The organism is Parabacteroides sp. FAFU027 (assembly GCF_022808675.1).
Taxonomy (GTDB): domain Bacteria; phylum Bacteroidota; class Bacteroidia; order Bacteroidales; family UBA7332; genus CAXXIC01.
Window position 1 is genome coordinate 1 of sequence record NZ_JAKZKV010000009.1, and the last position, 57,671, is coordinate 57,671.

Below are 57,671 nucleotides of genomic sequence, written 5' to 3' on the forward strand. Positions count from 1 at the left end.
GCGTTACTCACCCGTGCGCCGGTCGCCACCCGAAGTGCTGCCCCTCGACTTGCATGTGTTAGGCCTATCGCTAGCGTTCATCCTGAGCCAGGATCAAACTCTTCGTTGTATTATTTGTTTTTTGTGAATCGTTTTAAGGCGATTCGTTTTAATACCTTCAAGCTAATCCTTACTCCAACTATTGCTAATTGACGGTTTAATTTTTCCCTTGCTTTATTCTTTACCATCACTGGTCTTTATTGAACAAAGCAGTTTTGTACTACTTGTCTATCTATAATTTCTTCAATGAACTCTTTTCATTTTGCCTCACCAAAAGTTTTAGCGAAACGGCTGCAAAGATAACGCTTTTCTTTTTTATCTTCCAAATCTTTTCAGATTTTTATTTTCAAAAGTTTCAAGCTTACTCCGTTGGGCCGCTGCCCTTCCTGTTTAGCGAGTGCAAAAGTAGTCGGTTTATCTATTCGCTCCAAATTATACGACGCCTTTTTTCTGTTAAAGAACATAACCTACTGAGGGTAAGTATAGGGATTGAGGGGGTGAGGGACGGAGGGAATGATAAAAAGTCGAAGTTGAGCAGAACCTGTGATGAAATTCTATTTTTCAGTGGGTGCATTTTGGTTCCAAATGGAGGAATTTTTGAGGACTGATTACGGATTGGGGGATATTTTGTGGAGAAAAACTTTACCAAAGTTTGAAACTTTGGTAAAGTTGGGATGTATTTAAACCTCCAGGGTTTTCAAAAACCTTGAAGGTTTGGTGCGGTTTCGGCGAATCGGTGGGTAACCTTCTGCGCGAGGGATAGTAGCGGAAAGCCCGACCCGAGGATACGAGGGGCGCGCCCGGATAAAAGGGTTTGAGGGGATTTTCGTAAGTTTGCGAGTAATATACACATTATTATATATGAAAGCCACGAATAAATCTAAAGTTTGGATAAAACTACTATTGCTTTGCATGATTACTTTGAGCTCATGTAAAAGCAAGCATCATGTTTCTATCCGGAATTACGACAGGAAAGAGTTGTCTCAACTGTATGGTTTCGCGATTTCAAATCATGACAATCTTAATCTTTATCGCGAAGCTGCGATCTGGTTAAATACTCCACACTGCGATGGGGGCACCGGAAACAGTTGTATTGATTGCTCTTACTTCGTGTACCTTATCTATAAAACGGTATATAACCAGGAGATTGCCCGCAATTCGAGGGATATCTTCAGTAAAAACTGCAAGGAGATTTCTAAGAATCGACTGCAAGAAGGAGATTTGGTCTTTTTCAATACGATGAAATCACGAAGCAATCCGATTTCACACGTGGGGATTTACCTGAAAGATGGAAAATTCATCCATACTTCGACTTCTAAAGGGGTAATGGTGAGTAGTCTGGACGAAGATTATTACCGCAAAGCCTGGATTTGTGCAGGAAGAGTACGATAAAAAAGAAACCGCCTGAGTAATCTGTTCATTACGCAAGCGGTTTCATATTTTACAATTATAGAATTACATGCCAATACGGCGTTTCACCTTAGCCGTGTCTCTCTTCATTTTCTGAATCCCTTCTTTTTTCATCATGTGACCTTTTTTCATCATAGAATCACGCTTCATGCGCATATCCCCTCCTTTTTTCATCATGTGTTGTCTTTTCACCATCGCAGAATCCTGTACATTCTGCATCCTGACCGTTTTCTTCACTTCTACTTTCTTTTCGACTAACGCCATGCCGCATATCGGGCACTTGCCAGCCTTGTCTTTTTTAATCTGTGGGTGCATCGGACAGGTGTAATAGGTCTTTTCCACCTTTTGAGTCTGAACAACTTTCTTCAGGGAACTCTGAGCATTTACAATGCCGGGGCATGACGCAACAAACAAGCCTACAGAAAGGGCCAACGAAGCAAAAAAAGTCTTTTTCATAGCAGTACATTTAATTGTTTAATAAAAAAACAGGCGTTTCGGCACATTACAGCCGGTAAAACACACTCTCAATAAACGAATTAAAAGCACAAAAAGTTCCCGTCACAGAATAAAAACCGGAATCCAAAGGTTTATCACTCACTCGTTCGGTAGATTCACGAAAAATTCAGAACTTTGAACTGCTTATAAATCACAGAAAGATGAACAGAATCAATCCGGATGCCGAACAGATGACTCCCTTTATCGTAATGGAGGTACTGGAGCGCGCATCTGAACTGGAGAAGCAGGGAATTAACATCATCCACATGGAGGTGGGCGAACCCGACTTCGATATGCCGGAGTGTATTGCTGAAGCGGCTTCGGCATCACAACAGAAAGGGCAGACCCATTATACCCATTCGTTAGGTTCGCTGGAACTACGGGAAGCTATCTGCCGGTTCTATAAAAAAGAATACAATGTAACGGTAACACCTGACCGCATCGTAGTGACATCGGGTAGTTCGCCGGCGATATTGATGGCGTTGATGACCCTATGCCAGGCTGGCGATGAAGTAATGATGACCAATCCGGGGTATCCCTGTTACCGAAATTTTGCATTGGCTTGCCGTGCCGTACCGGTGGAGGTGGAAGTGAATGCTGAAAACGGATTCCAATACGATATTGATAAGGTAAAAGAGGCCATAACTCCTCAAACCCGTACCTTATTCATCAACTCACCTATGAATCCTTCAGGGACATTAGTCGATGATGCGGTATTTGAAGAGTTGGCCAAACTCGATTTCCCCATTATTTCCGATGAAATTTACCACGGGCTGGTTTACAATGGAAAGGCCCGTTCTATTTTGGAGTTTACAGACAATGCCTTTGTCATAAACGGTTTCTCGAAACGATTTGCGATGACAGGATTGCGCCTGGGCTACCTGATTGCGCCACCACAATATATGCGTACCCTGCAAATCCTCCAGCAAAACCTCTTTATCTGTGCACCCTCCACAGCACAAGCTGCAGGAATAGCCGCTCTGGAACAGGCCGATGCGGATGTGGAACAGATGAAAGCCATCTACAACGAGAGACGCATCTATATGATTCAACGTTTGCGTGAGATGGGATTTGAGATTAAAACTGAACCACAAGGGGCTTTTTACGTTTTAGCTGATGCACGGAAGTTCACAAGTGATTCGTACAAGTTTGCTTTTGATGTATTGGAACAAGCTCATGTAGGAATTACACCGGGAGTCGATTTCGGTACCAAAGGGGAAGGTTTTGTGCGGTTTTCGTATGCTAATTCGCTAGAGAATATAAAGGAAGGATTGGATAGGTTGGAGAGATACTTGACCTCCCCCAGCCCTTTCCAAACGAGGAAAATAAAAACACCTTAATTCAATTGATTTGAAATTAGAGAACTAATATAAATTCAACATTATAAAGATTATGGCCAAATATATCGGAGCACACGTCAGTGCATCGGGTGGTGTGGAAAATGCACCGCTGAATGCCGGAGCAATCGGAGCAAATGCTTTTGCATTGTTCACCAAAAACCAAAGACAATGGGTATCAGCCCCGTTGACGGCGAAAAGTATCAAACAGTTTAAGGAGAATTGCGAGAAGATGGGTATCCTGCCGCAACATATCCTGCCTCATGACAGCTACCTGATTAACCTTGGACATCCGGAGGAAGAGGGCCTGGCTAAATCCCGTGCAGCCTTCCTCGATGAGATGCAGCGTTGCGAGCAACTGGGACTATCGTTACTCAACTTCCACCCGGGCAGTCACCTGAATAAAATCAGCGAAGAAGAGTGTCTCTCCCGCATTGCCGAATCGATTAATATTGTACTGGAGAAAACCCAAGGCGTAACCGCTGTAATCGAAAACACCGCAGGACAAGGCAGCAACATGGGATTCAAATTCGAACACCTTGCATATATTATCGAGCGTGTGAATGACAAATCCCGCGTGGGGGTCTGTATCGACACTTGCCACTCCTACTCTGCCGGATATGACATATTGAATGCGGATAATTACGAAACCGTATTTCAGGACTTTGACCGGATTGTCGGCCTGCAATACCTCAAAGGCATCCACCTCAACGACACGAAGAAGGCACTCGGCTCACGGGTGGACCGTCATGAAAGCGTGGGTAAAGGCTTGCTGGACCTGACTTTCTTCGAACGGTTTATGAATGATCCCCGTTTTGACAATATGCCTATCGTATTGGAAACACCAGACGAAAGTCTTTGGGCAGAAGAGATTGCGCTGTTGAGAAGTATGGTAAAATAATATAAGACATTAGATTAAAGACAAAAGAACAAAGACCTTTTTGTGTAAACAGGTCTTTGTTCTTTTGTCTTTGTTCTTTAATCCGAAATCAGAGAATCAATGAAAACAAAAACCGAACTCTCCGAAGCCGAAGCACTTCACAAAGCTGCAGCCTTTTGCTCCACCTGTGAGCATTGCCTGAGCGAGGTCAGTGATAAACTGAAAAACTGGGGCGTGGAAGAGGAAGCACAGGAGCGAATATTGAAACGACTGGTGGAAGAGCAATTCGTGGATGAAAGCCGATTTGCGGCTGCATTTATCAAGGATAAATTCCGCTTCAACCAGTGGGGACGAATCAAAATCCGCATCATGCTGCAACAGAAGAAGGTGAATGCGCACCTCATAGATGATGCGATGGAGTTGATTGATGAAGAGGAGTACCGCGATTGCCTTTTGACCATTCTCAAACAAAAACGCAAAACGCTGAAAGACAAAGACCCGCAGCAATTAAAAGCCAAGCTTTACCGTTTCGCGGCTTCGCGGGGATTTGAATCGGATGTTATTTTCAAGGTTATACCTAAAATACTGGGGCATGTGGCGGACGATATGGAATGATTTGTTGCTGCTATTGTTTCCCGAGACGTGTGCTGCATGCGGGAACAAACTGATGGAGAGCGAAAAGGTTATCTGCCTGCATTGCCTTTATAAACTTCCCCGAACCGACTTCCACAAAGACCGTGACAACCAGACTGAACTACGTCTGCGGGGCAAGTTCCCGGTGGAAGCGGCCACTTCTCTCATCTACTTTAATAAAGGTAGCGACTTCAGCCACCTGATTCATTTGCTCAAATACAAGAATCGTAAAGACATTGGGGAATTCCTCGGCAGACAGGCAGGTATGGAACTGAAGCAGGACGGTATTTTCACCGATGTGGATTGTATCGTGCCTATTCCCCTACATATAAAGAAAGAACGAAAGCGCGGTTATAACCAGGCTGAATGGATCGCCAAAGGGCTGGCAGAAGCGCTCGATATTCCATTGGAGACACAGGGAGTCAAACGAATTAAGTCCAACAAAACCCAGACCCGAAAGAGCGCCATCGAACGCTGGCTGAATGTCAAAGAGATTTTCAAGATAGCGAATACCTCAACACTTCACCACAAACACATCCTCATTGTGGATGATGTGCTGACCACCGGAGCGACCATTGAATCGTGCGCCACTACCCTGCTGGAAGTTGAAGGGGTTAAAGTGAGTGTTTTTACATTGGGGCTGGCGATTCTGGCGTGATTGTTGGCACACGGATGACACGGATGCTACGCAACACGGATTTTCACGGAGAAACGTTCGTCATACTAATTACGCGTCAAGCGGCATGAAGCCGCTGAACGCTATCCCACTCAAAGTCCATGAAGTGATTTCTTTCTCCCCTCATTCGGAGGTGCTTGGGCAGGTCACACTAAAGAAAGCGCCGCCCCTATTGCTAAGGACAGCGCTCACTAATCATCAATTACACAATAAATCAATTCATTCGGCAATCTATAAAAGAAGGCTTATTCGCCTAAGTTGTAAAGCAAGGTAGAAAGATAACGCTCACCGGTATCAGGCAAAATCACTACGATTTTCTTTCCTTTATTTTCAGGACGCTGCGCCAGTTGTTGAGCGGCAAACACTGCTGCACCGGATGAGATACCCACCAAAAGACCTTCTGTTTTGGCCAAAGCACGACCTGTTTCAAATGCATCATCGTTAGCCACGGTGATGATTTCATCATAAATCTTGGTGTTCAGCACGCCCGGAACGAAGCCGGCGCCAATACCCTGAATCTTGTGCGGGCCGGGATTACCACCTGAAAGCACAGGTGAGTCAGTCGGTTCTACGGCAACGATACGCACATTCGGGTTATGTTGTTTCAACACCTCTCCCACCCCCGTGATAGTACCACCTGTACCAATACCGGCCACGAAGATATCTACTTCGCCGTCAGTGTCACGAAGAATCTCTACAGCTGTTGTCTTGCGGTGGATTTCCGGGTTAGCGGGATTCTCAAACTGCTGGGGAAGAATTGCACCCGGGATCGTTTCAACCAATTCCTGTGCACGGCGGATCGCACCTTTCATTCCTTCAGCACCCGGAGTCAATACCAGCTCTGCGCCCAATGCTTTCAACAGGTTGCGGCGCTCCACGCTCATGGTTTCAGGCATGGTGAGGATGAGGCGGTATCCTTTGGCAGCCGATACGAATGCCAGACCGATACCGGTATTACCACTGGTTGGCTCTACGATAGTACCACCGGCTTTCAAAATGCCTTTCGCTTCGGCATCTGCAATCATCGCGTAACCGATACGATCTTTTACGCTGCCCGCAGGGTTGAAATACTCCAGTTTAGCGATAATGCTCGCTTCGATGTTACGTGATTTGGCGAAATTACCCAGTTCGAGAAGAGGTGTGTTACCAATTAATTCTGTAAGGTTTTTTGCAATCTTAGCCATGATGTTATGTTTTTTAGTGTTGGATTAATTTGATATTGCAAAGTAACAACAAAAATGATGCCTCCGAAATACCGCAAATTGGGTATTTTCTTACCTAAATGCGGTGATATTGAAGGATTGAGGGGATGAGGGAGTGAAGGAATGAGGGTTTTGGCCTCTAAAATTCAGTCCATTATATAAAATCGGGAAGACCGGTTTTTCCTTTCACTTTCAGGTATTTACTCAGCCTTTACCCACGACTGCTCCATCTTTACCTTTCCATAAATCCCGCGATTGAGATCCAGGGCGACGAAGTAGCTTCCTTTGAGGATGAGGGTATCACCCTTCAACGTATATATAAAGGTATTGATGTTGTCTTCCTGATTCTGGGATTTATCATTGATGACCCACTCGGAATAGACCGAATCATTGGCCACGAAATATTTCCCCTTCATCAAAGGAGTCTCCATACTCAAATCTTTACTGAAGTTGGTGAAGGTTCCTTTTGGGTTTATCCGCTTATAGGAATGACCGTCATTGGGATAAAGACGTCCATTAAGTATGGATTTGGTCATCAGCCAGGTTCCGGTGATGGGTTTAACAGCCTTTGACTGAAATAATGTTGCGAAAATTACCAGGGGGAGGATTACGAGTTGTTTTTTCATAGGTAGTGCTATTAGGTATTATTATGATTTTCTTTACGTATGAACAGCAAATCAGGAGAATAGCCATATATTTCCAATGTGGCAACAATACAAAGATAGGAATCTATTCATTATAGCCTTACAAAAGAGACAAATATCCCATTCTATTTTTTAATAAGCAGCCCTTTCTTATCTATATATTTTGAGGGAAATTGTATATATCAGGAGTTAAATCCGGATATTAACCGGCGATTTCAGTAATATTGGGAATAAAACACAATCAGAATAATCTAACGGCTATTCTTTAATTGTAAAGATCCTATTCCGCAATGACATCTTTCAATATAATCCCCTTATTATTAAGGCATAAGAACAAATCAACCGATCTTACCCATCTTTATCCACTCTTTTTTTGTTACAAATTATTTGTTTAATCCTTGTTATTTAGAAATTAATTCCTCAACTTTGAACATTATAACCCTTTCAATATACATTAGCTATAAAAATCGGAGTAAATAACCCCAATTACCGTAATAACCCTTCAAGAATTATAGCTAAAGTATATTTCGCTCTTTCAAATATGATTTTCACAAGCCGTAAGCTAAAGCAGCAAAAGGTAAAAATGGCTCGATTACATGGTCTTTGCAAGGACAATCAGATAAATCATGAATTGCAAATAACCAAGTCAAAGATTGTTCCAGTCTAAAAAATCACTACAAGCCCGAAGACGAAGACTGCACGAGTAAAGACGAGCACTGCAAGTCCGAAGACGATGACTGCACGAGCAAAGACGAGAACTGCAAGCCCGAAGACGATGACTGCACGTGCAAAGACGAGCACTGCGAGCCCGAAGACGATGACTGCACGAGCAAAGACGAGTACTGCAAGTCCGAAGACGATGGCTGCACAAGCAAAGACGAGCACTGCAAGTCCGAAGACGATGGCTGCACAAGCAAAGACGAGCACTGCAAGTCCGAAGACGATGGCTGCACAAGCAAAGACGAGCACTGCAAGTCCGAAGACGATGGCTGCGGTAACATGCTATTGTCATTACTAAAGTGAAAACATAATTGAAAGATTCTTATAGAAAAGACCCGCAACATATTTTGTATTGATGCTTTTGTAATATCAAACATTTCAAATAGAATTATTATGACTTCAAGACAAGAGAGTAAACTGAAGATGTATCTGACAGTTCGGATATTCCTCAGAGCCAATGCAGCGATTACGGCACTATTGCCAAACATCGAAGAGTTTTTGACTACACTGGACAATGCCATCCTGCAAATCCAGCAAAACAGTGTACTGCAACTTAGCGGAAAGGCCGTTGAGCTCAAAAAAGAAACACGTACTGAACTGGAATTGACCACGCTTGACAATTCCAGAAAAATCCAGGCTTATGCTTCATACTCTAAAGACAGTAACCTTTTGGCAGAGACTAAGATCCAGAAAGCGGATTTAAATGCAGCATCCGACTACGAATTGGTAAATATATCAAAAGGACTTCATGGAAAGATAGACCCGCACATTCTGAGTCTGTCTGGCTATTTCCTGACTGTGAATTCGCAGAGTAACTATATGACCTTAATTATAAAGTTTGAAAGCTTTATCCCCGCACGTCGTCAAAACCAATTGGAACAATCGGATAGTTCAAATATGCTCAACAGCGGCTTCGATCTGGCCGATGGAGCAATTGCTCAAATCGACAGCGTGGTAGAAATTCTCCACCTGATGCAACCTGATTTTTACAACCGGTACAAAGCCGCACGTAAAATAATCCTCACAGGCGGAAGCCCATTGGCTCTCAAAGGGTACGCAACAGATGTCAACACAGGCCTCCCCCTAACAGACGTGACCTTCACCTTCTGTATTAATGGGCATATCGACCCAGTAGTAGTGAAGAAATCGGCAGAAAAAGGAGGCTTTCAGATTAAATCACTTAACGAAGGAATCTATCAGGTAACGATAAGCAAAATTGGCTATCAAACGCAAACGCATACGATTACCGTTTCGGCGTCGGAGATGTATATGCTGGAAGTGAAGATGGTGAAAGCATAAGTACCTCATAATATCCACCGGGTAACATTTTATACCCGGTGGATTTGATTTAACGACTTTAATAAACCAAACATAAAAACCGTAATGACCAAAAACAAAGGAATGAAGAAACTAACATTACTTATCCTAATCACATTCATTGCCACAACTGTTATGGCCCAAAAGAAATCTATCGACGATGATGCCATTTACCAGAGCAGTAGTAAAACCACAGAAACACAACAAACCAATACAACAGTTCAAAATAGCACGATTACTCCCGGGGATTATCTCAAAAAAGCTGCGAATGCACGACTGACCTCTACTCTCACACAGATTGCCGGCGGTTTTATAATCGGATTATCCCCTACCATTGATGATAAAGACACCCGAAGTATTATAACAATCGGAGGCTTAGCTTTTGGGATTGTCTCTCTGATCACTCATTTCACTGGAATATCCTATGAACATAAAGCCGGTGAAGCCCTCAACAGAGAGAGGAATAACGACAAACAAGTATATATACAACCTGCCAAAGAGGGACTTGGGGTAAATATCACATTCTGAAATAAGGATATCCAGACTGGATTACCACAAATCTCCCTATGAGGTAGAATGCAAAATCACATAAATCAAGAAACTATTATAGTATGAAACATTTAAGAGGACTTATCACACAACTATTATTTTTCATCACGATCGGAACATTTGCTCAAACCAATGTCTGTGGTGCTTATTTTACCAACACAAGCTGGACTCTTTCCGGAAGCCCATACAATATCACCGGAGATGTACAAGTCCCGGCAAATATAACGCTCTCCATTGAACCCGGTGTTGTAATCAATTTTACCGGCGATTATCAAATCCTGGTAAAAGGAATATTTATTGCAAATGGAACTGCAACATCTCCGATTTCATTTACGGGGAATACTTCCGGTAAAGCCATGATAATGTTTAGAAGTACCAATCTAAGTAATTCACAATTGTCCTATTTGAAATTCACCGGACCTAAAAACGGACTTCAATTAGAAGATGAATCCGAATATAGCCAAAGTCCAATAAAAGCAACCGGTACACTAACAATAAACAATGCCGAATTTAATAAAACGACAGTTTATACAAAAGGGTATGAAACTACTGCGGCAATGGTCATCAACAATGCAACAATAACATCCACCACAGTCAGAGGTGTATATCCCAGAAGTGAGCCGATAAGTATAAACAATAGTAGTATTACAGGATCAGTGATCAACTCTGATAGTTATAATAAAGGCATTACGGTAAATAATTCCAGTGCTAATAATACGCAGTTCACATTAGGTTGTTGCGGAGCGAACATACAAGTAATTAAATCTACGATTGAAAATTCAAGCTTTACCGATTACAACAATTACTATAGTTTCAGTATTCAGGATTCTAAAATCATTAATTCCCCCATTAATTTAAGCAATTCTGATTATGGAGCAACAATATCCAACAGCACCATTACCTATAATACAGGCTTTGGTATAAAATGCAAAAACCTAAAAATGACAGGAACAACAGTAGATGGTTCCGGACAAGGAACAGCAATTGAATTATTTGGAGGGAACAATAGCATTTCTAAGTCACATCTCATAAATAATACCATAGGGGTTAAGGTTACAGCCAACAATAGCATGAAAATTGACTCTTCAGATATCTACAATAACACACAATACAATATCCAGAATCTGGCAGCGCAAAACATTACTGCTCAAAACAATTGGTGGGGAACGACCAATGCAACCGAAATCACTAACAAAATCTATGACTATTATGATAATATCAACTATGGGATCGTAGATTACAGCAAAGGATTGACCTCTAATAGCTTTACAGTGACTTTATCGCTTGGAGCTAACGGTGCAGTCAAAGCTGATAATGTTACATTAGGCAATGGATCTGTCGTAAGTATAGAAAAAGGTACAACCAAAACATTTACCATTGTACCAAATGCCGGTTATAGCTTATCCACAATAAGTTACAACGGAAGTAATGTAAAATCACAATTAGTCAATAATCAGTACACAATACCGACAATTACAGCTAATTCAACGTTAAATGTTACATTTCAACGTGCAGTGTATAAACTCAGTATTCAAACGGGTGGTTCCGGCACAACAAACCTCAACTATTACTATGGTGAAACGCCATCGTTTGACTTCACTCCTTCGGATGGATATAAAATCAAGTCGGTATTCTATAATGGGAACGACGTTACCTCCTCATTAACCGGGAATGTATATACGGTACCAGCTATTACTTCCAATGGAAGTCTAGTCGTAAATTTCGAGGGTATAACACTTGGAAATATATCTGCCAATGATAATGCTATAAGCGTATTTACCACAGAATCGGGAATTGTAGTCCATGGAGTACCCGAGGGGGAAATAATCAGACTCTATTCCGTTTATGGACAATTGCTGCAATCGGTTAAATCTCAAACTGATGGAGTGATCCTTAATGCCAGGAAAGGTGCTATTTATATTGTTAAGACTGACTCAAAAAAGATAAAAGTATCTTTCTAAGACCGGAGCTATCCGAAAGCTTGAGATCGGCACTTTAAACTCAGGAATCGACATTGTCAAAGTTAAGGCCAAAGTTGGAGCGAAAAGTAATAAGTTTTTGAAATAATATCTGACCATTGAACTATTGCTGTAAGGTCAATGGAAAAAGGATTCTATTTCAGGATTGAGATGTAGCTAAATAAGAGATTTTTATCGTAAAAAACGACTAAACGTAAACTTTAAGCCCCCATATACGGTTTTAAGTAGATATTAATCGTATAAATTAATACTTTTGTAGTCAAATACAATCACCAATTAAGTTATGAAAACAAAATACCTACTCTCTCTGACTTTTCTTTTGATTACATTGATGAGTTTTGCTCAAATGCCTACTACAGGATTAGTATTAAGCTATCCGTTTAATGGCAACGCAAATAATGAAGTAAGCAATACGAACAATGGAGTTGTCTCTTTTGCATCACTAACCGATGACAGATCCGGAAAGACAAACAGTGCCTATCTATTTCATGGATATAGTGGCGAAGGAATCACGTGTGGCGACGATCCAATCGGTGACAATGAAAGCATGACAATATCTGTTTCCATTTATCCGACTACCACAATCTTCAACGGGATAAATAATTCGGTGAACCAGTATATAATGTCTTCCGGAGGACAATCCAACTCCCTGGGATACTACCTACTCTGGAATAATGGAAAAATCAAAATTGGCAGAAAGACTCTTACAATGGCTTGTGATACCCTGATCAGCAGTTATCCGCTCAACCAATGGAGCCATATCGTATTTACCTATGACAATCTTTATGGCAACTACAGTGTGTATGTAAATAACAAACTGACAGTCAGCTCTCCCACAAAAAATACAACTTCGAGTAGCCGCACCTCTAAGTCATTGATTATTGGCGCCCCCAATACCAGCAGTCTTTACGAAAATAACTTTATCGGGAAAATTGATGACATCAAGGTTTATAACCGCGTATTGACTCCGGAAGAAATCTATACCTTATTTAAAGGCGATGCAACCGCTGTAACCTCTGTTTACAACAATCAAATAAATGTCTATCCCAACCCAACGACAGACCGGGTTACCATTGATTGCGGTAGTGATTTTAACTCTCTGAATGGTGGTAATATCAGGATATCAAATAGCATAGGACAGACTGTTTATCTCAATAACATAAAAACAGAGAGCACAACAATCAGCCTTAAACAATTCGGTCTAAAAGGAATATACTTTATCCAGTTACTTGATAGCAATAAGAATATTATAGCATCGAAGAAAGTTTGTTTGCAGTAATCATATATCCGTTTCTTAGACAGAAAATCATTTCCGATAAAAACAATATCTAAGGGGCAAGCCATCACAATGGGTTGCCCCTTTGTTTTAGCAATATAGGTATTGCTTACTCATCTCCTGAGCAGTAAATAAAAAGTAAGCAAGAATCAAGAGAATTACTACACACAAAAGAAGGAAAGACGGAAGAAAAGAGGAGTTACAAGGTAAGCTTTACATCTTCTACCAACGAAAAAAGGTGTCCTTTCGGACACCTTTTTAATTATATGCTTAATGCATCGGATTATTCAACAGTTACATAGCTGGCAGCAGCCAAACGTTTGTAAGTGTTATATCTCCATTTTGCATTTTCTTCAGCAGCAGAGAACAATTCTTGTGCTTCAGCAGGGAATTGTTTCATCAATGAAGTGTAACGTACCTCTCCTTTGAGGAAGTCCTGGAACTTGCTCCAGTCTGGTTCTTTTGAGTCGAACTGGAATGGGTTTTGTCCTTCAGCTTCCAACGCTGGGTTGTAACGCCACAGGTGCCAGTAACCACACTCAACCGCTCTCTTACCTTCTTCTTGTGTTTTACCCATACCGGCAGTGATACCGTGAGCAATACAAGGAGAGTAAGCGATGATCAATGATGGTCCGGGATAAGCTTCTGCTTCGCGGATAGCTTTCAATGTCTGTGCCTGGTTAGAACCGATTGCAATCTGAGCAACATAAACGTAACCGTAAGTAGTTGCGATCAAACCAAGGTCTTTTTTACGGATTCTCTTACCTGAAGCAGCAAATTTAGCTACAGCACCTACAGGAGTAGATTTAGATGACTGACCACCGGTGTTAGAGTAAACCTCAGTATCAACTACAAGAATGTTTACGTCCTGACCTGATGCGATCACCTGATCCAAACCACCGAAACCGATGTCATAAGCCCAACCGTCACCACCGATGATCCACTGTGATTTTTTGATCAACAGATTTTTCATTGATGCGATAGTTTTGCAAGGCTCACAGTCACATGCTTCTACCAATGGAACGATTTTCTCAGTCAAAGCAATAGTTGCTTCTGCATCCTGACGCTTAGCAATCCACTCAGCAAACAAACCTTTCAGTTCGTCAGAACAGCAGTCTTTTGCAATAGCTTCTTCCATTTTGAGTTGGATACGATCGCGCATTTTAGTAACGGCGATGTTCATACCCAAACCGAACTCAGCATTGTCTTCGAACAATGAGTTAGCCCAAGCTGGACCGTGTCCTTTTTCGTTCTGAGTGTAAGGAGTAGAAGGTGCTGAACCAGAGTAGATAGAAGTACAACCGGTTGCATTAGCAATCATCTGACGGTCTCCAAACAATTGAGAGATCAATTTCACGTAAGGAGTTTCACCACAACCTGAACAAGCTCCAGAGAACTCAAACAACGGAGTTGCGAACTGAGAGTTCTTCACGTTAGCTTTGATGTCAACCAGGTGTTGTTTTGTAGCTACTTCATTTACACAGAAGTCCCAGTTGTCCTGATTTGGATATTGAGATTCGATATCCACCATCTCAAGGGCTTTTCCGTTTTTGTTACCCGGACAAACGTCAGGACAGTTTCCACAGTCCATACAGTCAAGTACGTCAACCTGGATACGGAATTGCATACCTGCGAATTGTTTACCGGTAGCTTTCAGCGTTTCGAAGTTAGCAGGTGCTTTTGCCATTTCAACTTCATCCAACACGAACGGACGGATAGCAGCGTGAGGACAAACATAAGCACACTGGTTACACTGGATACAGTTTTCAGGTTTCCAAACCGGTACACGAGCAGCTACACCACGTTTTTCGTATTTTGCAGTTGCTTGTTCCCAGGTACCGTCTTCACGACCTTTGAATGCTGATACAGGAAGGTCATCACCGATCTGAGCATTTACAGGACGAACGATATTTTGGATAAATTCAGGAGCTGGAGTGTGCTCAAGAGCAAATTCGGCATCGATGTTCGCCCATTCTGCAGGAATTTCCACTTTAATTACATCACCACCACGATCTACAGCAGCGTAGTTCATGTTAACGATCTTCTCACCTTTTTTACCGTAAGATTTCACGATCGCTTTCTTCATTTGCTCAACAGCCAGTTCGTAAGGAACAACACCGGTGATTTTGAAGAATGCAGACTGAAGGATAGTGTTGGTACGGTTACCCAAACCGATTTCAATTGCAATCTGAGTTGCATTGATAATATAAAGGCTGATGTTGTTTTTAGCTAAGTAAGCTTTAACGAAATCAGGAAGGTGTTTTTTAGTCTCTTCCGCATCCCAAACAGAGTTCAACAGGAAGGTTCCGTTTTTCTTCAAACCTTTGGTTACGTCATACAGACGGAGGTATGCAGGTACGTGACATGCCACGAAGTCCGGAGTGTTTACCAAATAAGTAGAACGGATAGGATCGTTACCGAAACGAAGGTGAGAACAAGTAAAACCACCAGATTTTTTAGAGTCATAAGCGAAATATGCCTGACAATATTTGTTGGTGTTATCACCGATAATTTTAATCGAGTTTTTGTTAGCACCTACAGTACCATCAGCGCCCAATCCGTAGAATTTCGCTTCGAAAGGACCGTTTTCAAATACGATTTCCTCTTTTTTAGGAAGAGAAGTAAATGTTACGTCATCCTCGATACCGATAGTAAAGCCGTTTTTAGGTTCTGGCAATGCAAGGTTTTCGTAAACGGCAAGAACCTGAGCAGGAGTAGTGTCTTTAGAAGAAAGACCGTAACGACCACCAACGATCACAGGAGCGTTAGCTTTTCCGTAGAAACAGTCTTTTACATCTAAGTACAGAGGTTCGCCGGTAGCACCCGGTTCTTTTGTACGGTCAAGTACAGCAATTTGCTTAACTGTAGAAGGAACGACAGAAAGGAAGTGTTTCGCTGAGAAAGGACGATACAAGTGAACAGAAACCAAACCTACTTTCTCGCCATTAGCGTTCATGTAGTCGATAGTTTCTTTGATCGCTTCAGTCACAGAACCCATCGCGATGATCACGCGATCAGCATCCTGAGCACCATAGTAATCGAATAAACCATATTTGCGACCTGTAACGGTAGCTACTTTATTCATGTAATCTTCAACTATTGCAGGTACTGCATCGTAGAAAGTGTTACAAGCTTCACGAGCCTGGAAGTAGATATCCGGATTCTGAGCCATACCGCGTGCAACAGGATTCTCTGGATTCAATGCACGTTTGCGGAATTCAGCCAATGCATCCTGATCGATGAATTGAGCGAGATCGTCGTTCTCAAGCATTTCAATCTTCTGGATTTCGTGAGAAGTACGGAAACCATCAAAGAAGTGAACGAAAGGAACGCGAGAAGTCAAAGTTGCCAGGTGAGCAACACCAGCCAAATCCATAACTTCCTGTACAGAACCGGTTGCCAACATAGCGAAACCTGTCTGACGGGCAGCCATAACATCCTGGTGGTCACCAAAGATTGAAAGAGCATGAGAAGCCAATGCGCGAGCTGACACGTGGAAAACTGAAGGTAACAATTCACCCGCAATTTTGTACATGTTAGGGATCATCAACAATAAACCTTGTGATGCAGTATATGTAGAAGTTAAAGCACCAGCCTGCAATGAACCGTGTACAACACCGGCAGCACCAGCTTCTGACTGCATTTCTTCTACTTTAACTGTTTCGCCAAAGATATTTTTTCTTCCGGCAGCAGCCCATTCATCGACATATTCAGCCATAGTCGAAGAAGGAGTGATGGGGTAAATACCAGCTACTTCTGTGAACATATACGAGATATGTGCAGCAGCCTGGTTACCATCACAGGTAATGAACTTCTTTTGTTTAGTCATAATTGTTTTTAAATTATTTGGTGTTAATCAAATTGTAATTGGGTCTCTCAATATATAGTGGAGTTTGAAACTCTCTATTATTTTCCAGCCTAATAAAGAAATCCGAAAAGCCAGAGAGGAATGATACGGTCATTCCCGACCTTGATACCCTCTTGGGCATAATAGAAGTCAGGATTAATTTTCCCACGCATATTCTCGCCTTCAATTCGGAAGTTATATTTATTGTTTATCTTGAAATGAACGTTTTTACCACCGGTATTCAGGTAATTATCCTTATACAAGACGTTATAAAAAAAGGTTTCTCGGACATTCTGTTCATCAATCTGCTTCAACTGCAAAGGGTAAATCAAATTCGTATTGTGCAGATAAATCATGGCCGGCTTCTTAGGATACTCATCGCCTTCAGCATAAAGCATATTAATCAGTCGGGCATCTTTGAGGTATTTGATATAATTCATTACCGTTGCGCGGGATGTATTAATATCAATGCTCAACTGACTGATATTTAAAGGGCCGGGGCTATTAGCCAACAGGTAAAGCAGTTTTCGTATTTTCTGATAATAAGAAAGTTCAATCTGTTTCAGAAAGAAGATATCACTCTCAATCATCAGATTTATGGTCTTGATCAGTGACTCGGTAAAGTTTTGTTTTTCAAGAAAAAAGGGATAAAAACCGTGATGAAGATAATCCTGAAAAAATGCCTGTGGATTCACCCGACGGCAAATTTCTTCGGCAATATTCTTATGGTCTGCAAGAATTTCTTCTAAAGAATATGATTTAAAATCCTTTCCGGCTATCAGGTTAAGAAACTCGCGGAAAGATAAACCACGTAAAAAGTAAGAGTCTACCAAACCGAATAACACCGGGTTTTCCTCTTTAAGTCGCATTGCCGAAGAACCCGTGAATACAATCTTCAATTCCGGCAAGGTCTCGTAGCAAAGCTTAAGCTCTTCCGACCAATTTGGATACTTGAAAATCTGGTCAATAAGCAGCGTCTTACCTCCGTCATCAACAAACTTCCGTGCAAAATCGAGCAGAGTGCAATCCGTAAAATACAAATGGTTCATGTTGATATACAAACATGAACGATCCGTACCAAAGTTATCTTTAGCGTATTGAAGTAAAAAAGTAGTCTTCCCAACCCCCCGGGAACCTTTGATTCCAATTAACCGGCTATTCCAGTTAATTTCGTTCATCAGATCACGTCTTACTGGGGAATTGACATTTTCAACTAAATATTTATGCGTCCTATAGAATGCTTCCACGAATTTCCTGCTCTAAATGCGATGCAAATTTACAATAAAATGGCATTTTTGCAAACCTGACATTGCAAATTTGAGGAAAAATATTGTTTTGTTTTTGTGGCAGGGAATAATATCGCATTTTTATGGTAAGAATATTCACTCTTAACAGATTAACGAAGAAACCGGACCTTTACAATGTTTGATTTTAAACTTTCATTATGATACCGATCCGAAGCCGTAACGCAGAAAAACAGATCACCCCGAAAGTCATCGGGAATCTCCATTTCAAAACGATTCACTCTCAGACGACAAACTATAATATTTCCAGGATTGTCAATATCTATTTTTCGACGGTTAGACATATAAATATTATATGTCACCCCCGGCTCTTTGTCTTCGTCTTCCCAGTTAAACAATAACTTACTCTTATCTTGCCTGATCGAAAATCCCCGGGGAGAAGCAGGTGGCACACTATCCTGCCAGACCATGGGTGGAAAAACAGCAGGATACCTATACGAAACCAATTTAAGAGAATCTGCACACGACTTCACGTTTTTCATCAACTGCTCCGTCCGGAAATAAACCTGCCCTCCGGAATTTATCAGGCGGGTATAATTTAGCTCATTCATTATGGTACCCATTGGCCAATCGCGCTCGTTCAACATATAAAGAGCTAAACCTCCAAGCACAGGACGTCTGCATGCATCCTTTTTCCAGTCAGACATAAAAGGCATAAAAACCTCTTCCTTAAAATACATCATCGGAACGATAAAATCCTGTTTTCCTGCATGAAGCCAGCTTTTCGCATCCTGCATTACTTTGGCAAAACCGTTCCAACCAAGAGAAGAAACATTTGTCAAATCGTTATATTTACCAATCAACGAAGAACTCACCTGCACCCAAGGTTTCAATGCCTTTACTGAATCATAAACTGCAAAAACGATCCGGTTGATATTTTCACGTCGCCAATCCGGCAAGTTCAATCCATCTCCGTAAATTGCTTTCGTTTTCCGATCGGGAAGTTCACCTTTTTCGGGATAACGAATATAATCGAGATGAATACCATCTAAATCATAACTTCGGGTCAACTCCGCCGCCATACCGGAAATAAGCTCTGTCGTTTCGGGACGACCCGGATCAAGAAACCACTCATCCCCGATCTTCTTACAAAGCTCAGGCCTCTTTTTCACCAATGAATTCTCGCCCAACTCCCGCACTTGCCGGTCGCTGCCAATCGGTACCACTACCATCCACGCATGACATTCCAATCCACGTCTATGACACTCTTCAACAGCAAATTTCAACGGATCATAACCGGGGGATTTCCCGCTTTTACCCGTCAACATCTTGGTCCAAGCATCGTATTTCGATGGATAAATCACATCATTCCGAAGCCTTACCTGCAAAAAAACAGCATTGAAATTTAAAAATTGTAAGCGGTCCAGTATTTTCAACAAATCACTCTTCTGCTTTTCAGTGGAAACACTATCTTTGGCCAGTGTTGAAGGCCAGTCTAACCGCCAAATGGTGGTCAGCCAGGCTCCCCGAATCTCATGCTTTGGCGGCATAGCTGAAAGGGAAACAACCATCAGACAAAGGAGAAGCAAAATCAAATATTTATTCTTCATTTTAATCAGGTAATTTGCAATGCTTTAAAACCAGGCATCCTCACAAAGATAATAAATGAAAGAATAAAATGGCGGCAACGGACTTCAATTAAACGATCTTCTGTTTTCTGAACTGATTATAACATCTTATTTCCTCAATCAAAAATACACTTGTATTCAGAATATTAAAACGCAAACAATGAAAGCAAACGTTCTGGCCACTGTGCTAATTATTTACCTGGCAATTATTGCCGTTGTCGCTTTTCCTAAATATAAGGAAAGCGGAGACTGGATTACCTATGGAGCCATAATTGCAGGCCAATTCTGCATCATCCTCCTACTTCGCTTTTTCACTCTGAGAAGGGAAAAAATGATGAAAAATCCCAACGATAAAGACAAACAAAAAGAGTAAGTCTGGATAATCAAACTCCAGACCTTCACTCATTGCAAAACATTGCACACAACTAAAATTACAATTAACCTTTTGTTATTCAAACCGGAATTGCTAAATTTGCCGGATAATTCGGGAAACTAATGAAAAAAAATATATTTGCGCTCCTTGCATTTCTTTTAATTGCAACGTCTTGTAGCGAATTCAACAAAGTACTGAAAAGCTCGGATTATGATTATAAATTTGAGTATGCCAAGAAATGCTACGAGAATAAAAAGTTCTATCGTTGCTATACCCTTCTCGAAGAGCTTGTACCTATTTATAAAGGTACGGAAAAAGCAGAAGAGTCTCTCTATCTGTTAGCCCAGAGTTATTACGGCAGTAAAGACTACACCACTGCGGCACAAAGCTTTACCACGTATTACAACACATATCCCAAAGGACAATATGCTGAATTAGCCCGCTTTTATGCTGCTTACAGCTATTATATGGAGACCCCGGACCCTCGACTAGACCAAACAGACAACGATAAAGCAAGAGCAGCACTGGTGATGTTCCTCGAATACTACCCACACAGTGAAAAAGCAGAAGAGGCACAAAACCTTTTGTTTGAACTTCAGGAACGATTGGCTTACAAGGAACTTCTTAACGCTAAACTCTATTACGATCTAGGTCCATTAAAAATGAGCAACTCGCCGGAAAACAATTATTTATCCAGCATTATTGTTGCCCAGAACGCATTAAAGGATTATCCTCTGAGCAAATATAAAGAAGATTTTTTCTTCCTGGTATTGAGAGCTAAATATGCCCAGGCAGTGAATAGTGTTCAGGAAAAAAGAATAGACCGTTACCGCGATGTAATCGACGAATATTACAACTACAAAAATGAATTCCCTGAAGGGAAACATATAAAAGAGGCGACCAACATGTTGGAACATGCCCAGAAAGTGGTGAAAAATTAATAACAATCAAGCAATATGGACTACAAAAAATCAAATGCACCTACTAACACCGTAACTCGTGACATGATTAGTATGTCAGCAGATACGGGTAATGTTTACGAAACTGTTCGTATTATCGCTAAAAGATCGAATCAGATTTCTGTGGAAATGAAAGGTGATTTGGAGAAAAAGCTTCAAGAGTTCGCTTCATTCAACGACAACCTGGAAGAGGTATTCGAAAACCGCGAACAGATTGAAATTTCCCGTTATTACGAAAAACTGCCGAAACCGGTGTTGATTGCTACACAGGAATACATCGAAGGAAAAGTGTATCATAAAAATCCACTCAAAGAAAAAATGTGATTTTAAATCCTTAATAATGGGGATATGTATCGTGCGTAAGTACTATGCATATCCCTTTTTTGTTTTGACACCTCTTATCTAAATTCAGAACCTGCAATGATTCAACGCATTCAATCCGTATATTTACTGGCTGTTGCCATTTTGATGGGAACTACCTCATTTACAACACTTGCTCAACTAACCGGAAATGGCGTCGCATACACCTTCAGCTCATGTGGTATTTATGCAAACAACACACAGGCTTTATCGACTCTGCCCGTCTTCTTAATTTCGTTAACTACCACTTTGTTGGCTGTGATCAGTATTTTACTGTATAAAAAAAGAAGCACCCAAATCAAAATCACCGTTCTAAACAGCATCCTGATTATTGGTTTTTACATTGCGTTTTTGGCCTATTACTTTGTTGCAAAAGGCAAGCTGAACGCAGAATTAAGCATCAATATTCCATTATACTTGCCTTTGGCTTCATTCATTCTGAATCTTTTAGCTTTGCGTGGTATTCGTAAAGACGAAGCGCTTATCAAATCATTGAACCGAATCCGATAATTTTCAACAATCGACAAATTAAGATATTTGCAAATGAGAAACTGGACAACCATCAAAGAATACGAAGATATCAAGTTTGAATACTTCGAAGGAATCGCAAAAATAACAATCAACCGCGAAGAGGTACGTAACGCTTTCCGTCCGGAAACCAACGTGGAAATGCTTGACGCGATGGAAATCTGCCGCGAACGTGGTGATATCGGTGTTATCGTCCTGACCGGAGCCGGAGACAAAGCATTCTGTGCCGGCGGTGACCAAAAGGTAAAAGGCGTAGGTGGTTACATAGACGAGCATGGTGTACCCCGCCTCAACGTTCTTGACCTACACAAAGCCATCCGGTCAATTCCCAAACCGGTGATTGCTATGGTAAATGGTTTTGCCATCGGTGGCGGACACGTTCTTCACGTGGTATGCGACCTGACGATTGCCTCTGAGAATGCAATCTTCGGTCAAACAGGGCCTAAAGTGGGGAGCTTCGATGCCGGATTCGGCTCGTCTTATCTGGCTCGTTGTGTTGGTCAGAAAAAAGCCCGCGAAATCTGGTTCCTTTGTCGTCAATACAGCGCTAAAGAAGCAGAAGAGATGGGTATGGTAAATAAAGTTGTTCCCTTCGAACGCCTTGAAGACGAAACCGTAGAATGGTGCCAGACCATCCTTGAACGCAGCCCGATGGCTATCCGTATGATCAAACGCGGGCTCAATGCCGAGCTTGACGGACAACGCGGACTGATGGAGTTTGCCGGTGATGCTACGTTGATGTACTACCTGATGGAAGAGGCTCAGGAAGGTAAACATGCATTCCTCGAAAAACGCAAACCGGACTTTCAGAAGTTTCCAAAATTCCCGGGTTGATAGATATTCACGCAAATATGCGAAGGCACAAGGATAATGCAATTCACCTCTGTGTCTTCGGGTATTTGCGTTTTCTCTTTTTATGGCATTTCCACTAAACCGAATTTCTCAAAATGGTTATGAAAAAATCAATCGTATGTTTTATCCTGTTAATAGGATTGTTCGCCTGCAAATCTGATGACAAGAAAGCGGCTTCGCATCTGGATAAAGCCCGCCAATATATGAATCAGGGAATCTTCAATTCTGCAAAACTGGAGATCGACACCATTCGTACATTTTACCCTAAAGCCTATGCTGTGGTGAAAGAGTCAATTAAGTTGATGTACGAAATTGAACTTAAAGAGCAAACCAGAACGAACAAATATTGCGACAGCATCCTGATCACACTCATACCCAAAGCTGAAATACTGAAAAAAGAGTTCATCCTCGATAAAGACCCCAAATACCAGGAGACCGGAAACTGGATCCTGAAATCCCAAAGCGTAGAAGCCAATATTGGAAAAAGCTGTATTCGCACCGGTGTTTCCGAGAATGGCGAAATGTACATTACCAGTGTCTATTACGGAAAAACGCCTATCCACCATAAAGCCATTAAAGTCTCAACCCGCGACGGCCTATTTGCTGAAACGCAACCTATCGCAGCGGATGGCGGCAATAACTACTCTTTCGTAGATGGCGGAATGACCAGCGAAATCGTTACCTATTTACATAAAAAGGAAAACGGCATCACCGGATTCATCAAGCTTTATGGGGTAAATCCCCTCAAAGTCACTTATTTGGGTGATAAGGATTTCTCATTCATACTGGACGAGAAGACAAAACAAGCTGTATATAAAACCTACGAATTGGCGCAGGTTCTGAGTGCAATCAACAGATATTCAAATGAACTGAATTTGTCGGCGAAGAAAATCAGACTCCTGAACCTGAAAATAGATCAAAAGAAATAATCCCCCATTCTTGATTATGATCAATTCTGTCACCATACTGGATTATATCGGGACATTTGCATTTGCCATCAGCGGCATCCGGTTAGCAGCTTTAAAGAAATTTGACTGGTTCGGCGCATACGTTGTCGGCTTGGTGACAGCAATCGGAGGTGGCACCATGCGCGATGTCCTGCTCAACACCACCCCTTTCTGGATGCACCAGCCCTCCTACCTGATTTGTACTGCATTGGCCCTGTTTTCGGTAATCTTATTGGGGAACCACATTATTCGGTTCAAACACACGTTCTTCATCTTCGACACCATCGGCCTCGGCTTATTCGTTGTGGTGGGAATAAATAAGACACTTGAATTCGGATTCCCCGTATGGGTCGCCATTTTCATGGGGACGCTGACCGGTTCTGCCGGAGGTGTTATCCGGGACATTCTGATTAATGAAGTTCCCCTGATTTTCCATAAAGAAATCTATGCGATGGCCTGCGTTTTAGGAGGGTTAATCTACTGGGGATGTTACTACTTCGGGCTGGAGCCTGCCATTACGCAAATATTATCTGCGTCCGGCGTAATCCTTGCCCGGTTTCTGGCAGTTAAATACAAGATTGCCCTACCACAGCTTCGGAACATCAATTAAGAGACTGATTGTATTTTATCGCTTTACTTTGTTAGTACTATTTTGAGATAGATTCTTGCTTTTCCCCGCAGATTTAACAGGCTTAATCAAGAACGAAAACTGAAAAACATCTCCAAAAGAGACTAAATGGAGAAGCAAAGGAAGGTTCGGCACTGAAAAATGGTCGAGAGTCTGCCCCTCTAGCATTTTTCAGTGCCGCTGACATATTTTTCAGCGCCTCTCTCGCATTTTTCAGTGCTTCCCATTCATTTTTCAGTGCCGCTAAGAAAAGAACCGCCTCCTTTATGAAAATGGTTCGGTAAAATTTATCAGACTCTAAGCCTGATCTGCTATCTTTTTCATTATAAATGCAATTTCCGGAATCTCAATTCTGGAGGTTTTTCATTTGATATCCATCAATATACCCTAAATGAGGTATGATTTTACCCCAATAGCGGTATTTTCCACGCAGTCATAACCTAGTTATTTTGCAGTATGATTATTCATTTAAAAATACTATAGATTATGTTTGCACAAAATTTGAAATTCGAAACACTGCAATTGCATGCCGGTCAAGAGGTTGATCCAACAACAGGCTCACGCGCTGTACCCATTTACCAAACTTCATCGTATGTATTCAAAGACGCTCAGGAAGGAGCTGATTTGTTTGGCCTACGTAAGTTTGGAAATATCTATACCCGCATTATGAACCCGACTAACGATGTGTTCGAAAAACGCATCGCGGCTCTCGAAGGCGGTGTAGCTGCACTGGCAACCAGCTCCGGCCAATCGGCCCAGTTTCTTGCCCTGACCAATATCCTCGAAGCGGGAGATAACTTTGTATCCACTTCTTTTTTGTATGGGGGGACCTACAACCAGTTCAAGGTTCAGTTTAAACGTCTGGGGATTCAGGTGAAATTCGTAGATGGCGATACGCCGGAAGAGTTTGAAAAACTGATTGATGAAAAAACCAAAGCCATCTATCTGGAAACTATCGGTAATCCACGATTCAACGTTCCGGACTTCGAAGCGATTGCAGCCATTGCAAAAAAACACAATATTCCTTTAGTCGTTGACAATACCTTTGGGGCAGGCGGTTACCTCTTCCGTCCTATCGAACACGGTGCAAACATCGTTGTCGAATCGGCTACAAAATGGATTGGCGGACATGGCACCAGCATTGGCGGTGTGATTGTAGATGCTGGTAACTTTAACTGGGGCAATGGAAAATTCCCGCAATTCACCGAGCCATCTGAAGGCTATCATGGTCTGAAGTTTTGGGAAGTATTTGGTGCTGATGGACCTTTCGGCAATATTGCATTTATCATTCGCGCCCGAGTGGAAGGTCTGCGCGATTACGGCAGCGCTTTGAGCCCGTTCAATGCGTTCTTGTTACTGCAAGGTCTTGAAACGTTATCTCTGCGCGTACAACGCCACGTGGATAATGCGCTTGAACTGGCGAAATGGCTCGAAAATCACCCGCAAGTGGAAAACGTACAATATCCGGGCCTGGAATCCAGCCCTTATCACAATCTGGCAAAAAAATACTTGAAACATGGATATGGCGGCGTACTATCATTCAAAGTTAAAGGCGCTGTAGAGAACGCAGACAAACTGATTGACAATCTCAAACTGATTAGTCACCTTGCTAATGTGGGTGATGCTAAATCTCTGATTATCCACCCATCATCAACAACCCACCAACAGTTGAGTGAGGAAGAACAACTCAGCACAGGAGTAGTGCCCGGCCAACTCAGGGTGTCTGTCGGGATTGAAAATATTGAAGACATTAAAGCCGATTTGCAACAAGCGTTTGAGACTCTACCTAAGGATAAAGATGGCTTTTCCATCAAGGGTGCGTTCAAAAAACTGGTAAATAATTGATTTGCTCCTAATATTTACATTTTCGTTTTCCTGCAATTCCACAAAAATGCCCGCTGCTCTGAAAATCTCAGAACGCGGGCTTTTTATTATTCCGATTAAATATTTATTTCAGTTTCAATACATCACTATCCTGAGGCACATATTCTCCGTCAAGCTTATTGAGTTTATATAAACTGGCCATTCGGATACCATATATCTGTGAAATAGAGTGCATCGATTCTCCCGGTTTAACAACATGCCTTTCGTTTCCTCCTTTTACCTTTTTGTTTTTCTTTTCCAGGTAAACAATGTCTCCTTGTTTTAAAGGAAAATCTTCCGGCGTTTCATTGTATTTAGCCAGATCTTTAACTTTAAAGCCCATATCCTCAGCAATAGCTTCATAGGTATCTCCCCGCTTGGCAACAACGTAAAGCAACTCATTTGATATAAATGTCGGACGCTCATTTCTCTTCACTTTGTGATGTTCCGAGCTCTCTTTTTTCGTTTCGGCTTTAGCCAGCTTCAGGTCATCGAACTCATACAATTGAAAATCTTCAATGACTTTAATCAGTTTGTTAGCGTAAGATTTATCGGTGGCATAACCGGCTCTTTGCAGGCCTTCAGCCCACCCCCGGTAATCCCTGATGTTCAGAGTAAATAGAAAAGCATAACGAGGATTACGGCTCAAAAAAATCGAATGGTCTTCATACGATTCGTCTGCTTTATTATAAGAACGGAAGCAATCATTCTTGATATCATCATCATGAAATACTTTGGGTCCTACCCAGTTGTTATTACATTTTATGCCGAAATGGTTATTTGATTCTTTCGTCAGCTGACTGTTTCCTGCACCCGACTCCAGTAGTCCCTGGGCAAGCGTAATGCTGGAAGGAATCTGAAACCGCTTCTGATGATCCATAGCAACCAATTTGTATTGATCAATATAGGCCATAAATTGCCGGTTTCGGTCCTGAGATTTCAGACTAATAGCACACAAAACGATTATCAAAAAACAAAAAAACGCCCTTTTTACTTGCATATCTCTTTCAAAATAAGAACCGACGGTTCCAAAATTAGATTTTACCGTTATATTTGTAGAAAATCCAAAAATAACTATGGATGAACGGATTATTACCGCAAAGATACAAGTTTATACAATTTCAGAGCTCCCCGAAATTGAAAAAAATCTGATTTCAGCAGCCCGTACAATTAGTGGTTATGCTTATGCACCTTACTCCTCTTTTCTGGTTGGCGCCGCTGTCCTTTTAGAAAACGGACAAATAATCACCGGTAATAACCAGGAAAATGCGGCATACCCGTCAGGTCTTTGCGCGGAACGTGTAGCTCTTTTTTTTGCAAATGCCCAATATCCCAATCTTAAAGTAAAAGCGATTGCTATCACGGCACAAACCGGAGGCCTATTCGTTTCGAATCCAACAGCCCCTTGTGGAGCTTGCCGCCAGGTTATTCTGGAATCTGAAAACCGCTTTGACTATCCAATTCGAATTTTGATGGCCGGATCCGACATTGTTTATGCAGTGAATAGTATAAAAGAATTACTACCTCTACATTTTGATAAAAGCAATCTGAAACATGAATAATTTTTTTTCCCGAGTCAAACTGCCCCTTTTCGCCTCTTTATTATTTGCCAATCTATCCCTGATCCTGGCGCAGAATCAGGCTGTCAATCCCAAAGTGAGCACATTCACAGTTCGCTCAAACGATAATTGGCTAAATCCTACAATTATAGAGCTGAACGGAACAGACAAAATAAATATCGATTTCGATTTTCTGGATCAAAATGCACATTACTTCTATTACTCTGTAATTCATTGCAATGCAGACTGGACACCATCTGAATTATCTGAGAGTGAATATCTTGACGGGTTCAACAATCAACCCATTGAAGACCACAAAACCTCATTCAACACCTATCTCAACTATACCCATTACCATCTGCAAATCCCCAATGACAATGTAAAACTGAAAAAATCGGGCAACTACCTGGTAAAGATCTACGAAGATAACAATCCGGAAAACGTGATTGCCATAGCAGCCATTTCAGTGTTTGAAAAACAGGTAAATATTTATCCAACAATCAAAACTATTACAGATATAGACTACAACAAGGGACATCAGCAAATTGACCTTCGGATTGACACACGTAATTACTCAATCCGCTCCCCACAAATGGAGATGAAGATTGTAGTAACCCAAAATAATCGTATCGATAATCAAGTCATTTTAAATGCACCTACCACAACTAATAGCACCGGTTTTCTGTTTGAACATTGTCCAAGCCTCATATTCGAAGCGGGTAACGAATACCGACGTTTTGAGATGATTACACACCGCTATCCGGGAATGAATGTTGAAAAAATCAGATATTTCGACCCGTTGTATCACGCATTCCTCTATCAGGATAAATCACGGGCCAATAAATCTTATATTTTTGACAAAGATCAAAATGGTCGATATTTTATCCGTAACAGCGAGGTTACCAATTACGACTATGAAACAGACTATTTTATAGCTCATTTCTCATTAAAGGCCGATTCTCCTTTTGGGAACGGAAAGCTCTATCTATTAGGTGAGTTTAATCAAAATAGGATCGATCCCGAATGGGAAGTGCCTTACGACATTTCAAACCGTCAATATTCAAGAGAAAAAATGTTGAAGCAAGGGGCATATAACTATTTATACATATATGTGCCTGATGACAACAAAAGAGGCTCCTTGACACCAGCTGAAGGAGACTATTTTGAAACTGAAAATGAATACACCATACGCCTGTATCATAGAGGCCCGGGCGAAAGATACGATCGGTTGATCGGATATTCATTTATTCAGTCAAATCAGTCGAACTAAACCGATTATATCCAGAATGCGATATGAACAATAAAGAATTAATCGGCGAACTGGCCAGAAGACTGGAACTTACGCAAGCCGAAGCTCAGGCATTACTTGAGAAGACCTGCAAAATTATGGGGAAACGTTTTGCTGAGATGGACACCTTGTCCATTCAGGGATTTGGGACTTTTGAAGTTAAGAAAAAACAGGAAAGGCTAACGATTCATCCCGTTTCAGGGAAAAGACTCCTTGTTCCCCCAAAACTGGTCTTATCTTTTCTGACCGGTAAAGCATTCAAGGAAAAAATAAAAGATCTACATCCGGATGAATAATAAACTGACTATAACCGATTTGTCTGATCAACTTGCTGATGCATCCGACATCAGCAAAAAAGAGTCTGTTGCCTTCACTAAGGCACTATTTGATATCATTGAAGAGAACCTTATCAAAGACAAAATTGTTAAACTTAAAAGCTTTGGAACATTTAAGCTAATCTGGGTTGAAAGTCGGCGTATTGCCAATGTAAATACCGGAGAAATCCAGGAAATACCAGGGCACTTTAAAACAACATTTACCCCGGATACGGAGCTATCAGATGTCGTCAATGAACCATTTGCACACTTGGAAACTGTCGTTCTGGATGATGAAATAATTGCCGATGAGCCAATTATTATTTTACCAGCGTCTAATATAGTTCAATCGCAAGAGATAGAAAATTCACATAAAGAATTAACCCCTAAAAAGAAAATACATCAAGAATCAAAAGAAGAAGAACCACTGCTAACCTCGTCGCTTTCTGACATTGTCACTACAATTAATAATACAATTATTCAACCGTCAGTTACGAATGAGAATATTGAGAGTCAAAATGCGCCATCATTGATTGTTTCACCTAAACCTTTAAAAACAGTTACAACTATGAAAAGCGAAGAAGAAGAACCGAACCTCGACAATGAAGAAGAGGAAGAAGAGTACGAAAAAAGTGATAAAAAAGTAATTCGTTGGATTATTGTAGTACTTATCCTTGTGCTTATTGCGTTTGCCGCTTACTTTTTGTATTTTAGTTCCAAAGGTCATAAGATGAATTTTACTCAAAACATCCCGACTTATGAGGAAATGGCAAAACAAGACAGCATGGATAAAGCAGTTTCTACGAGTGACACTGTCACTTCTATGACCGCTACTGAAACTCAGAAAAAGGCTATTCAACAGGTTGAAAACCCAAAAATAACAACTCAACCGGGGCCGAGTCTAGCTATCCAGCAAAAAACTGCGACATCAGGTACTCCCAAAACTGATGTGAAACCGGCGCAAAACGAAGCGCCGGCTTCACTTTCTTCAACAAAAGAGCAAAAGAAAGAATCTAAGCCCAGCAAAATAGTTGCAAATAAAAACACTGAAAATATTGCTGTAGAGAAAGAGAAAACCGATAAAAATGCGGTAAAAACCAAATCGGAAACTAAAAACAGCAAGCCTGGCAAGAAAATCGCCACAGAGGTGATAAAATCCGGATCAAGACTCACATTACTAGCCCAAAAATATTATGGTAACAAAGCATTTTGGGTATATATATATCAGGCTAATAAGTCAAAAATCAGCAATCCAAACAATGTTCCAGTCGGAACTGAACTAATCATCCCAGCAAAAGAAACCTATTCAATAGATCCCAATAATAAAGAATCAGTAGATAAAGCCAAGAACATGGCTAAATCCATTCTAAAATAAACTTGAATCACCAATATTCATTAGAAAAACAAATCACCTATGAAAACAAAAAGCTTTATTCAGGAATTCAAAGAGTTTGCAATGAGAGGCAATGTAGTTGATATGGCTATAGGTATCATTATTGGTGCCGCCTTTGGCAAAATTATTTCGTCATTAGTCGCTGATGTGATTATGCCTCCACTGGGATTACTGTTAGGGGGCGTTGATTTTGCGAGTTTCAAAATCGTTCTTCAACAAGCTGATATTGCACACAAAATTACTGAAGTCTCAATTTCTTACGGAAATTTCATTAAGTCAATCGTTGACTTTGTAATCATTGCTCTCTGTATTTTTATGCTAATCAAGTCTATGAATAAACTATCAGCCCAAAAAGAAGCAGCTACTCCTGAAACACCTGCTCCGGCTGAACCATCCGATGAAGTCAAATTGCTTAGTGAAATTAGAGATATCCTCAATAAAAAATAGGCCTAATCATACTATACATGCTAAAAGAGAGCGTAAAGCCACACAGTGCGGCCTTTACGCTCTTTTTCTAAATATGAGCTATCCATTTTGATTTCTAACAAAATGCTATAAATTTGTCGTATAAAACCACACAGTATGCCACAAGAATTTGACACGATTGCCAAAACTGCCGTTGACAGCGTTGGCACAGATATTAGTAAAGCTATTGGGTTACCAACCAAACTTGACCAGCTTACAGGTGAAACACTAAATCTTTTTGCTCAAAAAATCCTACAACAAATTTTGAGTTTTGGCACCAAGATACTTATCGCCATACTCATCTATTTTGTGGGTAGATGGATAATCAAGAAGCTAAAACGTATTTGCACCAGAATATTTGAACGCCGGGAAATTGAGCCTTCACTCCGAACATTCCTGATTAGTTTGATTAACATCACACTAACCATTGTGCTCTTAGTCATAATTGTAAGCGTCCTTGGCATTGAAACCAGCTCTTTCGTAGCGCTGTTTGCCTCAGCCGGTGTTGCGATTGGCTTGGCGCTCAGTGGTACGTTACAAAACTTTGCCGGAGGCGTGATGGTTTTGCTTTTTAAGCCTTATAAAGTTGGAGATGTCATAGAAGCGCAAGGTTACACCGGTACTGTAAAGGAGATACAGATTTTCAACACAATCCTGAATACACTTGATAATAAAGCCATTATAATCCCCAATGGAGGTTTAGCTACAGGTATAATAAATAACTATTCAAAGGAGAATATCCGTCGTATCGAGTGGATTTATGGAATTGCTTATGGTGACGATTTCGACAAAGCTCGTACACTGATCCTTAATCTGATAAACGAAGACAACAGAATCCTCAACAGTCCGGCTGAACCGTTTGTTGCTCTAAATAAACTGGGCGATAACTCCGTCGATATTGTAGTCAGGGTCTGGGTTCAAAGTTCAGAATATTGGAATGTATATTTCAATTTGAATGAACGCGTCTATAAGAGCTTTGAACAAGCCGGGCTAAATATCCCATTTCCTCAAATGGATATCCATATTAAACGAGATTAAAAAACGGGGTGAAATTCTGCTGATTTCACCCCGTTTTTTTATGCATCCGAAAATATGCACAAACTCATATCACTTTGTGCAACAAGCACTTTTGTGCATTTTTCACACCCGAAAATATACGGAAATATTTCCGTATTCGGGGAGAAAAATTTACCTTTGCGCTGTTTTCAATTTATCTCATCATAATAACTTTTACCATTATGGAACTTACTCACATTGAGCACCTTGGTATCGCTGTAAAAAGCATCGAAGCTCAGTTGCCTTACTACGAAAATGTTTTAGGTTTAAAATGCTATTCTATCGAAGAAGTAGCTGATCAAAAAGTAAAAACAGCTTTCTTCAAAATTGGCCAGACTAAAATTGAACTTCTGGAGCCAACCAGCGAAGATAGCGCTGTAGCTAAATTCATTGAGAAAAAAGGCGAAGGAATTCACCACATTGCTTTTGCAACTGCAAGTGTAGCTGATGCTTTGACTGAAGTTGAAAGCAAAGGTGTTCAACTCATTGATAAAGCGCCACGCAAAGGAGCTGAAGGCTTGAATATCGCATTCCTTCATCCAAAAACTACCGGTAGCGTTTTGACTGAATTGTGTGAAGACCCTAACAAATAAGAGTCGAATCATAACACAACCCATAGCGGGTATCTCTTACCCGGGATAATGCTATTTCCACGGTCAGAGATATCCGTTTTCTTTATTATTCCGACATAGAAAAAGTCTATATATAAAATATTGAACTAAAATGAGTCATCAACTTGAAAAAGTAAAAGAGCTGATTCAGTTACGTGAAAAAGCTCGCCTGGGAGGAGGTCTGAAAAGAATTGAATCTCAGCATAAAAAAGGGAAATATACTGCTCGCGAAAGAATCGCCATGCTTTTGGACGACGGTAGCTTCGAAGAGTTTGACATGTTTGTCACACACCGTTGTACCAACTTTGGTATCGAGAAAGAATCGTATCTTGGAGATGGTGTTGTAACCGGTTACGGAACTATTGACGGCCGTCTGGTTTACGTTTACGCTCAAGACTTTACTGTCTTTGGTGGTTCGTTGTCAGAATCATTGGCAATGAAAATCTGTAAGGTTATGGACCAGGCAATGAAAATGGGTGCTCCTGTAATTGGTATCAATGACTCGGGTGGCGCTCGTATTCAGGAAGGTGTAAATGCATTGGCAGGTTATACTGAAATTTTCCAACGTAACATCCTTGCTTCTGGTGTTATCCCGCAGATTTCAGGAATCTTCGGTCCTTGCGCCGGTGGCGCGGTTTACTCTCCTGCACTGACTGACTTTAACATCATGACAAAAGGAACCAGCTACATGTTCCTTACTGGCCCTAAGGTTGTAAAAACCGTAACCGGTGAAGATGTAACCCAGGAACAATTGGGTGGTGCAAGTGTACATGCAACCAAATCAGGCGTTGCACACTTTGCCGTAGAGAACGAAGAAGAAGGTATTACTCTGATTCGTAAGCTGATTGAATTCCTCCCTCAAAACAATATGGAAGAGGCTCCAACACTGGTTTGTACTGATCCAATCCACCGTTTGGAAGATTCTCTTAACGATATCATTCCTGATAACCCGAACAAACCGTACGATATGTACGAAGTAATTGGCGCTATCATCGATAATGGAGAATTCCTTGAGGTACATAAAGACTACGCTCGCAACATCATTGTCGGATTCGCCCGCTTCAACGGCCAGTCTGTGGGTATCGTAGCCAACCAACCTAAATATCTTGCAGGTGTACTTGATAGCAATGCTGCTCGCAAAGCGGCTCGTTTTGTTCGTTTCTGTGACGCCTTCAATATTCCTTTGGTTACTCTGGTTGATGTACCGGGATTCCTTCCGGGGACAGGACAAGAGTATGGTGGCGTAATCCTTCACGGGGCTAAACTACTTTATGCATTTGGAGAAGCGACAGTACCTAAAGTTACTGTTACATTGCGTAAATCTTACGGTGGTGCATACTGTGTGATGAGTTCTAAACACCTGCGCGGAGATATCAACTACGCTTGGCCAACTGCGGAAATTGCAGTAATGGGACCATCTGGAGCTGTTGAAGTTATCTTCTCTAAAGAAGTTGCCGCATCTGAAAATCCTGCGGAAGCTGCTGCTCAGAAAGAACAGGAATACCGAGATGCATTTGCTAATCCTTACAACGCAGCGAAATACGGTTACATCGACGATATTATCGAGCCAAGAAACACCCGTTTTCGCGTGATTCGCGCATTACAACAATTACAAACCAAAAAATTAACCAACCCTGCTAAAAAGCACGACAACCTTCCTCTGTAATCTCCGGTTGAAAAACCAGTGATTGAAGATGTTCGGGATTTGAAGAGAGGCAGACTCTTGTCTGCCTTTATTTAGCAGTCCAAATACAATTTCGTATGGAAATAACGATTAATTTGACATTAAAGCTTGACGGCAATGAGGCTAAAGTCGTTGACAAAGTCATCGAGCTTGGGAGTAATGTGCAGCAAATAGAAGAATCTCAGGATGAAAATGTGTATGCAGCAATCGCAATGGCATTATACGAATTGCGCAATGAAAGCTCACATCACGACTGGGAAGAGACTGTTCTTACCATAGAGAAAGTCAAAAAAGATTATTCACCCTGGAGTTCAAAAATCTATGGATTACGAGAAGTTCCTGTTTTAAGAAAAAGATAATCAACTACAAAAAATGAAAGATTTTAAATATACAATCAACGGTAAATCTTACAGAGTAAAGGTTACCAGAATTGACCAGACTTCTGCTGAACTGGAAGTTAACGGTAAATCTTATGAGGTAGAACTAGACGAAGCTGTTGTAGCTGCAGCCCCTGTTGCTGCTCCTGTAGCTGCTCCAAAACCACAACCAATAGTTGCGGCGACCACTCCGGCTCCGGCTCCTAAAACAGCAACAGGAGAGCCGGTCATCTCAAAACCAACAGTAGATGGCGGTACCACTGCAATCAAATCTCCGCTTCCAGGCGTAATCGTTGATGTATTGGTAAAAGTAGGCGACGAGGTAAAAAAAGGACAGAAGGTTCTGATTCTTGAAGCAATGAAAATGGAAAACAACATTAATGCCGACCGCGATGGTAAGGTTGTTGATATTAAAGTAAGCAAAGGCGACTCAATCATGGAAGGAGCTGACCTGATTATCATCGGTTAAGAATTCCTAGATATAGGCTATAAAAAAATGCCGGAGATTGAATTTCCTCCGGCATTTTTTTATATACAATTAATCGGCATCATCAATATCGTGAATAAAATCGACTAATCCATGCCTATCCAATACCTGTACACCTTCATCAGAGTATGTCAAAAGTTTCATCACACGCAACTCATCCAACGCAAGTCCAAGTTCTTTTACTGTCACCCCCATTAATGCACTTAAATTAGCCTTCGATATCTGAAGCTCAATCTCCTCAGCACGTTTATGCGTCAGAAGTAGTATCCACATTGCAATTCGCTCCTTTGGATCTCCAGACGAAACAGAAAGCATCGTATGATAATAACTCTGAGAACGTACGGAAAGGAAATTCAGGTAATTCAGATTAAAAATCGGTTCTTTACGAAGCAAATCAAGGAAATCGTCTTTTTTGATCTGCATCATTCCGACATCCGTATGCGCATAAATATCGTAAATAGATTTAGTTTCGAGTCCAAAGATATAATTACCTGCAACAATGTTAGGAGCGACAATCACCTCTTTCACCGTTAGGATTCCGGTATTATTCTCAGTATAACTTACGACTTTACCGGATATTATGAACTTGACATGAGTAAAAAGCTCGCCTTTAGCAACAATCTGCTCTCCCTGCTTAAACTTTAAAAATTCCAGGCTGTATTTTTCCAGACTATTAGTCAAACTAACTCTGCTTACCCCCTGAAAGACAGGCGCCTGTAGTAATAAATCCAAAAAGCTCATTTTGATTGTTTTTTATTCTATTTTGGAGCGTAAATATACAAAAAACAATCTACTTTTGTAGAAACATCTCCCTCCTATCATTTTCAGATAAGAATATTTCTAAGCACAAATCTCATAATATGGAGAAATTAGCATTTAATCTCAAGGAATTTATCAGTGCATTTGTGGTATTATTTGCAATTATTGACATAACCGGATCCATCCCGGTTATATTAAACCTTAAAAGCAAGGGTGCATATTATAATCCAACCAAGACCACCATCTTATCTCTGTTAACTATGATTGGATTCCTGCTTGCCGGAGAAGTAATCCTGAAATTATTCAATGTAGATGTACAATCATTTGCTGTGGCTGGCTCACTCATTATCTTTGTTTTAGCTATTGAAATGATTTTTGGCGTTGAGATTTTCAAGTTGGAAAGTGAATTTAAAAATACGACAATCATTCCTCTCGTATTCCCATTGATCGCCGGAGCCGGAACCTTTACATCTCTCCTTTCTCTGAGAGCTGAATACAATGTATTAAACATAATTCTGGCTCTGATTTTTAATATGATAGTTGTCTTTTTTGTATTACGATTTATCACTAAAATCGAAAATATTCTCGGAAAAGGTGGCACCTATATACTTCGCAAGTTTTTTGGCGTAATCCTGTTAGCTATTTCTGTTAAATTATTCACCTCTAATGTCGCAATAATTATTGGAGAAGCATTTAAAGGTGTAATAAAATAAGAAAACTATCTTTCGTTCTCTTTTTCTTCTTTATTATCTGCTTCTTGCTCCCAATAACTATCTTCATCAACAATCTCGTCTGATTCGTCTATAAAGATGGACTCCCTTTGCGGGCCTTGTTTACGATACCAATATGCCAAAGCCAAACCAGATATAGCACCTGATAAATGCCCCTCCCAAGAGGTTTCAGGTGATATCAGTTCTGAAATTGGGAACATGTTCCATACTATACTTCCATAAATAAAAGCTACTATCGCAGATAAAGCCATCAACGCACGACTCCGGCGTATTATTCCACTAAAAAAAAGGAAAAATGCCACGCCGTATATCAATCCGCTTGCTCCGATATGATAAGCTGGCCTACCAATTACCCAAGTCAAAAAACCAGACAAAACCCACAAAAGGCCAAAAACTCTAAAACAGATCTCCCCATAGAAGAAGAAGAGTGCCCAAAGTAGCAGAAAAAGTGGAACAGTATTGGACCACAAATGTCTGAAATCATCGTGAATCAATGGTTCGAAGAGAATCCCGTAAAGTTGGTAAAAATCCCTAGGGTAAATACCATATCTCTCAAATTCGACTCCAAACTGAAATCCGACCACCTCTATACCCCAAAGCAACAGCAAAAAACTGCACGGGAAATACAGAGCATACAAAATGCGCTTTGTCTCCAAAGTCATACCTTTTCCCATTCTTTTAAACATGTAAATATACCAAATTAGACCGACCAGAAACTCATTTCGTTAAATATTTTCCCAATCCCCACTTTTTTTTTGTCGAAACCTTTGTTGCATCTGAATATTTTTTTAATTTTGAAAAAACAGAAATTTAACATTTTATCAACTACAATTTACCACACATATGAGTTACCTTAAGTTTGATAAAAGCACCCTGATTAACCTAGAGCAATCGCTACCGAAAGAGATGCTGCGCACCAATCACTCGGGTGCATACCATTGCACAACGCTGATAGGTTGTCATACCAGAAAATATCATGGATTATTGGTTATTCCCGTACCTGAAATTGATGAGGACAATCACGTGCTTCTTTCTTCAATAGATGAAACGATCATACAACATGGCGCAGAATTCAACCTTGGTATTCATAAATATCAGGGAGACAATTATAGTCCTAAAGGACATAAATACATTCGGGAATTTGACTATGAGGTAGTTCCGCGCGTAACCTTTCGTGTAGGAGGGGTTATATTATCAAAAGAAAAATTGTTTGTTTGGGGTGAAGACCGGATTATCGTTAAATACACGCTTATTGATGCTCATTCACCAACAACCCTGAGATTAAGACCATTCCTTTCCTTTCGAAATGTAAATGATCTTACCCAGGAGAATGAATATATAAATAAGGCATATCAAGAGGTTGAACACGGGATTAAGACATGTCTTTACCCGGGGTATCCTGAATTGTTTATGCAGACAAATAAAAAAAATAATTTCGTTTTTATTCCTGATTGGTACAAAGGGATAGAATACTCTAAAGAAATAGAAAGAGGATTTCCCTTTAAAGAAGACCTTTACACTCCGGGGTATTTTGAACTTCCAATTAAAAAAGGAGAGAGTGTATATCTCTCAGCCGGGACAAGTCAGGTAAATGCAAAAAGGCTGAAAGCCATATACGAAACAGAAGTAAGCAAAAGAGACCATCGTGATAGCTTATATAACTGTCTTAAAAATTCAGCACAGCAGTTTTATAATTACAAAGACGATTCAAAACATTACCTTCTGGCAGGTTACCCATGGTTTAAAGTGCGGGCACGAGACACATTCATAGCCCTGCCAGGATGTACCCTTAGTATTGATAAAAAGGATAATTTCGAGAAGATCATGCATACAGGGTTAGAGGCTTTGATTAAATTCATAAAAAAGGAAAAGCCAGACCCCATTATCAAAGAGATCGAACAGCCAGATGTTCCACTATGGGCTATTTGGGCAATACAACAATATTGTAAGGAATACGGTACCGAAGAATTATGTTCTAACTTTGGAACAATCACTGAAATAATTGAATTTATCAGAACAGGAAGACACCCAAACTTGTTTTTACACGACAATGGCCTTCTTTATTCTTATGGAAAAGAAAAGGCTATTTCCTGGATGAATTCATCTATTGGTAATTTACCTGTTGTTCCCCGCTCGGGATATCTTGTTGAATTTAATGCGTTATGGTATAATGCACTTAGATTTGCCGCAAAGCTTTACCGAAAAAAAGGCCAAGAAAATGAGGCTAATGAACTAGAAATTCTGGCTGATAAGGTTGGAGATTCTTTTAAAAAGGTATTCAGAAATGAAGCGGGCTATCTTTTTGATTACGTAGATGGCGATTATAAAGACTGGAGCGTTCGCCCCAATATGCTTTTCGCCATATCTCTGGAATACAGCCCTCTAAATAAACAAGAGCGAAAACAGGTTCTTGATTATGTAACAAAAGAGTTACTTACGCCTAAAGGGATTCGGTCATTAAGCCCCAAAAGCCAAGGCTACACACCGTATTATGCTGGTCCACAAGCACATCGTGATTACGCTTATCACCAGGGAACAGCATGGCCATGGTTAATGGGTTTCTACCTTGAAGCCTACTTAAATATTTTCGGTATGAGCGGTCTCACATTTGCAGAAAACAGACTTATCAGTTTTGAAGATGAAATGGCGAATAATTGTGTAGGTACAATAAGTGAATTGTACGATGGTAATCCTCCGTTTACAGGTCGTGGAGCTGTCTCTTTTGCCATGAACGTGGCTGAAATTTTGCGGGCGATGAAGTTGATTAAATCTTTTAATATTTAATACCATAATTAATGAAAGCACTAATGTTTGGTTGGGAGTTTCCACCTCATATTCTTGGGGGATTGGGAACAGCGAGCTACGGGCTTACAAGAGGTATGGCAAGCTGTGGTGATATGGACATCACATTTGTTATACCGAAACCGTGGGGTGATGAGGATAGAAGTTTTCTGAAAATTATCGGAGCCAACTGCACTCCCGTTGCATGGCGGGATCACCAGTGGGACTATGTTAACCAAAGAATCGGACATTGTATGAATCCGCAGGACTATTATGATTTGCGGGACCATATTTATGCCGATTTCAACTACATGCACCATCTTAATGATTTAGGATGTATAGAATTCTCCGGAAGATACCCTGAAAATCTATTAGAGGAAATCAACAATTACTCCATTGTTGCCGGAGTCATTGCCAGAACTTATCCGTTTGACGTAATCCATTCTCACGACTGGCTTACTTATCCGGCGGGTATTCATGCAAAACAAATAACAGGAAAACCACTTGTTATACATGTGCATGCAACCGATTTTGACAGAAGCCGTGGCAATGTAAACCCTCAGGTTTTTGCAATTGAGAAAGACGGTATGAATTGGGCTGACCATATCATTTGTGTTAGCGATCTGACCAGAAAGACAGTAATTGAAAAATATCAGATTGATCCCCGGAAAGTTTCTACAGTCCACAATGCGGTAGAACCCATCAGTCCGGAAATAGAAGCTATCGAGCCTAAAAGAAATACAAAGGACAAAGTTGTTACATTCTTAGGCCGCATTACCATGCAAAAAGGGCCTGAATATTTTGTTGAAGCAGCACACAGAGTCCTCAGCAAAACCAAAGATGTCCGTTTTGTTATGGCCGGGAGTGGTGATAAAATGAATGACATGATTAAGCTGGCTTCAGCCAGGGGAATTGCAGACAGATTTCACTTCACAGGCTTCCTTAAAGGAAAACAAGTGTACGAAATGTTGAAGTCTAGTGATGTGTATATCATGCCCTCTGTTTCTGAGCCATTCGGCATTTCCCCTCTCGAAGCAATGCAAGTGGGAGTTCCCAGTATTATTTCATTGCAATCAGGATGTGCTGAAATTCTTTCAAATGTGATAAAAATCAATTACTGGGACATTGAAGCTATGGCAGACGCAATCTACTCCATAGTGACTTATCCAGCGATGTATGACCATCTAAAAGAAGAAGGGAAAAAGGAAGTCGACCAGATTATTTGGGAAAAAGCAGGTCGAAAGGTAATAGACATCTATAAACAAGTATTAGGTTGGCAGTAAAATTCATAAAAGCCAAAGAAATCAATTTGTAAACCATCAAAAATTTAGACATATGAAAACTATTTGCTTTTACTTTCAAATACACCAACCATTCCGTTTAAAACGATATAGATTTTTTGATATTGGATGTGACCACTATTACTATGATGATTTTAATAATGAGTCAATCATTTCTCGTATTGCTGAACATTCTTATATTCCGGCATTACAAACGATCAGTGAAATGATTTCCGCTTCAAATGGAAAATTTAAAGTAGCTTTCTCTATTTCCGGAACAGCATTGGAACAGCTTGAGATCTATGTACCTGAAGTAATTGAGCATCTAAGAAATCTGGCGAAAACAGGTTGTGTTGAGTTTCTAGCAGAAACTTATGCACATTCACTTGCATCTCTTTATGATGAAGCTGAATTCACCCGCCAGGTTCAAATGCATATCAACAAAATCAAGAACCTCTTTGGATTAACACCAACTGTTTTCCGCAATACAGAGTTAATTTACTCAGATGAAATCGGAGAAATGGCACACAGAATGGGCTTCAAAGGAGTAATTGCCGAAGGAGCCAAACATATTTTGGGATGGAAGAGCCCCAATTATGTGTATAGCTGTGGCGCTGCACCCAAACTTAAACTGTTGATGAGAAACTTTAAATTCAGTGATGATATATCTTTCCGTTTCTCAAATCAAAATTGGAACAATTATCCTTTAACAGCAGATAAATACATGGACTGGGTTGCACAGACTCCTGAAAATGAAAAGCTGGTGAACCTATTCATGAACTTCGATACATTCGGGGAAATGCAATCAAAAGAAAGCGGTATTTTTGACTTTCTTAAGGCATTACCGCAATGTGCCAAAATAAGAGATATCGATTTCCAGACTCCAAGCGAAGTGATTAAGAATAACCAGGCTGTCGACAATATATACGTGATGCACCCCATGTCATGGGCCGATGAGGAACGTGATACAAGCGCATGGTTGGGCAACCGCCTGCAAAAAGATGCTGCCGGCAAATTATACTCTATTAGCGAACGCGTTCGTCTTAGTCATGACCGGCGCTTGATGCAAGACTGGATCTATCTTCAATCAAGTGACCATTTCTATTATATGAGTACAAAACACTCATCCGATGGTGCTGTTCATAGTTATTTCAGCCCTTATGATTCTCCGTTTGATGCGTTTACCAATTATATGAATGTTCTGGGTGACTTCATTGATCGGGTAAATGCCCAGTATCCTGACACGATTGATAACGAAGAGCTAAATGCACTTTTGACAACCATTTACAATCAGGATGCAAAAATCAACCAACTTGAAAGTGAACTCAAGAAACTGAAAAACGGTAAGAAAAAAACGGTTAATTCAGGAGATTAATCTAATAAAAGAAGAAAACAGGAGGTAATTTGAAATATACCTCCTGTTTTTTTATGCCTATTTGATCTTCGATGGTTCATATACAATACTAACCCCATTTAGTGAAGTTATAGTTGGGTTAGGCCCACTAATATCAAGATAATGTATTTCATAGGGATGAGGAGATGGAGCTGAGCCATTATCAATAGCTTCTGCCAATTTTTTCATGTTCCGGATATAGTCAATAGACAACGCTTTTTTCAAATATGGATAATGCCCGCAATAAATATTGTTTATGCCATTGCTCATCAACTTTTCCATTTTATCACAGGATCGGATATAAGTTTTGATCGGTGAAAATGGCCACAATTGTAACCACACCAATCCCGAGCCAAATGCATCGCCGGTAAAACAATTTCCGGCAGACCGGTCAATCAGGACTATCGCCCCCGGCGTATGACCGGGCATATGTTTTACCTCAATTGTTTTATCTCCTAGGTCAAAGAGATCTCCATCATTTACATAATGAACTTTCCCATAAAATGGTTTAAGCCGTTTCATTAAGAGTGTATCTGCCGGATGAAAATAGATATCTTTAAAAGGTGTAATATTCCCGGCATGATCAAGATGCATATGTGTTATCACTACATAAAGAGGCTTTTGGGTTATCCGATGGACCACCTCATCCAGTTTTTCACAGTTTGTTCCGGTATCGATGAGCATTGCCTTTTTACTCCCTTCGATAATATACATAGTCGTTTTATCCGTTGTCTCTACCACCCAAAGTTTGTCTTCAAGTTTTGTTATCTTTAAATCAGCATTACTGAATACCTGTGCATTTAATCCAGTGTTTAACCGAATGCAGGTAAACACAAAAATGATTATGATATGAAGTTTCATATGACATTTGTTTTTTGTTATGATTTCTAATTGTCAAAACAATTCGTGACATCACTGATGGAGAAGAATTGCCCCGGCATCACGCAGGAGCAATTCAGTCACACACAAACCAGTTTATACAAGACTAATACTGATCTTTATTATTCAAGCACAAAAGTGCTTTTTAGTCGTATATCTGCTGAAGATGCACCAATCATCAAATCAAACTGTCCGGGTTCAGCCACCCACTCGAGTTTGCGGTTATAGAAAGAAAGCTTCTCTTTATCGATCGTAAAATGGACAGTTTTGTGCTCACCTGAATCCAAATGAATCTTTTGGAAATCCTTGAGTTCTTTCACTGGTCTGACAACAGAGGCAACCTGATCCCTGAAATAAAGCTGAACCACCTCATCACCTGCATATTTTCCGGTATTTGTCAGAGAAAAAGAGACCTCAATCTTTTCATTCGACTTCATGTGTTCAGAACTAAGTTTAAGCCCATCATAGAGGAATGAGGTGTAACTCAATCCAAATCCGAATGGATAACGGGGAGATTTAGCCAAATCAATATACCCGGATTGATAGTTGGCAAATGATCCATCATCGGATGCTGGCCGACCAGTATTCAGGTAATTATAATAAATGGGAATCTGACCTTCACTGGCAGGAAATGTCATTGGCAATTTCCCTGAAGGATTATAGTCTCCAAACAAGACATCAGCCATAGCATTTCCTGCTTCAGAGCCCAACCACCAGGTATAAACTATAGATGAAACATGCTCCGCCGTCCAGTTAAATATCAACGGACGACCTGCATTTACCAACACAATTACAGGCTTACCCGTTGTATATATAGCTTTTATCAACTCTTCCTGAATCCCTGGAAGATGAATATTAGACCGACTTTTGGCTTCACCACTCATGTCACGTTTCTCTCCGACTGTCAATATTACCACATCAGCTTTTCTGGCAACATTCACAGCTTCTGAAAAACCGACCTTTGAAGTATCAGTGATATCACAACCCTTTGCATACAGTAAATTTCCTTTCCCTACACGAGCCTCTAATCCTTCGAAGGGAGAAATCACATCGCTGTTATCCGGCCATTCTACATTCCAGAAACCCAACATATCTACTTTGGATTTGGCTAAAGGTCCAATAAGAGCAATCTTTTTTGAGGGCGCCAAAGGTAATAGCCCATTTTCATTTTTAAGTAAGACTATACTTTTCCGCGCAACATCGCGTGCTTGTATCCTATGTTCTGTATCTGCTATTGTCTGAATCTCCCGTTCGGAAATACTGAAGCGAAACGGATCATCAAATAGTCCCAATTCAAATTTTTTAGTAAGAATGCGTCTTGCCGCATCATTTATCAGTGAGACTGATACTTTCCCATCCCTTACCAATTGTTTTAGATTCCGATTGTAACAACGACTTTCCATGTCCATATCGCTGCCTGCAGAAATAGCAGCCTGGGCAGCTTCATACTGGTCTTTGACATAACCATGTTGAATCATTTCGCCAATCGAACCCCAATCACTTACCACAAAGCCCTGGAATCCCCATTTACCTTTAAGAATATCCCGTTGCAAATAGGAATTACCTGTAGCCGGAATACCATTCAGATCATTGAAACTATTCATAAAAGTAGCAGCTCCAGCGTCCAATGCTGCTTTAAACGGAGGAAGATAAACTTCCCATAGAGAGCAGTCGCTCATATCCACAGAGTTATAGTCTCTTCCACCAATTGCAGCACCATAAGCAGCAAAATGCTTAACGCATGCCATTACGGCATCAGTCGCACCCAGGCCTTTTCCCTGAAATCCTTTCACCCGTGTCCGGGCAATAGCACACCCCAGATAAGTATCTTCTCCTGCACCCTCCATCACACGCCCCCAACGGGCATCACGTGCAATGTCGACCATTGGAGCAAATGTCCAGTGAATACCTGAAGCAGCAGTTTCAACAGCAGCAATACGTGCAGATGTTTCAATTGCATTCATGTCCCAACTGGCAGCTTCAGCCAAAGGGATCGGAAATATAGTTTTGTAACCATGAATTACATCCAGGCCGAAAAGTAACGGGATTCTCAATCGGGATTGCAGTGCTATTTCCTGCATTGCCCGGGTTTTGTCAACTCCCTTCACATTAAGTAATGAACCGACTTTTCCCTCACGTATTTCCTGAAGTTTGTTTCCCTCTGGCGATACAGGTCCGGTAGCCCAAGAACTGGAATATTGGTTGAGTTGTCCTATCTTTTCATCAAGTGTCATCAACTTCATCAGTGAATCTACCCGTTGTGCGACCGTATGATTTTGAGCCGAAAGATTATTGAAAAATAAAAGCAAACTCAATCCGACTGCCGTATACAGCCCTTTTTTAGAGTTTGCTTTATAGTAAGAACACATCAACTGATTGACTGTAGATTTCATATGTCATTATTTATTTTTGTTTTGGCCACATATGGTACCGAAGCTATCGGTATCGCATATTATGTCATACACTTTGATGAACTCTTGTTCATGCTCGTTTCATATAAAGAGTTATATAATACATCCTAAAGGAAATCCGGACAATATCTAAGCGGTACTGAAAAACGGTCGGGAGTCACTCTCTCTCGCATTTTTCAGTGCCGTTTTCTCGTTTTTCTGTGCCGCTCTTGCATTTCGGAGTGACTCTCTCGCATTTTTCAGTGCCTCCGACGCATTTTTCAGTGCCGCATTCGCATTTCGGAGTGACTCCAGACCATTTTTCAGTGACTCTTATGTGTTTTTCAGTACCCTGCAATATCTATCCGGCTTATTTATCTTATCTCTTTAATTAACCAACACTGTGCTGATTGAATGTGGGTGCGCTTCAATCTGTACAGCACGACCTTTAATCCACAATTTATAGGCTATTTTTTCAGAACTACGATTCATCACCACAACTGCGAATGTCCCGTCTGTATTTACAAATCCTGTTGCCAACAGCTTATCCCGATTTGAAGATACCGCTACTCTTTTCGCTCCCGGTCTGATATATTTCGAAAAATGGCCGATATAATAATAGATATTAGTATAAAGCAGTTCTCCTTTTCGTGTATCTGCTATAATCGGAGCAAAACAATAATTTCCTACGTGATTAGGGCCGCCATTTTCGTCTAAAAGAATATTCCAGTCAGTCCAGGCAACTGTTCCACAATTAAAGTCATTGATCATTGAATAACCATATTTCTCCCCTAATGTCCAGTCTTTGATCCGATCATACTGAAAGCGTTCGATACAACCTTCCGTGAAAAAAAGTTTTTTATCAGGGAAAGCTTCGTGCACACGTTTCAGGTTCTCAAAAAGCATATCACTTCCGGTCCATGTTTCATACCAATGGTACCCAATCCCCCACACATATTTGGCCGCTTCCGGATCACTAAGAATGGTACTTGCCCGCTGATATACCTGATCCCGATTGTGATCCCACGCGATCATTTTTTTATCAGACATACCTGCCTTTTGTAACGTTGGGCCAAGATATCGACGTATAAAATCCCGTTCTTCCTCTGCAGTAAACACACAGGATTCCCATTTCTGTTTGGCCATTGGCTCATTTTGCACAGTTAATCCCCAGATAGGAATGCCTTCTTTTCTGTACTCATTGATGAATTTCACATAGTAATTTGCCCAGGCCTGACGGTAATTGGCTAGCAGTTTTCCTCCTTGTAACATATTGTTATTATCCTTCATCCAGGCTGGAGGACTCCATGGACTTACAAACAGCGTCAAAGACCCACCGGCTGCGGTTACAGCTTGTTTGATAAGAGGAATTTTATACTTCTTATCGTGTTCAACCGAAAAACTGTTCAGCTCTTTATCGTTCACTTTTACATAAGTATAGTTATCACTTGAAAAATCACAACTGTTGATGTTTGTACGACCTAAGGTATAACCTATTCCTTTGGTTTTGCTGTAATAAGCATCAAGTAACTCCTGTTGCTTCAGTTTTGGTAATTTGGCAAATGTTTCCGCTGAAGCATCTGTCAAGGCACCTCCTATTCCAACCATAGTCTGGAAAGTTTTTGACGGATCAACAAACACACAGACTTCTGTTTCCAACGGTTGGGGAACCGATTGAAATTCTGTTATCTGAGTTGGTGTAAAACGGTAATCGGTATTTTGAGCAGTGGTAATAACCTTTGCAGAATGAGGTTGGAATAGATTATTGGTCTTTCCTCCCGCCTGAGCGGATTGACCAAGGCTTAAAATTGCGGTCAGGGAAATAGCAGAAATTGCAAACTTCATATTCTTCATTTTTAGAGTATTATATAATAATGATAGATTCAAGATATTATTTTTTTATCAAACGCTCACTTAACGACACTGCATCTCCGGATAGTTTTGCCAGATAAATACCTTTGGGCAGGCTGGATATATTCAAATGTTCTATTTGATTATCAGCACTTAGTGACTGTTTAAACACAAGAGTCCCCGAGAGGTTATATAACTGGACAGATGCAGTTTCACCCAATAAATCAGGATGCGTTATTGATACACTTTCTCCTGCCGGATTAGGAATCAACTTAACATTATCTTTTACTGATTCGGATACATCTGTTGATACAGTACTCCAGGTAAATGAAGCAACAGAATTCGTTGGTATTGTGTAAATAAACGATTTTCCATTACAGGTTAATTTCACATTCTGGTCTGATGAAGCACTATTAAAGGTTATGACAGCAATAGTTCCATCGCTGTTTTTAAATGCAGTCACAGAAACATTACTATTGCTGGAAGTGGTATTTATCCTGGCTGCTCCCGATTGGACAAACTTAGAAGCCTGCCCTATGATATAATATGCAACATTTCGGACAATTGTACTTCCATTAATTGTTACAGCTCCCATACACGTAGTGCAACCACCGGACGTATGCGGCCCATAAGATGAATTATTCGCCAGATTCCATTCAAAGATAGCTTTAGCCCAGTTATTCGCCCCCCCGATAACCACATTTTTAATATGCCATCCCAAATCTCCTGAGAAAGAACCAGTAGAAGCTGAATATTGTTCCGTAAAATAAACGTTTTTATTGGTCGCATTCTTCACTGTTGTCAATGCCGAAATATTTCCGGCATAAAGATGAAATACCGCACCATCCACATAGCTGCTATTATTGCAAACATCAATCGGATAGGTTGTATTGTCACAATTATGATCATAAGCAATTATTTTCACGTTTGAATAACCAGCAGCCAGTAAGGCCGGTCCAAGATTATTATTGATAAAATTCTTTTGTTCCGTAGAACTCATTCCCATGCTGGGATCATTACTTTGGTTCAATGGCTCATTTTGCGGAGTAATTGCCCAAATCTTTATCCCCTGAGCGCTCATGGCATCGAGATATTTAACAAAATAGCGTGCATAAGAAGAATAATAACTGTTATTTAGAGTACCTCCTATCCATGATGTGTTGGACTTCATCCAACGCAGAGCGGTCCAGGGCGTTGCCAATATTTTCATATCAGGATTTATCGCCAGTATCTTCTTTATTATGGGAATCAAATAAGTTTGATCAGCTCCAACCAGACTAAAATTCATCATATTTACATCTCCTGATGATTCATTGTAGCTATAGTCGGAAGAGCTTAGGTCTGATGCACCAATACTGATACGAATGGCAGAAATACCTATTCCGGTCGTTTTATTAAACAACTCATTCAGGAGCTGGATTTGCAGAGATTCAGACAAAGAACTGATCACTTCGGCACTCCCTTCGGTAAGAGTAAAGCCCAGGCCATCCATTGTCTGATAGGCTATCGACGGATCAATAGTTATGGAATTTGTAGATGTAGAAGTAGTTCCGAATACTACAGATGACTGTTTCTGAAGAAGGAGAGTCTTACTTCCGGTTGTCAACCACGGTGTTACCGTTTGCGACATTGCTCCAGAGGCAAAAAACACCCCGATAAAAGTATTAATAATCCATATTTCTATCCTGATTGACAGAGGTTTGCTTGAGCTGTGTTTCACGTTTCAGATTCTTATTACTGGTTTTATTAAAGATACACCTTAACAATCCGAAACTTACTAATTTCAGGTTAAGGTGTATCAGCTACTCTTAATGCAAACTCAAATTCACTTGATTGTATCTGCTTTTGTGAATTTAAATCCCTGAGAAATACTATTACCGACACCCTTTATAACCAAAACATATTGCATCGGTGATAGTGAGGTTATGTTGATTTCCTTTTTATCGGACAATTGGCCGTTCAAGACTATTTGCCCATCCAACTTATAAACTGAATAATCATAGGGTCTATCAGAAGTCAATCCATCTATCGTCACCTCATTCTGAGCCGGATTAGGTGAAATTCTGATTCTTCCTGTTGTCGTATTTTCTGAGACTCCGGTTGTAACCTGTTGTACACGTTGTACTGTGTTTGTACTTTGAGCCTGATTTACAAGAGCATTTGTACCTAATACGGCCTGACCGTCAAGTGGTGCATAAATCTCCAGACTCGATTTCAACATTTTTCCGCTATTGAGTCCTGTTAACTCATCACTATTCATCCCCGATCTGTAGAAAAATAGCTCTCTGTAATCAATTACCGCCGGTGCATTGACATCATTCAGGCTGAATTTATCAGCAAGAAGTTTTTCACTTAAACGACCGGATTCCATAGCATCTGAATATAAAAGAGTTTCACCTCTGGCATAAAAATGAGTTAAGGTAACCTTGTGCCATTGTCCGTCATTTACAACGGTAGTTCCGGTAATAATCCCACCGTTAGGGGATGAATATTGCAGGACACCAGCATCTGTAATCGTAAGCGAACCGGTTTGTCCAGCCTGGTCAAACGAAGAAATAATACCTGTACCGGTAGTTCTCACGTCAAATGATATCGTAAACGGGTGAATCAGATTTTCAGGAATAAAAGTCAGTCTATCTGTTGACACTGATTTCCCCAAAGTCAAATAAGTTCCGGATACTTTCTGCGGCAATGATTTTCCATTCTGAATCGCGTCAAAAAGAGAGGGTACGATTGCATAAGAAAACTCTGCATGTCCGGCATCATTCGGGTGATAGACATCAGACTGATATCCAACCGGCCATTTTCCGGTGCCATCGTCAATTGCTCCAAGCATGTTTACACTGGGGACATCCCATTCGTGAATCAGCATATTCATCTGACGGATGTACGAATAATCAGTCAAGTCAAAATCAGCACGGGTGTAGTTATTCGTTACCAATGGATATTTGCCACTTGCACGGGCCATATCAATCAGAGTTTGCATGTTGGTTTTGAACTGATTGAAAATCGCCTGTTTATCAGTAGCTTCATGGATACCTTCATTACCAAGAGAAAGAGCATAGACTACATATTTACTACACTGAGGAGTTAGATCTGACTCCCATCGGCTTAAGAGATTCAACGTACTATTTCCATTTACGGAAATATTTCCTACACTCCAGTTATATCCCTTGTTGTCAGCAAATCGTTGAGCCAGCTCCTGCGTATACAGATAGCGATATCCCTGCATATTGGTAGCCCCCTGTCCATTAGCAACAGATGAGCCCATCCAGGCAATACGGTAATTATCTATTGACGGACATGCAACCGAATAGGTATAGTTTCTCAGGTCAACTGTTACATTTACCAATCCGTACCCAAGGGGAATATCTTCCACCGTATAGCCATTGGCGCTGGCCTGTGACTCCATCCTGACAGTATGGGAAGTACCCTGAACCCTTTTCAACACATATGACCAATTACCATTTGCCCGTAATACAAACCGGGGTGTTTCAGTTGTTGTAACGGTCATATCTACAAGACCTGACCAAACCCCGTTACCCTGATAAGTCAGTGGAACATCACCTCCCCATCCGCTAACGATTGTGCTACCGACAACACTCCATTTGGTAATTGGCAAAATCGTGTAAGTATTGGTGCTTAGATTTACCGTAATCAATACAGGCCCAGACTCCGCAGGATCAATTCCTGCACCTCCGGCCTGAATAGTACCCGACGTTGCTCCTGCTCCAAATACCGTAGCAGACTGATCCTGTGAAGTATAAAAATTAAAAGTCCCGTCTGACTTCAATGAGGTATAAATCTCAAATACAGGAGTTACAATACCATTAAATCCGGTAACCATTTTCATCGGAATGGCACTCCCTATATTATCTCCGTTTTCTGTGTTTGATCCGGAAAAATAGAGCGCTGCAAGCTGATTTGAGATGGTAATTTGCTTTGTTACAGTAATGGTAGAACTGGTTTGAGTCAGTGTTGCAGTTACTGTTACAGCGCCATTCTTTTTGGGATAAAGGAGCCCATTCGCATCAATGTAAGCAACGGTTTCATCATCCACTTTCCAGGAAACAGTCTTTACAGTCGCATTGGACGGTGTAATTTGAGCCGACATTTGCGAAGTTGCCCCGGTTGAAGAAATATTATTTCCAGAGATAGTAATGGAGGTAGCATCAATCTGACCTGCAGTATATTCTTCAACTTTCATCAGGTTAATATGAGCATAGGTTCCGGATGAAACTGCCAGATCCAGCGTAATCTCGCCACTTGCATTCGGGTAAATCAGATCAGAAGCATATACAGTACTGTTGTTTCCGTTATAGCCGGTACCACCCAGATTAGTTCCTGAAGTCTGAAGATTACCAATGGCTGAATTTATTCCGGTAAGTGTGTATTTTGCGATCCGGGGCTCAGTTGTATTCCGGCTACCAAAAATATAGAACTTATATGCTTTGGATGGATTTAATCCTGTGAGTTTAAATGCTCCCGGCGTTGAAGCATTTGTAGTAAAGAAATAATCCTGAGTAGCTGTCGCTATGGCATATTCACCCAATAATGTAGTACCGGGTGCAGTAAGTCCACCGGATAGAATCCCGTTTTTTGACATGGCTTTAGTCACCAACAAACGAAATCCTGTCGCTGCATTCGTTGAATTAACGATAGCGATATTTCCGGCAACAGTATTGTCAGTCAGGTTATTCCAGTAGTTTCCATTTACATCCGGACTGGTGGTTATATTCCCGTTGGTAACATCATTCGGTCCAAAATCCACGTAAAACTTTTGCTGCAAGGTCTGAGCATTTAGTTGCACAAAACCTAACATCATACAAATCAGAAAATAAAATATCTTTCTCATTGTCCTTTTGTTTTTAATTTTTCAAGCAGGCACTTGTAAGCAGCTCTCGTTATTTGAAAATCTTAGTTATACTTTTATGATCAACCACCACCAGATAAAGCCCACTGCTCCACGCCGAGGTATTGATATCCAGGTGTTCGGCTGCTGAAAGGGTTGCTATTTTCAAACCGGTTGCACTATATACCTCAACCAGCTCTTTTGCTCCATCCACAGATAGAGATTCACTCACCTTTGTCGGATAAACGCTCACTCTATTATTATCTTCAGCATTTACAACCATAGGCGTATTTCCCGGAATAATCAAAGAAGTCTGGCCAGAAATTGTACCATCCAATCCGACATTAAACTGGATATTTGACGAAGTGGTATTGTACACATAAATGGAAGAGTTAATGTCTTTCCAACCAGAAGATTTAGCACCCGGATTCCAGGCATAACATCCACTGGCTGCATTAATAGTTGCAGACCAGATCCAGGCTGTATCATTTTTCTCAATCGGATTGGCACCTGTACATCGGGCTACTCCCGGATAAAGTGCGTACCACCAGTCTCCGGTGGGCTGAATACTCTCGGCATACAGGGTGGTAGAGGCATTGGTTACAGTACCTCCCTGAAAATAGAGATTGGTTTCATTATTATTGACAGCATCATTGGTCTTTTGACCTTTGCTTTTATCTATCAGTTTAAGAGTTACCGGAAATTTATCAGCAGTGATCACGATCTGTGTTGTACCGGTTATTTCTCCGATAGCAGAGATGGTAAACGATAAGTTATCTGTAGCACCGTAGTAGAGAATACGTTTATTCATTGGTTGCCAGCCCAATGTCTTCATATAGGGATTCCACTGATAGGTGCCTGGAGCAGCATTTAATGTAGCCTGCCAGGTCCAGTCTGATGTGTTTTTAACGAGTTGAGAACCTGTAATTCCGGCCTCTCCGCTATATAAAGGATACCACCAGTTAGTCCAGGTTGATGGAGCCAGTCCTGATGACAACCAGGCAAATAGATTCACCTCATTTTGGTCGTTCGTTTTGTTGGTTTTGGCTCCCATTGTCTGGTCAATAACTTTGATTGTTACCGGAAATGTTGTCTGACTATGAACAGATTGAAAAAACACGAATAAAAACAAAGCCAATACACTCTTAGTAATTGTTTTCATAATACATAAATTTAAGTTGCAAAGACGTATAGTTAATTCATTCAATAACAATTAATTATTTATGCAAAGGAGCTTTCATCAGAGACAACAGTTCCCTGACCCGTTTATCCATAAACGGGTAAATCACTCAATTTAAACAGATAAAAAAAGGGCATCTCCTCAACAGAAGAAACGAACCGGGAAGATGCCCTTCAGGGAAAGATTATTTTGCTACCATAGTCAAAACAGCAGCGGTATTGCCCCCGGAGAGGTCAAGCGTAATTACATAATCTCTTGTCGGATCCGGGAAATTTGCTTTGATCGGTTTGAAATTACCTGATGTTGCATTTATAGTCATAAGATCAGACGGATATGATGTGTAATTTGATGTTACAAATTCGCCACCCCATCCTTTCTGGTAGAAGAATTTAAAGTCGGCTCCATCCATTTCACAGGGCTTGATGGTTACCTGAAACTTATTGGTTCCTACTTTGGCCATGCACAATCCTTTTGACGGATCCCAGTTGATATTCCGGGCTGATGCACTTGGCTTACCCACTCCCCAACCAATAAGATAGACAGCATTGCCATCAGTGTTAAGCTGAGATAAAGCAGTGCCATTCATCCGCTCAATGATGAAGAATTTATAAGCGAAGTTGGCCGTAACACGGTACTTGCCGCTTTCAGGTAAGAAGGTCAGTTTTCCATCCGAACCTTTGGTGAAATAATCCGGATCAATCCACCAGTTAGCATAATCCGGAAATCCGGAAACCTCAATGACCTGACCTTTGGTCAGATTCATCTCCACCTTGTAATTGTTATCATCCACCATAGTCATTTCCGTTCCGTTAAACATCAGTTTAATAAATGGAGACGCTACACAGGTCAATGTATTAAAAGTTACATCGTAGGTTCCGGCTGTTGCATTTGAAAAAGGAATCAGACTGGTAGATCCGATCGCAATCTGGCTGTTTTCCCATCCGAAAGTCAGGCTGTTTCCCTGAGCGTTCAGAACCGGCGTTTTTATATATGCCTTGAATTTCTGAGGCAAGACAGCTGTTGCTTTGTATTGGTACTGAGCGGTTCTCAACATCTTCACCTCTGTCTTATCTTCCATGACAAGGGTCAGGAAGTCATAGTCAGGTCGTGTAACCGGAAGGTCAAACTCTTTATTCGTAATCGTAAAGTTGATATTTTGCAGAACCAGCTTAACGGTTGCAGTAGCATTAGGAACGTTGGCATAATAAGGAACAAATATTTTCCCGGAATATATGCCATTTGTTTTCGTACGTATAACCGTTTCCGAAACTTTTTCATCACCATAATACAGTTGAGCTTTCAATGTGGACAATGGAATATTATCACTCACATTGGCTGAAAAAGTGACACTGTCACCAAAATTTGCAGCAGTAGCAACAGTCGGATTGTCTATAACAGGATTACCAATACTTTGCTCTTTTTCGCTACATGCAGAAAATGCCAACAAAAGAATGGCAGTTAACTGCATCAATAAATATTTTCTCATAACCATTATGTTTAAGGTTGAATTATTTTTTCCACTTGTATGATACGACACTCATTGCCGGAACAGAATAGGTGAATGAATTGACTCCCTGGGATATGGTAATGTTCAGAGGATTCGTATTCTCATTCAACAACACCAGAGCATAAGAACCATCCGGATTCAGGAAAGCCGAATAAGTCAATCCAGAAGGGTTATACCCCGACGAACCAATACGATATGCACCCGGAGTAATCACCTTTGCCAGATGTGATATGGTGTAGAAATGGCTGTTTTTAGTCATGGTAACATAGTCTGATGAATTTATATCAATGGCTCCCAGACACATATTACATCCTCCCGGACGATAAGGTGCGTGATTGTCATCCAGCATAAAATTCCAGACCATAACCGCTTTACTCCAGTTATTGATGGTTCCGAGACATACTTCCCGCATATTCCAGATCAGGTCATCGGCAAATTTGTATCCGGAGCCCCAGAGTCCGATAGACATCTCTGTGAAATAGAGATTCTTATCGGGACGTGCATTGTGGACATTGAGCAATTCCGCTTTGTCTCCACCATAGGCATGGTATGCAGCCCCATCAATATACTGAGCAGCCTCAGAATCGTTGTAAATGTTCACCGGATAACTTTGCTCACTAGCAATGTTGTCGTAATTATAGTTATGGTCGAAAGCGATAATTTTAGTCTGAATATTATTCTTTTTAAAAGCCGGTCCAAGTGCCGTCTTTATAAAATCACGCTGTTCGGTCCAGTACATCAGCATTGAAGCCGAGTTGCCGGCGTTGAGAGGTTCGTTCTGTACCGTTACGGCATAAATATCTATGCCTTCAGTTTTCATGGCCTGAATAAACTTCACAAAATAGGTAGCATAATCCTGATAGTAGTCCGGATTAAGATGTCCACCGGTCCAGCTGTTATAAAGCTGTTTGTCGGTCAGGTTATTCACCTTCATCCATCGTGGACAAGTCCAGGGAGATGCCAGTATTTTGATTTTAGGATTTATGGCCAGAATCTCTTTCAGCACAGGAAGTAAATCCCGTTTATCATAAGCATGTAACGCAAAGTTTTCGATTCCTTTTGTATCACAACATGTGTACTCATCCATCGAAAAATCCGAACAGCCTAATGATATGCGGATAAAACTATACCCGTTTCCCGAAATCGTATCAAACGTCTCCTTCAATAACTTAGCCCGGTTAGCAGCAGTCATTTTCAGCAGATTGTAACATGAGGAACCAGTTATTGCGGCTCCAAATCCATCCATTTGCTGATATTTGACCTCCGGATTTACCACAATGGTATTCGGAGACATATTGGGCTTGGTATTAAAGTTTACCGGCATCTGTTTCAATAGCAACGAGCGTGCAGCATTTGTGACATATACACCTACCTCCGAAGTTACAGGTGGGTTATTGTCATCATTATTATTGTTGTTAGTAGTAATCTCTTTTGCACAAGAAAACAGGCTCACGCTTATGGCAAAAAAGATTGTCAGATATAAAACTCTCATCTTCACTAGTTTTGGTAAATGTATATGCACTAAAGCCGTGTATCAATAACCTTCGTTCTGAGTCAGGCTCGGGTTTTTATCCAATTGGGTTTGAGGAACAGGAAGTAAGATATTCTTATCATTAACCGTTGCCATCTTAGCCCGGCCTGCATCCCTCGCATTTAACGTATTCATCACGTTGAAGACCTTTCCGGTGCGTAGCAGGTCAAACCAGCGCTGTCCTTCAAATGCCAGTTCAAGGCGTCGTTCTTTCAGTACAGCTTCACGCATCAGATCCGGTGAAGCTTTGGTAGTTGATGACAAACCGGAGAGATTAACTCTGGAACGAATCTGGTCAACCAAAGCAGCGGCTTCTGCCAGGCTGTTTTGCTCCACATAAGCTTCCGCTTTTAAAAGAAGGATATCTGCCAGACGAAGTTTGATAATGCTGTTGTATTTAGAGCGGGTTTTGTACATGAACGGATAATGTGATGACGGATAGTGGTTGCTCCATGACGGTTGCCCCCATACTATCGCTTCATTTTCACGAATAGCATCACCTTCATTATCAAAAGCCTTTATCAGGTCACGGGATGGAGTTATCCATTTGGCCCAGTTATATGTACTACTTGGATCACAAAGGTCAATACCAAACATCCAGGTTACCCAGTTACCGCTACCCTGAGGATATACGATTTCGAAAATGGATTCAGCGGAATTTCTGAGTTTACAATCAGTTTTAGCAGCATTAACGGCAAAGAGGTCGGTGTAAGCAACCAATGACAAGCCGTCTGCCTGTACCTTCGAGCAATAATCAATAACTTTGGCGTAATCACGCATCGGCTTCTCGGCATATACCTTCGCCAACAATGCTCTTGCTACGGTTTTTGACAGGACGAATTTATTGACTGCATCAATATTCGGTGCATTTTTCTCTCCTTCTGTCAAATCTGCAATAATCTGCTCATAGACTTTTG

General features: G+C 40.9%; 50 protein-coding genes and 1 rRNA gene (1 of these 51 running past the window's edge). 31 read left to right on the forward strand and 20 right to left on the reverse strand.

Annotated features, from left to right (window positions below; translation table 11 throughout):
• Positions 1–109: ribosomal RNA gene (locus MLE17_RS13665) — 16S ribosomal RNA — on the reverse strand; the annotation flags it as partial.
• A gap of 791 nt (positions 110–900) precedes the next feature.
• On the opposite strand from MLE17_RS13665, the gene MLE17_RS13670 reads away from it, so the two are divergent.
• Entirely contained in the window at positions 901–1,431 is a 531-nt protein-coding gene (locus MLE17_RS13670) for a C40 family peptidase (RefSeq protein WP_243349270.1), read from the forward strand.
• Positions 1,432–1,494: 63 nt separating this feature from the next.
• Here the strand turns inward: MLE17_RS13670 and MLE17_RS13675 are convergent, their stop codons facing one another.
• Complete coding sequence (locus tag MLE17_RS13675) at positions 1,495–1,905, reverse strand: heavy metal-binding domain-containing protein (protein ID WP_243349271.1); 411 nt, start codon at positions 1,903–1,905, stop codon at positions 1,495–1,497.
• A 200-nt stretch (positions 1,906–2,105) separates the two neighbouring features.
• Between MLE17_RS13675 and MLE17_RS13680 the strand changes: the two genes are divergently transcribed.
• From MLE17_RS13680 to MLE17_RS13695, 4 genes are all read left to right on the forward strand, one after another.
• Positions 2,106–3,284 (forward strand): pyridoxal phosphate-dependent aminotransferase, encoded by a 1,179-nt coding sequence (locus MLE17_RS13680; protein WP_243349272.1) that lies wholly within the window; start codon positions 2,106–2,108, stop codon positions 3,282–3,284.
• A gap of 52 nt (positions 3,285–3,336) precedes the next feature.
• Positions 3,337–4,182: a deoxyribonuclease IV gene (nfo, locus tag MLE17_RS13685; RefSeq protein WP_243349273.1), complete on the forward strand. Its 846-nt coding sequence runs from the start codon at positions 3,337–3,339 to the stop codon at positions 4,180–4,182.
• 99 nt (positions 4,183–4,281) lie between these two features.
• A complete protein-coding gene (locus MLE17_RS13690; RefSeq protein WP_243349274.1) occupies positions 4,282–4,776 on the forward strand; it encodes a regulatory protein RecX in 495 nt (164 codons plus the stop codon).
• Complete coding sequence (locus tag MLE17_RS13695) at positions 4,754–5,452, forward strand: ComF family protein (protein WP_243349275.1); 699 nt, start codon at positions 4,754–4,756, stop codon at positions 5,450–5,452. The genes MLE17_RS13690 and MLE17_RS13695 overlap by 23 nt, the downstream gene beginning before the upstream one ends.
• A gap of 263 nt (positions 5,453–5,715) precedes the next feature.
• Here the strand turns inward: MLE17_RS13695 and cysK are convergent, their stop codons facing one another.
• The 3 genes from cysK to MLE17_RS13710 all read right to left on the reverse strand — a co-directional run bounded on the left by cysK (position 5,716) and on the right by MLE17_RS13710 (position 8,285).
• Entirely contained in the window at positions 5,716–6,654 is a 939-nt protein-coding gene (gene cysK / locus MLE17_RS13700; protein WP_243349276.1) for a cysteine synthase A, read from the reverse strand.
• Between the two features lie 218 nt (positions 6,655–6,872).
• Complete coding sequence (locus tag MLE17_RS13705) at positions 6,873–7,298, reverse strand: hypothetical protein (protein ID WP_243349277.1); 426 nt, start codon at positions 7,296–7,298, stop codon at positions 6,873–6,875.
• A gap of 681 nt (positions 7,299–7,979) precedes the next feature.
• Entirely contained in the window at positions 7,980–8,285 is a 306-nt protein-coding gene (locus MLE17_RS13710; protein WP_243349278.1) for a hypothetical protein, read from the reverse strand.
• A 144-nt stretch (positions 8,286–8,429) separates the two neighbouring features.
• Here MLE17_RS13710 and MLE17_RS13715 point away from each other — a divergent pair, with 144 nt between their 5' ends.
• The 4 genes from MLE17_RS13715 to MLE17_RS13730 all read left to right on the forward strand — a co-directional run bounded on the left by MLE17_RS13715 (position 8,430) and on the right by MLE17_RS13730 (position 13,160).
• Complete coding sequence (locus MLE17_RS13715; protein ID WP_243349279.1) at positions 8,430–9,335, forward strand: carboxypeptidase regulatory-like domain-containing protein; 906 nt, start codon at positions 8,430–8,432, stop codon at positions 9,333–9,335.
• Positions 9,336–9,437: 102 nt separating this feature from the next.
• Positions 9,438–9,881, forward strand: coding sequence for a hypothetical protein (locus tag MLE17_RS13720; protein WP_243349280.1), 444 nt, complete (start codon positions 9,438–9,440; stop codon positions 9,879–9,881).
• 83 nt (positions 9,882–9,964) lie between these two features.
• Entirely contained in the window at positions 9,965–11,863 is a 1,899-nt protein-coding gene (locus tag MLE17_RS13725; RefSeq protein ID WP_243349281.1) for a right-handed parallel beta-helix repeat-containing protein, read from the forward strand.
• 301 nt (positions 11,864–12,164) lie between these two features.
• Positions 12,165–13,160, forward strand: coding sequence for a LamG-like jellyroll fold domain-containing protein (locus MLE17_RS13730; RefSeq protein ID WP_243349282.1), 996 nt, complete (start codon positions 12,165–12,167; stop codon positions 13,158–13,160).
• A 280-nt stretch (positions 13,161–13,440) separates the two neighbouring features.
• Here MLE17_RS13730 and nifJ read toward each other — a convergent pair whose 3' ends face one another.
• The 3 genes from nifJ to MLE17_RS13745 all read right to left on the reverse strand — a co-directional run bounded on the left by nifJ (position 13,441) and on the right by MLE17_RS13745 (position 19,858).
• Entirely contained in the window at positions 13,441–16,986 is a 3,546-nt protein-coding gene (gene nifJ / locus MLE17_RS13735; RefSeq protein ID WP_243349283.1) for a pyruvate:ferredoxin (flavodoxin) oxidoreductase, read from the reverse strand.
• 89 nt (positions 16,987–17,075) lie between these two features.
• Positions 17,076–18,251 carry an ATP-binding protein gene (locus tag MLE17_RS13740; protein ID WP_243349284.1) on the reverse strand — a complete coding sequence of 392 codons (1,176 nt, stop codon included), beginning with the start codon at positions 18,249–18,251 and terminating at the stop codon, positions 17,076–17,078.
• A 149-nt stretch (positions 18,252–18,400) separates the two neighbouring features.
• The gene (locus MLE17_RS13745; RefSeq protein WP_243349285.1) at positions 18,401–19,858 is read right to left on the reverse strand and encodes a glycoside hydrolase family 10 protein; all 1,458 of its coding nucleotides are present in this window, start codon (positions 19,856–19,858) and stop codon (positions 18,401–18,403) included.
• Between the two features lie 178 nt (positions 19,859–20,036).
• Here MLE17_RS13745 and MLE17_RS13750 point away from each other — a divergent pair, with 178 nt between their 5' ends.
• From MLE17_RS13750 to MLE17_RS13785, 8 genes are all read left to right on the forward strand, one after another.
• Positions 20,037–20,249 (forward strand): hypothetical protein, encoded by a 213-nt coding sequence (locus MLE17_RS13750; protein ID WP_243349286.1) that lies wholly within the window; start codon positions 20,037–20,039, stop codon positions 20,247–20,249.
• 122 nt (positions 20,250–20,371) lie between these two features.
• On the forward strand, positions 20,372–21,190 hold the full coding sequence (locus MLE17_RS13755) for an outer membrane protein assembly factor BamD (protein ID WP_243349287.1): 819 nt from the start codon (positions 20,372–20,374) through the stop codon (positions 21,188–21,190).
• Positions 21,191–21,205: 15 nt separating this feature from the next.
• A complete protein-coding gene (locus MLE17_RS13760) occupies positions 21,206–21,532 on the forward strand; it encodes a DNA-directed RNA polymerase subunit omega (protein WP_243349288.1) in 327 nt (108 codons plus the stop codon).
• 96 nt (positions 21,533–21,628) lie between these two features.
• Positions 21,629–22,078: a DUF4293 domain-containing protein gene (locus tag MLE17_RS13765; RefSeq protein ID WP_243349289.1), complete on the forward strand. Its 450-nt coding sequence runs from the start codon at positions 21,629–21,631 to the stop codon at positions 22,076–22,078.
• 33 nt (positions 22,079–22,111) lie between these two features.
• A complete protein-coding gene (menB, locus tag MLE17_RS13770) occupies positions 22,112–22,930 on the forward strand; it encodes a 1,4-dihydroxy-2-naphthoyl-CoA synthase (protein ID WP_243349290.1) in 819 nt (272 codons plus the stop codon).
• Positions 22,931–23,049: 119 nt separating this feature from the next.
• A complete protein-coding gene (locus MLE17_RS13775) occupies positions 23,050–23,877 on the forward strand; it encodes a hypothetical protein (protein ID WP_243349291.1) in 828 nt (275 codons plus the stop codon).
• Between the two features lie 16 nt (positions 23,878–23,893).
• Positions 23,894–24,505: a trimeric intracellular cation channel family protein gene (locus MLE17_RS13780; protein WP_243349292.1), complete on the forward strand. Its 612-nt coding sequence runs from the start codon at positions 23,894–23,896 to the stop codon at positions 24,503–24,505.
• Between the two features lie 504 nt (positions 24,506–25,009).
• The gene (locus MLE17_RS13785) at positions 25,010–26,368 is read left to right on the forward strand and encodes an O-acetylhomoserine aminocarboxypropyltransferase/cysteine synthase family protein (RefSeq protein WP_243349293.1); all 1,359 of its coding nucleotides are present in this window, start codon (positions 25,010–25,012) and stop codon (positions 26,366–26,368) included.
• 103 nt (positions 26,369–26,471) lie between these two features.
• On the opposite strand, the gene MLE17_RS13790 is transcribed toward MLE17_RS13785, so the two are convergent.
• Positions 26,472–27,386 (reverse strand): glucosaminidase domain-containing protein, encoded by a 915-nt coding sequence (locus MLE17_RS13790; RefSeq protein ID WP_410795633.1) that lies wholly within the window; start codon positions 27,384–27,386, stop codon positions 26,472–26,474.
• A 76-nt stretch (positions 27,387–27,462) separates the two neighbouring features.
• On the opposite strand from MLE17_RS13790, the gene MLE17_RS13795 reads away from it, so the two are divergent.
• The 10 genes from MLE17_RS13795 (at position 27,463) to MLE17_RS13840 (ending at position 35,602) form a co-directional block, all read left to right on the forward strand.
• Complete coding sequence (locus MLE17_RS13795) at positions 27,463–27,948, forward strand: cytidine deaminase (RefSeq protein WP_243349295.1); 486 nt, start codon at positions 27,463–27,465, stop codon at positions 27,946–27,948.
• Positions 27,941–29,215 carry a DUF5103 domain-containing protein gene (locus MLE17_RS13800; protein WP_243349296.1) on the forward strand — a complete coding sequence of 425 codons (1,275 nt, stop codon included), beginning with the start codon at positions 27,941–27,943 and terminating at the stop codon, positions 29,213–29,215. The genes MLE17_RS13795 and MLE17_RS13800 overlap by 8 nt, the downstream gene beginning before the upstream one ends.
• Before the next feature lie 23 nt (positions 29,216–29,238).
• Positions 29,239–29,529, forward strand: coding sequence for an HU family DNA-binding protein (locus tag MLE17_RS13805; protein WP_243349297.1), 291 nt, complete (start codon positions 29,239–29,241; stop codon positions 29,527–29,529).
• A complete protein-coding gene (locus MLE17_RS13810) occupies positions 29,522–30,922 on the forward strand; it encodes an HU family DNA-binding protein (RefSeq protein WP_243349298.1) in 1,401 nt (466 codons plus the stop codon). The genes MLE17_RS13805 and MLE17_RS13810 overlap by 8 nt, the downstream gene beginning before the upstream one ends.
• Positions 30,923–30,961: 39 nt before the next feature.
• On the forward strand, positions 30,962–31,387 hold the full coding sequence (gene mscL / locus MLE17_RS13815; protein ID WP_243349299.1) for a large-conductance mechanosensitive channel protein MscL: 426 nt from the start codon (positions 30,962–30,964) through the stop codon (positions 31,385–31,387).
• 135 nt (positions 31,388–31,522) lie between these two features.
• A complete protein-coding gene (locus tag MLE17_RS13820) occupies positions 31,523–32,443 on the forward strand; it encodes a mechanosensitive ion channel family protein (RefSeq protein ID WP_243349300.1) in 921 nt (306 codons plus the stop codon).
• A 200-nt stretch (positions 32,444–32,643) separates the two neighbouring features.
• On the forward strand, positions 32,644–33,054 hold the full coding sequence (gene mce, locus MLE17_RS13825) for a methylmalonyl-CoA epimerase (RefSeq protein ID WP_243349301.1): 411 nt from the start codon (positions 32,644–32,646) through the stop codon (positions 33,052–33,054).
• A 130-nt stretch (positions 33,055–33,184) separates the two neighbouring features.
• A complete protein-coding gene (locus MLE17_RS13830; protein ID WP_243349302.1) occupies positions 33,185–34,738 on the forward strand; it encodes an acyl-CoA carboxylase subunit beta in 1,554 nt (517 codons plus the stop codon).
• 95 nt (positions 34,739–34,833) lie between these two features.
• Complete coding sequence (locus MLE17_RS13835; protein ID WP_243349303.1) at positions 34,834–35,115, forward strand: hypothetical protein; 282 nt, start codon at positions 34,834–34,836, stop codon at positions 35,113–35,115.
• Between the two features lie 13 nt (positions 35,116–35,128).
• Positions 35,129–35,602, forward strand: a complete 474-nt coding sequence (locus tag MLE17_RS13840) for a biotin/lipoyl-containing protein (RefSeq protein ID WP_243349304.1) — start codon at positions 35,129–35,131, stop codon at positions 35,600–35,602.
• 69 nt (positions 35,603–35,671) lie between these two features.
• Here the strand turns inward: MLE17_RS13840 and MLE17_RS13845 are convergent, their stop codons facing one another.
• Positions 35,672–36,361: a Crp/Fnr family transcriptional regulator gene (locus MLE17_RS13845; RefSeq protein WP_243349305.1), complete on the reverse strand. Its 690-nt coding sequence runs from the start codon at positions 36,359–36,361 to the stop codon at positions 35,672–35,674.
• A 119-nt stretch (positions 36,362–36,480) separates the two neighbouring features.
• Here MLE17_RS13845 and MLE17_RS13850 point away from each other — a divergent pair, with 119 nt between their 5' ends.
• On the forward strand, positions 36,481–37,092 hold the full coding sequence (locus tag MLE17_RS13850) for a MarC family protein (RefSeq protein ID WP_243349306.1): 612 nt from the start codon (positions 36,481–36,483) through the stop codon (positions 37,090–37,092).
• 5 nt (positions 37,093–37,097) lie between these two features.
• Here MLE17_RS13850 and MLE17_RS13855 read toward each other — a convergent pair whose 3' ends face one another.
• A complete protein-coding gene (locus MLE17_RS13855; protein ID WP_243349307.1) occupies positions 37,098–37,796 on the reverse strand; it encodes a rhomboid family intramembrane serine protease in 699 nt (232 codons plus the stop codon).
• A 157-nt stretch (positions 37,797–37,953) separates the two neighbouring features.
• Here MLE17_RS13855 and MLE17_RS13860 point away from each other — a divergent pair, with 157 nt between their 5' ends.
• The 3 genes from MLE17_RS13860 to MLE17_RS13870 are packed head-to-tail and all read left to right on the forward strand — an operon-like array spanning position 37,954 to position 42,546.
• Positions 37,954–39,894: a glycogen debranching enzyme N-terminal domain-containing protein gene (locus MLE17_RS13860; RefSeq protein WP_243349308.1), complete on the forward strand. Its 1,941-nt coding sequence runs from the start codon at positions 37,954–37,956 to the stop codon at positions 39,892–39,894.
• A gap of 11 nt (positions 39,895–39,905) precedes the next feature.
• Entirely contained in the window at positions 39,906–41,174 is a 1,269-nt protein-coding gene (locus MLE17_RS13865) for a glycosyltransferase family 4 protein (RefSeq protein WP_243349309.1), read from the forward strand.
• Between the two features lie 52 nt (positions 41,175–41,226).
• Complete coding sequence (locus MLE17_RS13870) at positions 41,227–42,546, forward strand: glycoside hydrolase family 57 protein (RefSeq protein WP_243349310.1); 1,320 nt, start codon at positions 41,227–41,229, stop codon at positions 42,544–42,546.
• Positions 42,547–42,603: 57 nt separating this feature from the next.
• On the opposite strand, the gene MLE17_RS13875 is transcribed toward MLE17_RS13870, so the two are convergent.
• The 9 genes from MLE17_RS13875 to MLE17_RS13915 form a co-directional block, all read right to left on the reverse strand.
• Positions 42,604–43,425 carry an MBL fold metallo-hydrolase gene (locus MLE17_RS13875; RefSeq protein ID WP_243349311.1) on the reverse strand — a complete coding sequence of 274 codons (822 nt, stop codon included), beginning with the start codon at positions 43,423–43,425 and terminating at the stop codon, positions 42,604–42,606.
• 140 nt (positions 43,426–43,565) lie between these two features.
• On the reverse strand, positions 43,566–45,836 hold the full coding sequence (locus MLE17_RS13880) for a glycoside hydrolase family 3 N-terminal domain-containing protein (RefSeq protein WP_243349312.1): 2,271 nt from the start codon (positions 45,834–45,836) through the stop codon (positions 43,566–43,568).
• Positions 45,837–46,220: 384 nt separating this feature from the next.
• Positions 46,221–47,678: a glycoside hydrolase family 30 protein gene (locus tag MLE17_RS13885; RefSeq protein ID WP_243349313.1), complete on the reverse strand. Its 1,458-nt coding sequence runs from the start codon at positions 47,676–47,678 to the stop codon at positions 46,221–46,223.
• Between the two features lie 46 nt (positions 47,679–47,724).
• Positions 47,725–49,404, reverse strand: coding sequence for a glycoside hydrolase family 30 beta sandwich domain-containing protein (locus tag MLE17_RS13890; RefSeq protein ID WP_243349314.1), 1,680 nt, complete (start codon positions 49,402–49,404; stop codon positions 47,725–47,727).
• A 105-nt stretch (positions 49,405–49,509) separates the two neighbouring features.
• Positions 49,510–52,539, reverse strand: coding sequence for a GDSL-type esterase/lipase family protein (locus tag MLE17_RS13895; protein ID WP_243349315.1), 3,030 nt, complete (start codon positions 52,537–52,539; stop codon positions 49,510–49,512).
• A 49-nt stretch (positions 52,540–52,588) separates the two neighbouring features.
• Complete coding sequence (locus tag MLE17_RS13900; protein WP_243349316.1) at positions 52,589–53,698, reverse strand: T9SS type A sorting domain-containing protein; 1,110 nt, start codon at positions 53,696–53,698, stop codon at positions 52,589–52,591.
• A 202-nt stretch (positions 53,699–53,900) separates the two neighbouring features.
• On the reverse strand, positions 53,901–55,202 hold the full coding sequence (locus tag MLE17_RS13905) for a DUF5125 domain-containing protein (RefSeq protein WP_243349317.1): 1,302 nt from the start codon (positions 55,200–55,202) through the stop codon (positions 53,901–53,903).
• A gap of 22 nt (positions 55,203–55,224) precedes the next feature.
• A complete protein-coding gene (locus MLE17_RS13910; protein WP_243349318.1) occupies positions 55,225–56,715 on the reverse strand; it encodes a glycoside hydrolase family 30 protein in 1,491 nt (496 codons plus the stop codon).
• 42 nt (positions 56,716–56,757) lie between these two features.
• A protein-coding gene (locus MLE17_RS13915) for a RagB/SusD family nutrient uptake outer membrane protein (protein WP_243349319.1) crosses the window boundary here: on the reverse strand, positions 56,758–57,671 show its 3' portion. It continues 595 nt past the right edge of the window; the window shows 914 of its 1,509 coding nt (coding positions 596–1,509); its start codon lies off the right edge, out of view; it ends in the stop codon at positions 56,758–56,760.

Coding starts and splice junctions, on each gene's coding strand:
- MLE17_RS13670 (WP_243349270.1), top strand. CDS start 901: ATGAAAGCCACGAATAAATCTAAAGTTTGGATAAAACTACTATTGCTT.
- MLE17_RS13675 (WP_243349271.1), bottom strand. CDS start 1,905: ATGAAAAAGACTTTTTTTGCTTCGTTGGCCCTTTCTGTAGGCTTGTTT.
- MLE17_RS13680 (WP_243349272.1), top strand. CDS start 2,106: ATGAACAGAATCAATCCGGATGCCGAACAGATGACTCCCTTTATCGTA.
- nfo (WP_243349273.1), top strand. CDS start 3,337: ATGGCCAAATATATCGGAGCACACGTCAGTGCATCGGGTGGTGTGGAA.
- MLE17_RS13690 (WP_243349274.1), top strand. CDS start 4,282: ATGAAAACAAAAACCGAACTCTCCGAAGCCGAAGCACTTCACAAAGCT.
- MLE17_RS13695 (WP_243349275.1), top strand. CDS start 4,754: ATGTGGCGGACGATATGGAATGATTTGTTGCTGCTATTGTTTCCCGAG.
- cysK (WP_243349276.1), bottom strand. CDS start 6,654: ATGGCTAAGATTGCAAAAAACCTTACAGAATTAATTGGTAACACACCT.
- MLE17_RS13705 (WP_243349277.1), bottom strand. CDS start 7,298: ATGAAAAAACAACTCGTAATCCTCCCCCTGGTAATTTTCGCAACATTA.
- MLE17_RS13715 (WP_243349279.1), top strand. CDS start 8,430: ATGACTTCAAGACAAGAGAGTAAACTGAAGATGTATCTGACAGTTCGG.
- MLE17_RS13720 (WP_243349280.1), top strand. CDS start 9,438: ATGAAGAAACTAACATTACTTATCCTAATCACATTCATTGCCACAACT.
- MLE17_RS13725 (WP_243349281.1), top strand. CDS start 9,965: ATGAAACATTTAAGAGGACTTATCACACAACTATTATTTTTCATCACG.
- MLE17_RS13730 (WP_243349282.1), top strand. CDS start 12,165: ATGAAAACAAAATACCTACTCTCTCTGACTTTTCTTTTGATTACATTG.
- nifJ (WP_243349283.1), bottom strand. CDS start 16,986: ATGACTAAACAAAAGAAGTTCATTACCTGTGATGGTAACCAGGCTGCT.
- MLE17_RS13745 (WP_243349285.1), bottom strand. CDS start 19,858: ATGAAGAATAAATATTTGATTTTGCTTCTCCTTTGTCTGATGGTTGTT.
- MLE17_RS13750 (WP_243349286.1), top strand. CDS start 20,037: ATGAAAGCAAACGTTCTGGCCACTGTGCTAATTATTTACCTGGCAATT.
- MLE17_RS13755 (WP_243349287.1), top strand. CDS start 20,372: ATGAAAAAAAATATATTTGCGCTCCTTGCATTTCTTTTAATTGCAACG.
- MLE17_RS13760 (WP_243349288.1), top strand. CDS start 21,206: ATGGACTACAAAAAATCAAATGCACCTACTAACACCGTAACTCGTGAC.
- MLE17_RS13765 (WP_243349289.1), top strand. CDS start 21,629: ATGATTCAACGCATTCAATCCGTATATTTACTGGCTGTTGCCATTTTG.
- menB (WP_243349290.1), top strand. CDS start 22,112: ATGAGAAACTGGACAACCATCAAAGAATACGAAGATATCAAGTTTGAA.
- MLE17_RS13775 (WP_243349291.1), top strand. CDS start 23,050: ATGAAAAAATCAATCGTATGTTTTATCCTGTTAATAGGATTGTTCGCC.
- MLE17_RS13780 (WP_243349292.1), top strand. CDS start 23,894: ATGATCAATTCTGTCACCATACTGGATTATATCGGGACATTTGCATTT.
- MLE17_RS13785 (WP_243349293.1), top strand. CDS start 25,010: ATGTTTGCACAAAATTTGAAATTCGAAACACTGCAATTGCATGCCGGT.
- MLE17_RS13790 (WP_410795633.1), bottom strand. CDS start 27,386: ATGCAAGTAAAAAGGGCGTTTTTTTGTTTTTTGATAATCGTTTTGTGT.
- MLE17_RS13795 (WP_243349295.1), top strand. CDS start 27,463: ATGGATGAACGGATTATTACCGCAAAGATACAAGTTTATACAATTTCA.
- MLE17_RS13800 (WP_243349296.1), top strand. CDS start 27,941: ATGAATAATTTTTTTTCCCGAGTCAAACTGCCCCTTTTCGCCTCTTTA.
- MLE17_RS13805 (WP_243349297.1), top strand. CDS start 29,239: ATGAACAATAAAGAATTAATCGGCGAACTGGCCAGAAGACTGGAACTT.
- MLE17_RS13810 (WP_243349298.1), top strand. CDS start 29,522: ATGAATAATAAACTGACTATAACCGATTTGTCTGATCAACTTGCTGAT.
- mscL (WP_243349299.1), top strand. CDS start 30,962: ATGAAAACAAAAAGCTTTATTCAGGAATTCAAAGAGTTTGCAATGAGA.
- MLE17_RS13820 (WP_243349300.1), top strand. CDS start 31,523: ATGCCACAAGAATTTGACACGATTGCCAAAACTGCCGTTGACAGCGTT.
- mce (WP_243349301.1), top strand. CDS start 32,644: ATGGAACTTACTCACATTGAGCACCTTGGTATCGCTGTAAAAAGCATC.
- MLE17_RS13830 (WP_243349302.1), top strand. CDS start 33,185: ATGAGTCATCAACTTGAAAAAGTAAAAGAGCTGATTCAGTTACGTGAA.
- MLE17_RS13835 (WP_243349303.1), top strand. CDS start 34,834: ATGGAAATAACGATTAATTTGACATTAAAGCTTGACGGCAATGAGGCT.
- MLE17_RS13840 (WP_243349304.1), top strand. CDS start 35,129: ATGAAAGATTTTAAATATACAATCAACGGTAAATCTTACAGAGTAAAG.
- MLE17_RS13845 (WP_243349305.1), bottom strand. CDS start 36,361: ATGAGCTTTTTGGATTTATTACTACAGGCGCCTGTCTTTCAGGGGGTA.
- MLE17_RS13850 (WP_243349306.1), top strand. CDS start 36,481: ATGGAGAAATTAGCATTTAATCTCAAGGAATTTATCAGTGCATTTGTG.
- MLE17_RS13855 (WP_243349307.1), bottom strand. CDS start 37,796: ATGTTTAAAAGAATGGGAAAAGGTATGACTTTGGAGACAAAGCGCATT.
- MLE17_RS13860 (WP_243349308.1), top strand. CDS start 37,954: ATGAGTTACCTTAAGTTTGATAAAAGCACCCTGATTAACCTAGAGCAA.
- MLE17_RS13865 (WP_243349309.1), top strand. CDS start 39,906: ATGAAAGCACTAATGTTTGGTTGGGAGTTTCCACCTCATATTCTTGGG.
- MLE17_RS13870 (WP_243349310.1), top strand. CDS start 41,227: ATGAAAACTATTTGCTTTTACTTTCAAATACACCAACCATTCCGTTTA.
- MLE17_RS13875 (WP_243349311.1), bottom strand. CDS start 43,425: ATGAAACTTCATATCATAATCATTTTTGTGTTTACCTGCATTCGGTTA.
- MLE17_RS13880 (WP_243349312.1), bottom strand. CDS start 45,836: ATGAAATCTACAGTCAATCAGTTGATGTGTTCTTACTATAAAGCAAAC.
- MLE17_RS13885 (WP_243349313.1), bottom strand. CDS start 47,678: ATGAAGTTTGCAATTTCTGCTATTTCCCTGACCGCAATTTTAAGCCTT.
- MLE17_RS13895 (WP_243349315.1), bottom strand. CDS start 52,539: ATGAGAAAGATATTTTATTTTCTGATTTGTATGATGTTAGGTTTTGTG.
- MLE17_RS13900 (WP_243349316.1), bottom strand. CDS start 53,698: ATGAAAACAATTACTAAGAGTGTATTGGCTTTGTTTTTATTCGTGTTT.
- MLE17_RS13905 (WP_243349317.1), bottom strand. CDS start 55,202: ATGAGAAAATATTTATTGATGCAGTTAACTGCCATTCTTTTGTTGGCA.
- MLE17_RS13910 (WP_243349318.1), bottom strand. CDS start 56,715: ATGAGAGTTTTATATCTGACAATCTTTTTTGCCATAAGCGTGAGCCTG.